The sequence below is a fragment of the Pseudarthrobacter sp. SORGH_AS 212 genome (assembly GCF_030818145.1).
Classification (GTDB): Bacteria; Actinomycetota; Actinomycetes; order Actinomycetales; family Micrococcaceae; genus Arthrobacter.
Genome location: NZ_JAUTAA010000001.1, coordinates 1429918 through 1485329, shown reverse-complemented (window position 1 = coordinate 1485329; position 55412 = coordinate 1429918). Strand labels below are relative to the sequence as shown.

Here is a 55412-nt window from a genome sequence, read left to right as displayed (position 1 = left end):
TGTCAGGCGGTTGGCGTCGAGCAGGGCCGTCACAGCGCTGCCCAGCCGGGCCTGGCCGCCTTCCAGGTCGGTGCCCTGCACCGTGACGTCGCCGGCGTCGTGCACTGCCCGGTCCAGGTGGAAAGCCAGCGGTCCCAGTGCCTTGCGGATTGCGGCGGGGGCGGCAGCCGCACCCGGGCGGCCCTTGTTCCGGCGGACTCCTTCGTCGCTGCAGAACCCCAGCAGGACCGCCGGCCGGCCCTCAGCCAAGGCGCCCCGAGGTCCGTCGTGGCCTCGTGCCGCCCCGTCCGCGCAGGATTCCACCGCCTGCCACCAGCGCCGGTGCTCCGGCCCGTCGCCATCGAACCTGCCGGTCCAGGCGTTGGGCGGGGTGTCGACGTCGGGCGTTAAGGAAGCCATGTTCCAAGCTCACCGCATGGTCGCCCCGAAAGCGAGCAGGACCGCCGTTGTCCTGTCTGGAATCCAAGAACCGGGGAAGGGATGGTTCCACCCACGCGAGGTCCGAGACCGGGGAAGCCCGCAGTCTACGGGGCTGAACGGTGAAGGGAAGGGGTCAAAGAAGGGGTTAAGGTGGAGCAATCCCTCCCGGGACGCATCACGTTGACTGCGCCTTCCCGGCGCCTTGACCGGCTGGAGAACAGCGCGTGTTTGAAGCCCCCAACATCCTTTTCGCCGTGGCAGGCGTGGCAGTTTTCGTTGCCGCCGTGCTCCCTAAACTGCTGCGGAACATGCCGTTTTCCATGCCGATGGTCTTCCTCGGGTCCGGGATGGCGGCGTTCGCCCTGATCCCGACGCTGCCCGATCCGGATCCCCTGGCGCACGGCGACTTTGTCCTGCACCTGTCGGAAATCTGCGTGATCGTTTCCCTGATGGGCGCCGGCCTGGCACTGGACCGGCCCCTGGGGCGCAGGGGCTGGTCAACAACGTGGCGTCTCCTGGGAATTGCCATGCCGCTGTGCATCCTGCTGCTCACGCTGCTGGGGCTGTGGTTCCTGGGCCTCGGCCTGGGCGCAGCGCTGCTCGTGGCGTCCGGCCTCGCTCCCACGGATCCGGTTCTGGCTTCGGAAGTGCAAGTGGGGGAGCCGGCCGACGACGACGAGGGTACGGACAGGGAAGACGAGGTACGGTTCGGCCTCACGTCCGAAGCGGGGCTCAATGACGGGCTCGCCTTTCCCTTCGTGTACCTGGCCATCGCCATCAGCATCGCCGGCTCGGACCCGGCGGCCTGGTTTCCCGAATGGTTCGGTTTGGATGTCCTGTGGCGGCTGGCCGTCGGCCTTCTGGCGGGATTCCTGACCGGAAAGCTGCTGGCACGCCTCTTCTTCTCGGCCCGGACGGAAAGCGCTGCGGCTGTCCAACCATTCGGAGGGATTCGTTGCCCTGGCGGCCACCTTCCTGGCGTACGGCCTGACCGAGATGGTGGAGGGCTACGGTTTCATCGCCGTCTTCGTCTGCGCTGTGACCATCCGGACCGCCGAACGGACACACGGCTATCACCGCGTCCTGCACTCCTATGTGGAGCAACTGGAACGGCTCATGACCGTGGTCATACTGGTCCTGCTGGGCGGCGCCATAGCCCGCGGGCTCCTGTCCGGGATGGGCATGGCCGAGGTGCTCGTGGCATTGGCGTTCCTGCTGCTGGTCCGCCCGCTGGCAGGCTGGCTGAGCCTGCTGCGCGGAAAGACCGGCCCGCGGGAAAGGATTGCCCTCTCCTTCTTTGGCATCCGCGGGATCGGCTCGCTGTACTACCTGTCATACGCGCTGGGCAAGGGCAGTTTTGCCGGGCAGGCGGAGTGGCTGTGGGGCTTCGTTGGCCTGGTGGTGGCACTGTCCATCGTGATCCATGGCGCCACCACGTCTCCCCTGATGAACCGGCTTGACCGGCTGCGGGAAAAGAAAGCCCGGCAGGTGTCCGGCGACGAGGGCCTGGCGCCCAACACCCCTGTCTGACCCAGGGGTTGCTGAGCACGCCAGGCGGCGTTACATGCCCAGGGCGGCCTCGATGGGACCGATGGCGAAGAACAGCAGGAACGCTGCAGCCACGGCCCACATGAGGGGGTGGATTTCCTTGGCCTTGCCCTGAACGGTCCGGATCAGCACGAAGCTGATGAAGCCGGCACCCAGGCCGTTGGCGATCGAGTAGGTGAATGGCATCAGTGTGAAGGTCAGGAACGCCGGGATGGCGATGCCCCAGTCCTGCCAGTCGATTTTGCCCACCTGGGACACCATCATGAAGCCCACCACCACCAGGGCGGGGGCAACTGCCTCGAACGGAACAAGGTTGATGAGCGGGGTGAAGAACATGGCCACCAGGAAGAGCAGGCCGGTGACGATCGAGGCGAGGCCCGTCCGGGCGCCTTCGCCGATGCCCGCGCCGGCTTCAACGTAGATCTGGTTGGAGGACACGGACGCGCCGCCGCCAATGATGGCGCCGAGGGCATCCACCTGCAGGACGCGGTCGACGTCGGGAATGTTGCCGTGCTCGTCCACCGTGCCGGCCTCGTTCGCCAGGCCCACCATGGTGCCCATGGCGTCGAAGAAGATGCTGAGCAGGATGACGAAAGCCAGGAGTGTGGCGGCCACGAAGCCCAGGTGCTCGAAGGCGCCGAACGGGTTGGCCTTGCCGATCAGGGAGAGGTCCGGCGCGGCCCACTCGGAGAACGCGGGGGAAACCAGGGACCAGCCCTGCGGGTTGAACGGCTTGTCAGGCTGCACGCTGGGGCCGATGTGCAGGGTCATTTCCAGGATGACGGCCAGCACGGTGGAGGTGATGATGCCGATCAGGATGGCGCCCTTGACCTTGCGGACCACCAGGGCGATGGTGAGCACCAGGCCGAGCACGAATACCGCAGTGGGCCAGCCCAACAGCTTGCCGTCGAAGCCGAGGCCCACGGGGACGGTGGTGCCGGCGACGTCGGGAATGCGGCGGACGAACCCCGCGTTGACCAGGCCGATCAGGGCAATGAAGAGGCCGATGCCCACCACGATCGCCGTCTTGAGCCCGTCCGGAACGGCTTTGAAGACGGCGGTGCGGAAGCCCGTGAGGACCAGGATGAGCATGGTCACGCCTGAGAGCACAACCAGGCCCATCATGTCCGGCCACGTCAGCCCGGGGTTGGTGGCGACGGTGACCGCCACGAACGCGTTGACGCCCAGCCCGGTTGCCAGGGCGAACGGGTGCTTGGCCCATGCCCCCATCAGGATGGTCAGGATGCCGGCCACGAAGGCCGTGACCGCGGCCACGGCGGTGAACCCGAGGGTGTTGCCGCTGGAGTCCGCCCCGGAAAGGATGAGCGGGTTCAGCACCACGATGTAGCTCATGGCGAAGAAGGTGGCGAACCCGCCGCGGATCTCACGGGAGAGGTTGGAGCCGCGTTCGGTGATCTTGAAATACCGGTCCAGGGCAGAGCCTTGCTTAAGCATTAGTCCTCCGGGGAATGATGTGGGGATACCTGCATCCTATTGGGGAGGCGGCGGGACGGCCGCCAATTTCACCTAGTCTGTAAGGAAGCCAACACAAGGAGCAGTGCACCATGCGTCCCTTCCGCCATTTCCGCGCCCTTCTGCTGGGAGCCGCCGTCCTGGCCGCCTCGCTGGGCCTGGCTGGTCCGGCAGCCGCCCACGACGCCGCAGAATCCAGCAGCCCGGCCCAGGGCGCGTCAGTCCCAGTGCCGCCCGGGAAGGTTTCGGTGACCTTCAACAACAAGCCGCTGGGCATCGGGGCGTCAATCTCGGTCAAGGATGCCGCCGGCGCCGAATGGGCTGACGGTGCGGTGGAGATCGTGGACAACGTTGCGTCGCAGAAGCTGCGCCCGGGCGGCCCGGCCGGTGGGTACACGGTGGCCTGGCGGGTGGTCAGCTCCGATTCGCACCCCATCGAGGGGACGTTTAAGTTCACGGCTGCCGCGGCGGCCGAAGGGGCCGGCGGAACAGCCACAGGCGGTGCCGGTACGACGACGGGCGGTGCCGTCCCGGGGGCGGGGACCGCCCAGCCCGGAGCCACGGCGCCTGCCGAACCGGCAAGTTCGGGGCAGCCGTTCCAGTGGAGCATCGTCATCTTTGCGGTGGTGGCAGTAGGCCTGCTGGTTGCGCTTGCAGTGCTGGCCAGGCGCCGCCTTTCCGGCGGCGCCGATGAGGAACCTGACAGCGAGTAGGAGCCCGGCCGCCGGGGGCTGCTGCCTCCCGGTGCGTTCGGCAGGCCGCTAGCAGGGCAGCATGGCCAGGCTTCCCGTCGCCGGGAAGGCCGTGCTGTCCGGGTTGACCTTGGCGGAGATGGCCTGGCCAACGGTCTTTGCCTGGCGCAGCACCTCCTTGGGCGACGGCGTGATCAGCTCTCCCACGCCCACCAGGTAGATGCCGATGGCACGCATGGCCGCGGCGAGGTTCCGGCCAACAGCGATGCCAAAGTCATTGAGCATGCGCCGAAGCTGGCTCTGCGCGCAGCGGGTGAGGACAATATGGTCCGCCACCAGCACGCCGGTGGGGGTATGCACTTGCCACTGCGGGCTTGCTGCGCTTTCCGGGGTGCCGTCCACCTGGGTCAGCTGCAGGGCCCGGGTGCTGCGGATATCGACGTCGTGGCTGGCGGCGTAGTTGCGGAGGTGCCGCAGGATCTCGTTGCGCTCCTGGAGCGTCGCGGAATCTGCCGTGTCGATGCGCTGGAGTGAGGTGGTGACGGCGGGTGGCGTCGCCCCGAAGGTGTCCAGGCCGTCAACCACAATGGAGTCGATGCCCCTGCGGCGCAGCTCGGCCGCCACAGCGAGTCCGGACAGCCCGGTGCCAATGATCACCGTGGTGGTCTGTTCGGTCCCGGCATTTCCAGGCATGTTTGACACTGCTGTTTCCCTCCTTCGACATTTCTGCAGGTGCCGGCGTCATCGCTGGCGGGTGCGGTCCCGTTGCCCCAAATGCAAGGCCGCACAGTGGTCCCGGGCAGCCGTCGAACGGAAGTTACTGTCGGCGTCCCGGACCAACAATGTCCAGAAGACTACAGAACAAATCCGGCCGTGGATAGCCCAAAACGTAAACATTCTTCGGGCGCTGAACACGCTTTCCCAGCAGGTGTGGAAAAACTGTGGATAACCTGTGGATTCCGCACCTGAGCAGGCTTGCTATGGTCCTTCGGACGCGGAATAGTGAGAACTGGAAGCGGTTCTCGCCCGCACAGTTCCGGCAGCGGCCGGGGGTGCACGGGGAGGGTTCCACTTTCTGGCAGAATGGCCGGAACATCAGGCAGTAGCGCAAGGAGGCGGCCCCATGGGCGCACAAGAGTTGCATCCGGACCCGGCGCGGGATGGTGGTGGCCCGTCCGCCGCACCTGAAGGAATCGTCGTGGGCGTGGACGGCTCCGACCATGGCCAGTGCGCCCTCGTATGGGCCGCGCGCGAGGCCCGGCGCCGTCGTCGTCCGCTGCACATCGTGACCGCGTACTCGGTGCCCATCTTCGCTGCCTCCGGCCTGGACGGCGGATACGCCACGGTGGACGATTCCGTCATCCGGGAGGGTGCGGAGGCCATCGTGAAGCAAGCCATGGACAAGGTTGCGGGCTATGGCATCGACGTCAGCGCCTCAGTCGAGAACGGCGATGCCTCGGGCGTACTGCTGGAAATGTCGGAAACCGCCGAACTCCTGGTCTTCGGGACCCGCGGGCGCGGCGGCTTTGTGGGCCGGCTGCTCGGATCCGTGAGCAGCGCCCTGCCCGCGCACGCGAAATGCCCCACCGTCACCGTGCCCCTTATCTGCTCGGACCGGCTGGGTGAAACCACCGAGGACAGGCGCGTCCTGGCCGAGCAGGCCAAGTCCGGGCACCAGCTCGTGGAGAACGTGGTGGTGGTGGGCGTGGACGGTTCCGAGCAGGCCCGGGTTGCGGTCCTGGACGCCGCGGACCAGGCCGAACGCCTCGGCGCAAAGCTGCGGGTGGTGTGCGCCGTTCCCCAGTACAGCGGTTCACTGGCCTGGGTGCCCGCGCCCATGGACCGCAAGGCGCTGTTTGCCGAAATCCAGGTCACGCTGGACGCCGGCATGGCGTGGCTCCGCAGCCACTATCCCGGCCTTGACGCCGAATCCGAACTGAAGGACGGCTCGCCCGTGGACGTCCTGGTGGGGGAGAGCCGGCATGTTGAACTGGTGGTGGTCGGCACCCGGGGACGCGGCGGGTTTACCGGCATGCTCCTGGGCTCCACCTCCGACGGCGTGCTGCACCACGCCAAGGGGCCGGTCATGGTGGTCCCGGACCACGCGGATCCCCGCCTGGCCGACAGGCCCGGATTCGGGCCCATCCTGGGCGACGCCGACGCCGCCTGATCCCGCCGCGGCCGGGCCCGTCAGCTACTGACACGTGGAGGTGCGATCATGCAGCACCCGGAATCCTCCCAGGGCGGCGGGACCGCTGCCGCGTCCGGCGCGGACCTGGTGGTGGACCTGCGCCGCCTCAGCGCCGGAATGCTCGCCGAAGTGGGGGGCAAGGCCGCCAACCTGGGCGAACTGTTGTCCGCCGGGCTTCCCGTGCCGGAAGGCTTCTGCCTCACCACGGAGGCTTACCGACTGGTGACCGGGGTTCCGGACGCAGTAAATCCGGAGCTGGCAGCCGTCCAGGCGGCCCTGCGGATGGCGCAGGGCGGGCCCGGCCAACCGGACAGCGCAGCCCTGGAAGCCACCGCCCTCGGGATCCCAGCCCCGGATATTCCCGCCCTGGATATTCCCGCCCTGGCCGCGAAGGCCCGTGCCGCCGTCGTGTCCGCCCCGCTGCCGCCGGAGGTGAGCGCCGCCGTCGAACGCGCCTACGGGCAGATGGGGCCGGACGTGCCGGTGGCCGTCCGCTCGTCAGCCACCGCTGAAGACCTGCCTTTTGCCAGTTTCGCCGGGCAGCAGGACACCTACCTGAATGTCGTTGGGGCCGTGGCGGTGCTGGAAGCCGTCCGGAACTGCTGGGCGTCGCTGTGGACCGACCGGGCAACCACCTACCGGGCAAGCCTGGGCATCGATCCCGCCGAGGTTGCCCTGGCGGTGGTGGTGCAGCGGATGGTGGATGTGGAGACGGCCGGGGTCCTTTTCACAGCCAACCCTGTATCGGGCCGCAGGAACGAGGCAGTCATCGATGCCAGCCCTGGCCTGGGGGAAGCCGTAGTGTCCGGTGCGGTGAATCCGGACCACTTTGTGGTGGACCCCGCTGCCGGTCGCGTCGTTGAGCGGCGGCAAGGCGACAAGAAGATCGCCGTCCTTGCCGTGCCCGGCGGCGGCACCCACACCGTGGCCGCCGCGGACCACGCCGGCTTCTGCCTCACCGACCGGCAAGCCGCCGATCTGGCCCGGCTTGGCCTGAAGGCGGAGCAGCATTTCGGAGCGCCGCAGGACCTCGAATGGGCCATCAGCCGCGGCGGCGCGCTGTGGCTTACACAGTCCCGGCCCATCACCACCCTGTACCCCGTGCTCCGCCGCCGGGACGGTGCCCCAGGGACCCGGGCGTTCCTGTGCTTCAGCCTCGCCCAGGGCCTGACCCGTCCCATCACCCCGATGGGCCGGGCAGCCATCCGGCAGATCGCCTCGTCCGTGGCACGGACAGCGAAAATTCCCGTCGCAGACCCCCGCGAGGGACCGCCGGCATACGCCGATGCCGGGCAGCGGATCTTCATCGACTTCACCACCCCCATCCGCAGCACCGTGGGCCGGGCAATCCTTCCCCGGGTGTTCGACGTCATGGAAGCCCGCTCCGCAACGGTGATGCGCCGGCTCTTCGACGACCCCTCGTTCGCCATCACGCTGCGGACGCCCCTGCCGCTGCTGCGCCGCATCCTCCCCGCCGCAGCCCGTGCCGGCGTGCCCGAAGCAGTCCTCCGCGGGATCTTCCGCCCGCAGGCCGCGCTCCGGCGCCTGGACCGGTTCACCCGGGACTTCGAAGCCGCCCTCGAACTCGACCTGGGGGCCACGGCCCAAGCAGCAGGCGTGCCCTCAGCCAGGGACCGGTTGGCGCACGCCGAGGGACTCCTGCAGCGGCGGCTGTTCACCATCGTTCCTGCCATCCTGCCCCTGGCTGCCCTGGGGTTCGGCCTGCTGGCAGTGGCGGGAAAGCTGCTCGGCGGAAACCGGTGGGAGGACCTCCAGGGTGTGCTCCGCGGGCTGCCCAACAACGTCACCACGGATATGGACCTGGAGCTGTGGCGGCTGGCTGCAGCCATCCGGGACGATCCAGGGTCGCGTGCGTTCCTGGCCGGGAAAGACACGGCCGCGCTGGCAGCAGCGCACCGGGACGGCGGCCTTCCGCCCCGGCTGGAGGCCGGGCTCAGCAGATTCCTCGACAGGTACGGGCACCGCGCCGTCGCCGAGATCGACGTCGGCATGCCCCGCTGGTCCGACGACCCCGCCCATATCCTGGGGGTCCTGGCGAACTACCTCCGGCTGGAGGACCCGGACCTCGCACCCGACGTCCAGTTCAGCAACGCCGCCGAGGCCGCCGAAGCCCAGGTGGAACGGCTGGCTGCCGAAGCAGGCGCCCGGGGGCGGCTCCGGGGAGCCCTGGTCCGCGCCGCGCTCCGCAGGGCCCGGCTTTTCGCAGGTCTCCGGGAACTGCCCAAATACCAACTGGTACTCGGACTGGCAGAGGTACGCCGGCAGCTGCAGCATGTGGGGGCGGACCTCGAGGCGGCAGGCACCCTTGACCAGGCCGAAGACATCTTCTTCCTCGACTTCGCTGAGGTAAGCGAGGCCCTGGACATGGCTGCCGGACCTGGCCCCAACGGCCCTGGCCAGACCGGTGAACGGCTGCGCCCACTGGTGGCGGAGCGCCGGGCTGACTATCACAGGGAGCTTGGGCGGCGGCACATTCCACGGGTGCTGCTCTCCGACGGGACCGAGCCGGAGGCGGCGCAGGCGGCTGGCGGCGGCGTCGCCGAAGGTGCCCTGACCGGCAGCCCCGCCTCCGCCGGAACGGTCACCGGAGTTGCCAGGGTCATCCTGGACCCTGTGGGGGCGCACCTCGAACCGGGCGAGATCCTGGTGGCGCCGTCCACCGATCCCGGGTGGACCCCGCTGTTCCTCACCGCGGGCGGGCTGGTGATGGAGATGGGTGGCGCAAATTCGCACGGTGCCGTGGTGGCCCGCGAATACGGGATCCCGGCGGTAGTGGGGGTGCCCGATGCCACCGGCAGGATTTCGACCGGGCAGGAGATCACGGTCGACGGCGGCGCAGGAACCGTCGTTCCCGCGTAGTCTTCCCGCCCGGTTCCGTCGCGGTACAGTTCCGTCGCGGTACAGCTCCGGTGGGCTCCGTTCCCGGAGCCGGCCCGGATAGCCCGTGTGGCGGGACGCGGACAGGCGTAACCTTGAGCTATGGGCTCCGAGACCACGGGCACCGACTCAACGTTCCAACAGCACGGCAACCGCCGCAGCGGCCGCAACTGGCCGCGCTGGTTGCCTGCCCTCGCAGGGCCGGTGGTGATCGCCGCCGCCGCGCTCGCCGGGACCCTGCCCGCAAACGCCGGTGACCCTCTCCCGCAGAAGACGCCCGCGGAGGTGCTGGCCCTGGCGGCGACGCACCACACGCTGGCCTTCTCCGGAACCATTGAGCAGTCCTCGGACCTGGGGCTGCCCGCCCTGCCCTCCACAGGTCCGTCATCCGACCCCGCGTCCGCAGGCGGTGCCGCGTCCGTGGTCGAATTCCTTTCCGGACAGCACACCGCCCGCGTCTACATGGACGGCACCACCAAAGCCCGCATCCAGGTGGTGGACAGGCTTGCCGAACGTGACGTCATCCGCCGGGACAGCGACGTGTGGTTCTACTCCTCCAAGGACAACTCAGCCGCCCATCTGACCCTGCCGGCCCACGCCTCCGACCTGCCGCTCGGCGCGCCGCAGGCCCAGGGTGCAGATCCCGCCGCTCCCGCACCGACCGCTTCACCGGCGGAATCCATGATGCCGATGCCGGAGGACCTCGCCCGGCACCTGCTGGAGAAAGTGGACCCCACCACGGCCGTGACAGTGGGAGCCGATGTGGAAGTAGCCGGCCGGGCGGCCTACAACCTGCTGCTTGAACCCCGGTCCGAAGCCACCCTGGTAGGCCAGGTGGCCATCGCCGTGGACGGCGAAACCGGAATGCCCCTCGCCGTCCAGGTCACAGCGCGTGGCGCCGGAACGCCCGCCTTCCGCCTCGGATTCACCGCCCTGTCCCTGGACACGCCGGACGATTCCCTGTTCACGTTCTCCCCGCCTCCGGGCAGCACTGTGAAGGAACTGCAGGTGCCTGACTCCGGGCAGAGGACCTACGAAGGTCACATCTCCGGCGATCAAACCCCCCGCGCCAACAACTTCGGTGACCATGCCGGCGCCGGCAAGGGCCCCGGACATCCGTCCGTCACCGGGCAGGGCTGGGAAACCATCCTGCGGCTGCCTGCCGCGGCAGCGGGCGTACCGGCCGCCAAATCCTTCATGGAGGATCCGTTGCTGGCCCAGGCCGGCGTCGTCGTTCCCGGCGGGCGGCTGGTGTCCACGGCGCTGCTCAACGTGCTCATCACCGATGACGGCCGCATTTTCGCGGGCATGGTTCCGCCGGACAGGCTGCAGGCCGCCGCTTCGGCGGCCCCATGAACCCGGGCTCTCCGGACCCGGAAAAACGCTACGGGCTGACCATTGAGACCCATGGCCTGACCAAGAAGTTCGGCCACCAAGTGGCCGTGGACGGCGTGGACCTTGCGGTGCCGCCCGGCTCCGTGTTCGGCTTCCTGGGGCCCAACGGATCCGGGAAGACCACCACCATCCGCATGCTGCTGGGCCTGGCGTCGGCCTCATCCGGGAGGGTGAACCTGCTGGGGATGGAGATGCCGGGCCGGTTCCACGAGGTGCTGCCGCGCGTGGGTGCACTCGTGGAGGGCCCGGCGTTCTATCCGTTCCTGTCCGGCGCTGCGAACCTGCACCGGCTGGACGCTGCCACGCGCCACACGGTGCCGGCAACGCGCGGGGCGCGGGTGGAGCGGGCGCTCGACCAGGTGGGGCTTGCCCATGCCGCCAACAAACGGGTGCACGCCTATTCGCTGGGCATGAAGCAGCGCCTGGGGATTGCGAACGCGCTGCTGTCGCACCGGGACCTGCTGGTGCTGGACGAGCCCACCAACGGGCTGGACCCGCAAGGCACCCGGGAGGTCCGGCACCTGGTCCGCTCCCTGGCGCACAACGGCACCACCGTCTTCGTCTCGAGCCACCTGCTGGCCGAGGTGGACCAGATGTGCACGCATGCCGCCGTCATGAGCAACGGGAAGCTGGTGGCCCAGGGCTCCCTCGCCGACCTCCGCCGGACCGGCAGCGCCAGGGTCCGCCTCCTCACGCCGGACGGGGGACAGGCGCGGACCGTGCTGGCGGGCCTGGGGCTGGACTGCGGGGCCGGCGATGCCCAGGCCGGAGGGGAGACCCTGCTGGCTGCCCTGGCGCCTGCATCCGGTGCTCCCTCAACACGGACTGACGCGTCCCAACAGGCCGGGTCCGGGGAAATCCTTGCGGAGGACATCGTGGCGCGCCTTGTGGCGGCCGGGGTCCGCGTCCGGGGTTTCGCCGTCGAACGCGAAAGCCTGGAAGACCGGTTTGTCGCACTGACAGGGGAGGGGTTCGACGTTGCCCAGTAGTATTCCGGCGGACATCCCCGGTTCGGCCCGAACACAGAAAGTGGCCGTGCCGCGCTGGTCCGGGCTCTCATTGATGCAGTCCGAACTGAAGGTCCTGTTTGGCCGCCGGCGCACGTGGGCCCTCCTCCTGGCCCTGGCAGCGATTCCCATCCTGATCGCGGTGGCCGTGCGGCTCTCCTCCGGCGTCCCTTCCGGCCGGGGCCCGGCCTTCCTGGACCGCATCACGCAAAACGGGCTGTTCGTCGCCTTCACCGCCATGCTGGTGTCCGTGCCGCTGTTCCTGCCGCTTACCGTTGGCGTCGTCGCGGGCGACACCATTGCCGGCGAGGCGAACATGGGCACGCTGCGGTACCTGCTGGTAGCTCCCGCCGGGCGCGTGCGGCTGCTGCTGGTCAAGTACGCGGCGGCGCTGGCGTTCTGCATCGTGGCGCCCCTGACCGTGGCGCTGGCCGGCGCCGCGATCGGGGCTGCGCTGTTTCCGGTGGGGCCTGTCACCCTGCTGTCCGGTGATGTGATCCAGCCGCCGGAGGCCGCGGTGCGGATGCTGCTGATCGCGGCGTACATGGCCGTGTCCCTGGCCGGGTTGTCGGCCATCGGACTGTTGCTGTCCACGCTGACGGTGGTTCCGGTAGGGGCCATGGCGGCCACGGTGGTGGTTTCCGTGGTGTCGCAGATAGCGGACCAGTTGCCGCAGCTGGAGTGGCTGCACCCATGGCTGTTCAGCCACTACTGGCTGGGCTTCGGCGACATGCTCCGGCAGCCGGTCCTCTGGGATTCATTCGCCAGCAACGCGCTGCTGCAGGCTGGCTACATAGCCGTGTTCGGTGCGTTCGCCTACGCCCGGTTCACCACCAAGGACGTCCTCAGCTGACCGGGTGATGCTCTGCATGTTTGCCGGGGCTCAGTACCTCGCCGCGTAGGAGTGCAGCTGCATCCCGGCCATGGAACTGAGCTGGGTGACGCCGATGCCCTCCTGCGGGTTGAGTGCCTGCACCACCTGGCCGTTCCCCAGGTAGATGGCCACATGGTAGAAATCCGGTCCGGAGCCCCACACCAGGAGGTCGCCGCGGCGGGCCTGCGAGAGGGGCACATGGACGGGAGCAGCCGCGTACTGCTGGCCGGCGGTCCGGGGCAGGTACTTCCCGGCGGCTGCGAAGGCCGTCTGCACGAGCCCCGAGCAATCGAAGCCGGTGGGTCCCGTGCCGCCCCACTGGTAGAAGTACGGCGAACCCACCTTGCTGAGGGCCACGGAAATGGCCGTTTCCAGGGTGGCGCCGCCGGAAGTTGGGGGAGCGGGAGCCGGAGCGGGCGCGGGCGCGGGAGCGGGAGTGGGCGCTGGGGCGGGTGCCGGAGCGGGGGCGGGAGCGGGCGCTGGGGCGGGTGCCGGAGCGGGGGCGGGTGCCGGTGCCGCAGGTGCCGGAGCGGGAGCCGGAGCTGCAGGGGCAGGGACAGGTGCGGGTGCCGGGGCAGCTGGAGCCACGGCTGCGGGCGCGGCCGGTGATCCGCCCTGGTTGGCTCCGGTTTCACCCCTTGCTTCGGTGCCCTGGGGATTGGTTGTGGCCACCGCTGCGTTGGCCGCGGCCGTCACGGCAGCCAGGCGCGCTTCCTCGCGCTGCCGTTCGATCCCGTCCACCCGGGCTGATTCGAGCTCCACTGTCGTGTTGCGCAGCTGCGCCAGCTGGTCAACCAGGACGGTCCGCCGGGCACGGGCATCCGCCACCGCCGCGGCCTGGGCGGCGTTGGCCTGCTCGGCGCCGGTTTTCCGTGCCTCGGCGGTCCGGGCTGCCTCATCCGCTGCCTTTGTGGCGTCTCCCGCCGCAGCCGTCAGGGTCTGCGATGCGGTGGCGGCAGCGTCCGCGGCCTCGAATGCGCGGCTGCGGCCGGCGGACAGCGCCTGGAGCGTTGCGGCCTGCTGCAGGCTTTCGCCGGTGCCGCTGACCAGGGTCCCGAGCGTTGGGTTCAGGCCGCCGTTCCGGTAGAGGTCACCGGCCAGCTGTCCCACCTGCTTGCGGGTCTTGTCCTGGTCCGCCTGCGCGGCCGTTGCCCGGGCGGCGGCCAAGGACGCGGCCTCCGACCGCCGCCGCAGCTCCACCAGGGCTTCGCTGTAGGAGTTGTTTGCCTGCATTGCCACGGCGAAAGCCGCCTGCTGGGCGTCCGAGGCATCCCCAAGGATGCGTTCGATCGCGGCGACCTGGTCAGCTGTTGCCGCTTCGCTGGCCTTCGCCGCCGCAATGTCCCCAGGGGAGGGAAGGGCGGGCGCCGCCGGAGCCGGCGCGGCGGGAAGGTGCGGGCCGGGGGCCGCCGCTGCGGGCAGCCCTCCGGATCCGAGAAGTACGACGGCGGCGCACAGCGCTGCCGCTTTCCGGCCGGATGCAGCCCGAAGCCCGGGCAGAAGCGATGTAGGCAGAAACCTCGACATGGACTGGGACCTCGCAGCGGGTTGGGCTGGGAGTGAGGTCCTGGTGGTGACACGGAGGTACGCCTCGGCTGCTCGCCAGCAGTCCGAGGTTACGTCACCCGTTGCACAGACGCAACAGCTGTCACATCAATAACACTAATCACAGCAGTGTCTTTACAACAGCAGGCTGTGCGGCGTGTTGTCAGGCGTGCTGGCGTTCCTCGTGTTCGGAGTGGCTGGCCGGCTCAAGCTGGAAGGTGCAATGGTCGGTGTCAAAGTGTGATCCCAGGCAGGTGACAAGCTTGTCCAGCAGCTGGTCTGCGCCCCGGGCATTGAGGACGCCGTCCTCCACCACCACATGGGCCGAAAAGACCGGCACTCCGGAGGTGATGGTCCAAATGTGGATGTCGTGCACGTCAGTGACGCCGTCCACGGAAAGGATGTGTTCGCGGATCATCTGTACTTCCACGCCCTTGGGGCTGGCCTCCAGCAGCACGTCCACCACGTCCCGCAGCAGGCTCCAGGCCCGCGGCAGGATCATCAGGGCGATGATGACCGAGGCGATCGTATCCGCCGCCTGGTAGCCGGTGAACATGATGACCACGGCCGCAATGATCACCGCGAAGGAGCCCAGCAAGTCCCCCAGGACTTCCAGGTAGGCGCCGCGAACGTTGAGGCTTTCCTGATGGGCGCCGCGGAGAATCAGCAGCGAGACCAGGTTGGCCACGGCGCCGAGGATGGCGGCGAAGAGCATGATATCGGTGTGGACTTCAGGCACGGATCCGATCCTCCGGATGGCCTCGGTGAAGATCACCACGGAGATGACGATCAGGATCAGCGCGTTGGCCAGGGCGGCCAGGACCTCGGCGCGCTGGTATCCGTAGGTCCGCTGGTCGCTGGCGGGCCTGCCGGCTATCCAGGCGGCCAGGAGGGCGATCGTGACGCCCGCGGCATCGGACAGCATGTGGCCGGCGTCCGCCAGCAGGGCCAGCGACCCGGACAGGATTGCGCCCACCACCTGTACCAGCACCACGCTCAGCGTGATCGCCAGGACGGCCACCAGCCGTTTGCGGTGCCGCCCGGTGGCGGTAATTCCGTGCGTGTGGCTGTGGTCGTGTCCCATGCCTACAAGGCTAGCCCCAGCCGAGCTCGTGCAGCCGGTCGTCCGAAATGCCAAAATGGTGCGCAATCTCGTGGACCACCGTCACTGCCACCTCGTGGATGACGTCCTCCCGCGAATCACAGATGTCGAGGATGGGTTCACGGAATATCGTGATCCGGTCGGGCAGTGATCCGGCGTCCCACCAGGAATCCCGTTCCGTCAGGGGGACGCCCTCGTACAGGCCCAGCAGCACGGTGTCCGGGTCGTCTCCCGGGCGCGGTTCGTAGTCGTCTTCAATGAAGACGGCCACATTGTCCATGGCCCGCGCCAGCTTCGTTGGAATGCTGTCCAGGGCATCGGAGACGGCGGCCTCGAACTCGTCCGGGGACATGGTGAAACCCCGCGGTTCATGCGGGCCCTCCGGGATGATGGGGAGGCCGGGCGGAAGGCTTGCAGGCATACCTCGACTTTAGTCCCGATTAGCCTCCGGGACGGCCGGGTTCCGCGCGGGAACGCCCCCTGGCAGCGCCGCCGGCAGCGCCACGGCGGGTGCGGGTCCGGCGGCGCGTCAGGCTGACGCCCACCAGGCACACCAGCCCGCCTACCAGGCCCCAGGCTGTGGGGATCTCACCCAGCAGGAGCCATGAAATCAGCACCGTAGTTCCGGGGACCAGGTAGGTGGTGGCCGCCAGCTTTCCGGCATCCACCAGCGACAGCGCATAGGCCCACGTGGTGAAGGCGATTGCCGTGGGAAAGATCCCCAGGTAAACCAGCCCTGCGGTGGCGGCGGGCGGTGCTGTCTGCACCTCGGACACCAGCTGCCCGGCGAAGGGGAGGCAACATGCCGCGCCTACCAGGATGCCGAACCACGTGGCTTGGGCCGCTGGAAACTTCCGCAGCACCGGCTTCTGGACGATGACGCTGACTGCGGCGAGCACCGCGGCAAGGAGGCAGAGCAGCACGCCGGCCATGTCCGTCGTCGCGCTTTCCCCTGGCTGGCCGGGCGCACCGGACCCCAGCGCGATGAGGGCGACGCCCGCAAAGGCGATGGTGCTGCCGATGAGCAACCAGCGCGGAAAGCCCTCCTTGAGGAAGATGCCGGCCATGATTGCCACCAGGATGGGGTTGACGTTGATGAGCAAGGCGCTGGTACCTGCATCGAGGACATGCTCGGCGGCATTCAGCGCAACGTTGTAACCACCGAACCACATCACCCCGTACGCCAGGATGGGCCACCACTCGCGGCCCCGCGGCACGAGGCGCGTCTTCAGTATCTTCGGCAGCGCCACGACGGCGAGTACGACGGCGGCAATCGCCAACCTGCCCAGCGTCAGGGAGCCGGGGGAGAAGTGCGGTCCGATGGCGCGGATCCCCACGAACGCCGAAGCCCACAGGACCACGGTGACCGCCATGGCTGCGATCCCCAATGCCTTGACCGGGGCGGCCGCCGATGACGCCGAAGCGGGACTGCTGACAGGGGTAGTGGAAGGCATGAGCCCAATCTAGTCGCGCAGGCCGTGCCCGGGCTGGCGGAAATCGGCCACGTCTGGCCAACTTCCTGCCAAAGGGGAGCTGGCCGTGGGACGGGGCCGCCCCCTGCCTCGGCTAGGATGCGAAACATGGTCTCAAGCCCTGCCCCACCCCGTGATACCGCACGCCTCGTCAGGACCGTGATCTGGATTGTGCTGGCAGCCGCCGTCATCGGTGGAGTGGCCTGGTACGCCGTGTTTGCCGCCAACAGGGAGCAAAATGCTGCTCCGCCGGCGTCCGGGTCGGAACAGCTCGTCCGGGAGAACAGCTACCGCCTCACCACGCCGGAGGTGGAGAAGGCACAGTTGGTGGAGTTCCTGGATTTCGAATGCCCCGCTTGCGGGTCCATCCATCCAGTGGTGGAGGAGCTCAAAGCCGAGTTTGGCGACAGGATTACTTTCGTGAACAGGCATTTCCCGCTGTCGGCCCATGCCAACTCCGGCCAGGCGGCGCTCGCTGCCGAGGCGGCAAACCAGCAGGGCAAATACCGGGAAATGGCCAACAGGTTATTCGACACCCAGCCGCAGTGGGCCGGGCAGCAACAGTCCCAGGCGCCCTTGTTCCGCACGTACGCCGAGGAACTCGGATTGGACCTGGCGCAGTTCGATGCAGCTGTGGCTGACCAGGCAACCGAGGAGCGTGTCCTGGCCGACATTGCCGACGGCGAGGCGCTGGGCGTCCAGGGGACGCCCACCTTCTTCCTCAACGGGGAGAAGCTGACGCTTACCACCAAAGCCGACTTCCGGCAGCAACTCGCCGACGCCGTCAAATAGACGCGTGCCGCCTCGGAAACGCTGGCTGATGGGGTTTAGGTGGCCGCCCAGGCAAGGAGCTTGTCCACCGGCCAGGTGGTGATGATCCGCTCCAGCGGCACGTCATTACGTTCAGCCCGCTCGGCCCCGTACTGGAGGAAATCCAGCTGCCCTGGCGCGTGGGCGTCGCTGTCGATGGAGAACAGGCAGCCTGCCTCCAAGGCGAGCTTGACCAGGTCATCCGGCGGGTCCTGCCGCTCTGGCCGGGAATTGATCTCGACGGCAACATTGTTCTCGGCGCAGGCGGCGAATATTTCCTTGGCATCGAATTCAGACTGGGGGCGGGTTCCGCGTGAGCCTTCCACCAGCCGGCCCGTGCAGTGGCCCAGGATGTTGGTGTGCGGTGCCAGGATGCCGCCGAGCATCCGCGCGGTCATGGTTTTACGGTCTGCCCGGAGCTTCGAGTGGACGCTGGCCACCACGATGTCCAGCCGGTCCAGCAGTTCCGGGTCCTGGTCCAGCTCACCGGATTCCAGGATGTCCACTTCGATGCCCGCCAGCAGCCGGACGGTGCCGTCGTGCGGGCCGCCGTCCTTACTGCCGTTGTTGATGGCGGCCACCACGTCGAGCTGCTTCACCAGGCGTTCGGCGGAGAGGCCGTTGGCGATGGTCAGGTTGGGGGAGTGGTCGGTCAGGGCCAGGTACTCCCGCCCAAGTACTTCCGCGGCGGCGACCATCACCTCGATGGGGGAGCCGCCGTCGGACCATTCGCTGTGGCTGTGCAGGTCGCCGCGCAGGGCGTTTCGGACTGTGGTTCCGCCGGCGGCCAGTGGCTGCGCGCCTTTCTCGCGGAGGTCAGCGAGGTAGTCCGGGACGGATCCGTCCACCGCCTGCTGGATCACTTGGAAAGTCCGGTCGCCGATGCCCTTCATTGACTTCAGCCGGCCGTTCCGCGCCCGCGCGGCCACTTCGTCCGGTGGCAGGGCGCTGATGGCGGCGGCGGCCTTCCGGAACGCCTGGACTTTGAAGGTGGCAGCGCGTCCGCGCTCCAGCCAGAAGGCAATCTCGGTGAGCGCTGCGACGGCATCCATCAATCCATCTTCGCCCGTTCTTCCTGTTCAGGCACGGGTTTTTGCCCGATTTTGGATAATCGCAGAGTAGGCCCTATAGTTGTTGAGTCCAGTTCGGAGAAACGCAAAGGACAAAGACGGAAAGCCTCGCTTTACGCCTTTTATTTTGTTCCGAACGGGTTCTGGCCCCCATCGTCTAGCGGCCTAGGACACCGCCCTTTCACGGCGGCGGCACGGGTTCGAATCCCGTTGGGGGTACGCAGGGAACTGGTCAAACAGACAAAAAATGTCTGGTAGGCTGGAAGCCTTGAAAAAAGCAGTAGAGATACTGTGAAGCAAGAAACGCAAGGCCCTGTAGCGCAGTTGGTTAGCGCGCCGCCCTGTCACGGCGGAGGTCGCGGGTTCAAGTCCCGTCAGGGTCGCTCTGGTTGTCGGAAGAGATTTCGGCGGTCATGGTGACATGTCACCTAGGCTCTGTAGCTCAGTTGGTAGAGCGTTCGACTGAAAATCGAAAGGTCACCGGATCGACGCCGGTCGGAGCCACCACTGGGAAGCATCAGTTCTGCTGAACTGGTGCTTTTCTTCTTTAACCATCCTTTTCAGGATCAGTTTTGCAACTGGACTTCTGGAGTTGTTGGGGGTGGGTCCCGGCTTTGTTCGCACATCGGAGCCTTCAACGCCCAGAGCGGCGGACTAGCGCGTGACCTGTGGCCGCCGAGCGGCTCTGCCCCACCACATGACTGCTCCCCGGCAGTTGAACCTGGAGATCAGGTCTTCTACCGGGGAGCTGTTACATGCTCAGCGTGGCTGGCTTCCTGCGTTTGTCAGAGGAAATATCCCGAGACGTCGGCGATCAAATGCGTGGTGCCGGTTGAGCTGTTGGTGAGGTTGACCTTGCCATCCGGTCCCAAGGGAACAGTGACGCTGTTCGGGACAATCTGCCCGGCGGCGTAGTTCACGTTGGAGGCATTCGGCAGTGACGATCCGGACGGGTAGGCCGTGACGAAGCCGTTCCTGGTCGGATTGGCTACGGTCAGGTTGAAGATGGTCGCCGAGGCCGTTGCCGGAACCCCGCTGACCGTGCCGATCTGGACCGAGATGGTTCCGTTGGCGGCCACCGGGCTGCCGGACCTGGTGTCCAGGAAACGGGTGGGCGCTATCGGCTGGAACATGCCGGGAAGCGTAACCGGACCTGACATGTAATAACCGGAAATGTCGGCGATCAGGTGCGCGGTACCGGTGGACTCGTTGTACAGCGACACCTTTCCGTCTGCTCCCACCGGAACCGTGACCCTGTTGGGGACGATCTGGCCCCTGTCGTAGTTGAGGTTGGATGCTGTGGGAATGGATGTCCCGGAGGCATAAGCGGTGACAAATCCGTTTGAGGTGGAGTTGGCAACCGTGAGGTTGAAGGTCACTGCCGAAACTCCTGCCGGGATGCCGCTGTTGCCGCCCACCTGGAACGACACGCTGCCCTTCGGTGCCACGGGGGTTCCCGTGTTCCGGGTGTCCAGGAACCTCGCCGGTGCTACCGGGCGGAAGGCTCCACCTGCAACAGCTGTTCCTGCCGCGTAGTAGCCGGAAACGTCCGCAATCAGGTTCGCGGTGCCAGTCGACTCGCTGTAAAGCGTGACCTTTCCGTCGGCGCCCACAGGAACCGTGACGCTGTTGGGGACTGTTTGCCCGGTGTCATAGTTCAGGTTGGAAGCGTTGGGCCGTGTGGTGCCCGACGCGTAGGCCGTGACGAAGCCGTTGGACGTTGGATTCGTAACGGTCAGGTTGAAGGTCACGGCTGCAACGTTCGCGGGGATGCCGCTGTTACCACCAACCTGGAACGACACGGTTCCCTTCGGAGCGACGGGGCCGCCACTGGACCGGGTGTCGAGCAGGCGCACCGGCGCCATGGACTGGAATGCCCCCGGGTCAACGGCTGCCTTGGTCAGGCTGTAATCGTCTGTCACGAGTGTTCCGGCGCTGAACATTGTCAGGGACAGGGTCATGGCGGTGGCGCCTGCCGGGACCGGCGGCGAAGTCCACGTGGCTTGGGTAAACGTGGACGCTGGCCCGAAGTAGGGGCTCGAGGTCCAGTAGTGCCAGCTACCTGTGCCGGTCCTGTAGTAGATCTCGAACTGCGTGTTGGCCGTTGACGTGTACCAGGCAGACATTGAATACCGCTGCCCGGGTGTCACGGTCGGGGTGCACTGACCCGTGTCCTGTGGGGGCAGGATCTTGGCATTCCCGCTTTGGTAGGAGGACACCACCACCTGCTGGGCGGCAGTGCCTGTGTGGGCTGCCGTCACCGTGCTGTAGGAGTAGGTGTTGGTTCCAAATCCGCCGGGAACCCAGCAGTAGGGGGCATCCCCGGCAATGGGGCCTGCTGTCTCGAAGCCCGGGTTACGGATGAGGTTGCCGGACGTCAGGGGCGCCGGCGGCTGCGGTCCGGCGGTATTGTTCTTGACGGCTCCGCCGATCACCTGGTCCACGGTTTTGACAACGATCCGGCCGGCGCTTTGTTCGGCGGCCAGGAAGTCGATCAAGGCGTTGAAGTTCGCCGTGGTTACACTGAGCGGTTCGGTGTCCACTCCGATGTGGTGGAACGTGTACTGCATCCAGCCTCCGCCCGGTTGGGCTTTGAGGGTCAGGTCTTCCAGGTTCTGGAGGGTCCACGTGTTGTCTATCTGGTCCGGCGCCTTCGTAAGGAACGGGTCCGCCGGAGGCATGGTCTCGGCCAGCGGGAACGTCTCGGTTCCCGCGATGTGGCTTGCAATGTCACCCAGGCCCCGGGCGCTGTTGTAGCCGCATGTGTTGGCGATGCCTTCGATGGCCGGAGTCGACGAGGCGTACGGATACGCGAAGCTGGTGATGCGGAAGCCCAGGTCCCTCAGGCTGATGCGGTCATTGCAGATCTGCCGGGTGACCTCAGCGGTATCGGCGAATGCCAGGTCGGCGTGGGTGACACTGTGGCCGCCGATCTCGTTGCCGGCTGACTGCAGGGCAAGGGCCTGGGCCGTTGACATGTAGGCGGCGTCAGCATTGAGGAAGCCCGAGGGAACATAGAAAGTTCCCTTCAGGCCCTTGGCATTCATGTACGCCGCGGCACCGAGCTGGTCCGCATGCGCGTCATCGAAGGTCAGGGTGACCACCACGGGATCGGCCGCGTGGGCGGCCGGGGCGAGGGCTACAGTGCTGACAAAAGTCGACAGGACCAGCAACGCTGTCCCTGCCGCGGTAGCAGCGGTCCGGCCGGTCTTGAATTTTTCACGGAGCTGGCGGCCAGCAAACGTGGGGATGCGCCAGCGGTCTTTGGCCGGTGGAGGGGCTTTTTGCAGGGCCTGGCCTTTCGGGGCGCGCTGCATTGATCGTTCCATGCGATTAACTCGATTCAGAACAGCGGCTTGCCGGCCCACCCCCTACCCGGAATGGCCCGATCGAAACCGGAACGGGCGTTTGTTGTCTGCCATCCCAGCCTCTGGCTGGCCGACTGATCCCAAAATATATTCGTTGGGTTAATGCGGCATGAGTGATGGCTACCTGTCTTTGCCCCCGAACCACTCTATTGACCCTCGTGCTGCCCCAGCCCCGCGCGTTGCTGCCGTGTCCGCTGCGACAGCGGTGCCGTCAAAAGATTTGTCAGACATCTGAAACATTTGACTGTGAAAAATCGTTGTGGCACGCGCGCGCCTTGAGTTGCGTAAGCGCTTGCATATATGAGTCGAACTAGGTTTTCGGAGGGCCGACACACGTTTGAAATGTGCTCTCGGTCCTGCCTAGCGTTGAAACCGGCCCGGACATCGCCCTGATGTCGCCAGGGCCCGCTTCGGGGCTCCACCCAGGTCCCGCCCCCGTTACAAAGGCGTCCCCGACGATGCCTGCCGTGCCGCCGGGGAATCCGCCGGAGTGCGGGGAACCAGGGCATCCGCCCGTCTTCCACGAACAGTTTGAACTCCGCGAGAAGAGCACAAATGCACAAGCACCCCCAATCACCCCGGAAGCTGCGGTGGCGGACCGCCGCCGCAGCCCTGGCGGCCTCCGTTGCGGCCTCGGCCTTCCTGGCCGTCCCCTCGGCGCAGGCCAACGAACCCGCTGACCCGCCGGCCGCCCAGCAGCTCCCGTCGCCCACGCCCGGCTTCCCCCTCCCCACCAAGCACACCCAGCAGGCTCTTGACCCGGCGTCGGAGTTCACCTCGAAGTGGACCCGTGCGGACGCCAAGCAGATCATGGCGCAGAGCAACCCTTCCGTTGCGCCGGGCCAGAACTCCATGAGCCCCGACGTCACCATGCCGGAAATCCCTGAAGATTTTCCCGCCATGAATGACGACGTCTGGGTCTGGGACACCTGGTCGCTGACGGATGAAAACGCCAACCAGATCAGCTACAAGGGCTACGACGTCATCTTCTCCCTGGTGGCCGACCGCCATGCCGGCTACGGCTTCGACCAGCGCCACTGGAACGCCCGCATCGGATACTTCTTCCGCAAGACCAACGCCGATCCGGCGAAGGACAAGTGGAACTACGGCGGACACCTGTTCCTGGACAACACGTCCATCGGCAACACCGAATGGTCCGGCTCCACCCGCCTGATGCAGGGCAACCAGGTCAACGTCTTCTACACGGCCACCACGTTCCACGATGTGGCAGAGCGCAACGCCGGTGGCGGCGGAATCGCTCCCGACGCAGCCATCGCCAAGGCACTGGGCAAGATCCATGCCGACAAGAACGGCGTGACGTTTGACGGCTTCCAGCACACCAAGCTGCTGGAGCCGGACGGCAAGCTGTACCAGAACAAAGCCCAGAACCCGGGTTTTGCCTTCCGCGACCCGTACACGTTCGCTGACCCGGCCCACCCGGGCAAGACCTACATGGTCTTTGAAGGCAACACCGCCGGAAACCGCGGCGACTACCAGTGCAAGGGCGAGGACCTGGGCTACCAGCCGGGCGATCCGCACGCTGAGAAGCTGACCGATGTCCAGAACACCGGCGCCAACTACCAGACCGCAAACGTGGGCCTGGCCGTCGCCGACAACAAGGACCTCACCAAGTGGTCCTTCCTGCCGCCGATCCTGTCCGCCAACTGCGTCAACGACCAGACTGAGCGCCCGCAGATCTTCATCCAGAATGAAGACGGCAAGAACAAGTACTACCTCTACACGATCAGCCACCAGTTCACTTATGCGGACGGCATGCGCGGTCCCGACGGCGTCTACGGCTTCGTGGGCGACGGCATCCGTTCGGACTACCAGCCGGTCAACAACAGCGGCCTGGCGCTCGGCTCACCCACCGACCTGAACCTTCCGGCCAACAACCCGAGCGGAACCATCTCGGGCCAGCAGAACGGCCGCCAGTTCCAGGCCTACTCGCACTACGTCCAGCCCAATGGCCTGGTGCAGTCGTTCATCGACAACGTCAACGGCGTCCGCGGCGGCTCCCTGTCCCCGACCGTAAAGATCAACTTCAAGAACGGCGTGACCCAGGTGGACCGCAGCTTCGGCCAGAACGGCCTCGGCCCGCTCGGCTACCTGCCCACCAACAAGCGCATTGGCGGCGAAGGCCTCTACAAGTAACAAGACCGCGGCACCTGCCGCTTCCGCCGCCCGAACGGGCGGCACCGCTCAGGCGGGGATGTCCTTGGGGGCCTCCCCGCCTGGGCCTTTTAACTGTCCCGCTCAACTGTTGTCATGCCCCGCACCGCTGTCCGGGCGATTCCACTGCACCTGTCGCCGAGCGATTCCAGCACATCACCGCAGGCTGGGGATAGGGTTGGAAACAAAAGAAGGGGGAAGTGCCTGATGGAATACCAGAACCCACAACCCACACCGGGTGTCCACCGCGGGGCCGTGCCGGTTCCCGCTGCGGCGCCCGGGCCGGGCCGCACCGTCATTTCCGAAACCGCCGTGGCCAAGGTTGCCGGTATTGCCGCGAGGGCGGTCCCCGGCGTCTACTCCCTTGGCTCGGGCCCGTCCCGGGCGCTGGGTGCCATCCGGGACGCCGTGGGCAGTACCGACCATGCCACGGGAGTCCGGGCGGAAGTCGGCGAAACGCAGGTGGCTGTGGACATCAGCCTGGTTGCCAGTTATGGCACGCCCCTGCATTCGTTGGCCAACCAGGTCCGGGCCGCGGTCTACCGGGCCGTGGAGGAACTCGTAGGGCTGCAGGTGATTGAGGTGAACGTGGAGGTCACCGACGTCTACGTGCCGCCGCCCGTCAAGCCGCCAGCGGCCGGCTCTCCGGAAAGGGAGGCATTGCTGTGAACCTCACCGTGGCAGGCATCGCGATGGGTGCCTTTGTTGCTTTCATGTCCCTGCAGTTCGGCCTCTGGGGCTTCCTCGTTTCCTTGCTCTTCATGGCCATAGGAGCGCTCCTGGGCCGCGCAGCCGAAGGAAAGCTGGACCTGCGCGGCGTCCTTGACGCCATCACGGGCCGGCGTTCATCGTCATGAGCGCGCCGGCGCCGGCAGTGCCGGGGCAGGTGCTCAACGGCCATAACCGGATCAGCACGCAGGCGCTGACCAGCCTCGCCAAGGCCGCGGCGGCCCGCGAGTTCGGCGTTGACGCCCAGGACGTCCGTGCCGACTGGGCGGACGACGACGGGCTGCTGGCTTTGTCGCTTGTCACGCCTATCAGGGTCCCCCCGCTGCAGGCGGCGATGGATCCGGGGCGGATTGACTTGGTGGGCGGTTCCATCTGGCAGCGTACGGTGCAGGCCAAGGCCCGCATCCTGGCCACGGTGACCGAGCTCAGCGGAGCCAGCCTGAGCCGGGTGGACATCAGGATCAGCGGGGCAAGGATCAGCGAAGGAGGTCGGGTGCAGTGAGCAGCAGCGTGGAGACACGAAGCAGCGACGCCCGCGGCGGCAGGGGCGGACGCCACAATGGCCGGAGCCCGGACATGGCCCGGATCGTGCGCCGGGAAACACGTTCGACGCGTGCCGGTGCTGCCATCGTTGCCGCTGTACTGGTCATGGCGCTGGCCGGGTACGGGCTGCTGGAGGCTGCGGTGCACGCCATAGGCCAGCCGCCCTGGCTGATCGAACCCCAAGTCGCCGCCGAGCGGCTGACGGCGCTTCCCGCCGGGATTTCACCCCTCCTCCTGGGCGCCATCGGTGCCGTGCTTGCCATGGTGGGCCTGGTCTTCTTCCTCAACGGCGTGGCACCGGGGCGCCGCGCCCGGCACACGCTCGCTGGCGGCTGGCTCGAATCCGGGCGTCCCGCCGTCGTCATTGACGACGAAGTGATCGCTTCGTCGCTGGCCCGCCGGGCGCGCCTGGCAGCAAACGTTACACCGGAGCAAGTGATGGTGGTGGTCTCGCAGCGCCAGGTCATGGTCAACCTCCGGCCCACGTCGGGCGTGCCAGTCGATGGTGACGCGGTGCTGGACGCCGTCCGGGAGGAAGTGGATCAGATGGCGCTCGATCCAGCACCGGAAGTCCGTATTAATGTCGCACCGTCCGGGGTGGTGGGGGCATGAACAGCACACCAACCGTCCTGAACCGGATCCTCCTGACCCTGCTCGGCCTGAAACTGCTGGCGGTGGGCCTCCTGCTGGTCCTGCTGGCCACCGTTCCCGCCGTCGCAGCGTGGTGGCACCCCTGGTCCGCGGCAGCCTGGAGCACTGCCAACGATGCCTTCAACGCCACCCGGTTCCCTGGCCGGACGGAAAGCTGGCTCTGGATGGTGGTGGCATTCGCCCTCCTGGTCCTGATCGGACTGATGGTTGCCTGGGTGGCCCAGCAAGGTAAGGGCCGGTCGAACCTTTTGGCGTCCGAGTACGATCCCGGGGAAGTCCCGGGCGATGTCCGGATCGGCGCGGGAGTGGCTGAACAGGCACTCAAGCAGGCGCTCGCCGGCCGACCGGATCTTGCCTCGTCCAGCGTGACCACCTACGACGTCAAAGGCACCCCGACACTGAGGATCCGGCTGCTGCCCCGCCAGGGGGTGGCGCCGCATCTTCTGGCCGCCGAAGTCTCCGGGCTGGTTGATGCCCTTGACGCAGTGGTGGGCAGGAAGACGCCGGTCCTGATCCACATCGGCGCCGGGGCCCGGACCCGCTTCGGCAGGGCCGAACGCGTCCGCTGACACCGGTGCTGTCCGGGGGGACTTAGCTGGGGCCTAGTCCTGCTGGCGCTGGGCGTTCCCCGGATGAAGAGCGGTTGTCTTCTGCAGGTACACGGTGCAGTCCACGGGAACCTCCTGCATGCCTGCCCACTCTGCCCGCGGTTCCGGTCCGCTGGATACCGCCACAGCGTAGCCGCCGGGCACCGGGGCGCTGGCGAATCCCATGTTGGCAATGACCAGCACGTCCCCGTTGGTGAAGGCCAGCAGGCCGCTCTCCGGTGAATGGGCTTCTGCCCATTCAATGCTGCCCGCACCCAGTTTTTCCGCCGCCCGGAAGGCCAGTGCGGCGCGATACAGCTCCAGCGTGGACCCCTCCGTACCGTCCTGCAGGTCCGCTGCGTGCGGGCCGAAGCTCTCCGGCTGCGGCAGCCAGGGTTCTGCGGCGTTCTGAGCAGGGTCCGAGAATCCGAAGCCCGAAGCCCCGGCAGTCCATGGCAACGGCACCCGGCAGCCGTCCCTGCCTATTTCGGCGGCCCGGGTGCGGAAGAACGTGGGATCCTGCCGTGCCCCGGCGGGAAGCGTGGTGTGCTCCGGCAGGCCGAGTTCCTCGCCCTGGTACAGGTAGGCCGAGCCGGGAAGCGCCAGCGACACCAGGGTGGCGGCACGGGCCCGCGCCAGTCCCAAGGAGGCGTCCGGCTGTTCGTCGTCCGGGCCAATGCCCTTGGGAAAGGATGTGGGATCGGGCAGGCCAAAGCGGGTGGTGTGCCGGACTGTGTCATGGTTGCTGAGCACCCAGGTACACGGTGCACCCACGGTGGCCGCAGCGGCCAGGGAGGTGTCGATGGCCGCGGCCATCCGTTCCGCGTCCCAGCCTGCCAGCAGGAAGTCGAAGTTGAACGCCTGCTGCATCTCGTCCTGGCGGACGTAGCGGGCCAGCCGATCCGCGGGTTCAACCCAGGCTTCGGCTACGAGCATGCGGTCGGGACCGTACCCGGACAGCACCTTGTGCCAGTCGCGGTAGATCGCGTGGACACCTTCCTGGTCGAAGAAGGGTGACGGCGGATACACCGGTGATACCGCACGGTGCGGTTCTTCGGCGTCGGTGTGGGCACCGGGGGCATCGCCCGGGAGCAGGGGATCCCGGTGCGGGGCAGTGCCCTCCACCATGGCAGCCACGCCGTCCCAGTCGGGCAATCCGGCCTCCTTGACAAGTCCGTGGGCAACGTCCACCCGGAAGCCGTCCACACCCCGGTCCAGCCAGAACCGCAGGACTGACCGCATCTCTTCCTGGACCTCTGCATTGTCCCAGTTCAGGTCCGGCTGCTTGGTGTCGAAGAGGTGGAGGTACCACTCTCCGTCCTGGCCGCCGGCGTCGGTGACCCGGGTCCAGGCCGGGCCGCCGAAGATCGACTTCCAGTTGTTGGGTGGCCTGTTGCCGTCCCCGGACCCCGGCTCGGAGTCCTTGCCCGGCCGGAAGATGTACCTGTCCCTCTCGGCGGACCCCGGCGGCGCCGCCAGCGCTTCACGGAACCACAGGTGCTCATCCGAGGTGTGGTTGGGAACCAGGTCAACGATGACCTTCAGTCCCCGCCCGTGAGCATCCTGCAACATGCTGTCGAAGTCGGCCAGGGAGCCGAACAGGGGGTCCACCTGGCGGTAGTCGGCCACGTCGTAGCCGCCGTCCGCCTGGGGTGATCTATAGAAAGGGGAGAGCCAGACAGCGTCCACGCCCAGCCGCTCCAAGTACGGCAGGTGGGTGGTCACTCCGCGGAGATCACCCATTCCGTCACCGTTAGCGTCCGCGAAGGAGCGGGGATACACCTGGTAGACCACAGCATCGGCCCACCATTCGCGGCTGCTGCTCCGGGGGCCTGGAACGGACGGGTTGGACATTTGGTTCCCCTTAGATAACTTTTTGATGTAAACGCTTGCATGAACCGCAGCAACCTTACTAGTGTGACAGGCACCACATCAACCTCACCAACAACCGCAGTGTCGACTTACTTGTCTCTCAGCGAGGAGCTTCAAGCCAATGAAAACCCCTAGATTCCTTCTGCCGGTTGCCACGGCCGGTGTTCTGGCCCTTTCCCTGTCCGCCTGTGCCGGCGGAGGAGGTGGCGGAACCTCGGGCGGCGGCAGCGACGCTGAAGCCAACCTCGACAGCCGGGGCCCCATTACGTACGTGCAGGGCAAGGACAACAGCAACGTCGTCCGTCCGCTGATCGAGAAGTGGAACGCCGCGCACCCGGACGAAAAGGTCACCTTCAAGGAGCAGACCGACAACGCCGACCAGCAGCACGATGACTTGGTGCAGAACTTCCAGGCCAAGAACGCCGACTACGACGTCGCCAGCGTGGACGTCGTCTGGACGGCCGAGTTCGCCGCCAAGGGATGGCTCCAGCCGCTCAAGGACAAGATGGCTATCGACACCAAGGGCATGCTGGAGCCCACCATCGAGGCAGGCTCTTACAAGGGCACCCTCTATGCGGCTCCGGTTTCCTCCGATGGCGGCATCCTCTACTACCGCAAGGACCTGGTTCCCGAGGCCCCCAAGACGTGGGACGAGATGATGGGCATGTGCTCCATCGCCAAGCAGAACAACATCGGCTGCTACGCCGGGCAGTTCAAGCAGTATGAGGGCCTTACCGTCAACGCTTCCGAAGCCATCAACTCGGCCGGTGGATCTGTCCTGAATGATGACGGCAAGCCGAACCTGAACACCCCCGAGGCCGAAGCAGGCCTGAACAACCTGGTAGAGGCCTTCAAGAACGGCAACATCCCGGCTGAAGCCATCACCTACCAGGAAGAGGAAAGCCGCCGGGCCTTCCAGGACGGCAAGCTCCTGTTCCTCCGCAACTGGCCGTACGTCTACAACCTGGCCACCACTGAAGGATCCTCCAAGGTCAAGGATGTTTTGGGCATGGCTGCTCTTCCGGGCAAGGACGGCCCCGGGGCCTCCTCCCTCGGCGGCCACAGCGCAGCCGTCAGCGTCTACTCCGACCACAAGGCCACGTCCCTGGACTTCGTGAAGTTCCTGGTCGAGGAAGAACAGCAGAAGTTCTTCGCAACCCAGGGTTCGCTGGCCCCGGTTCTCGGTGACCTGTACCAGGACCAGGAACTGGTTGCCAAACTGCCTTACCTGCCGGTGCTCAAGACTTCCATCGAGAATGCTGTTCCCCGGCCGGTAACCCCGTTCTACCCTGCAGTCACCAAGGCCATCCAGGACAACGCCTACGCGGCGCTGAAGGGTGAAAAGCCCGCCAAGGATGCCCTCTCCGACATGCAGAAGTCCATCGAGACCGCCGGCGCAGGATCGTAAACTGCCATGGCTACCGAATTGGGCCCGACGCCGGTAAAGCAGCCGGCGTCGGGCGCCGCCCCGGTCCATCACGGACCAAAAGGGGTAGGCGAAGACAACAGGATTGCCAGCCAGGGCCGGTGGGCTTCCTGGTTGCTGGCTCCGACAATCGTCGCGCTGGCCATTGTGATCGTGTACCCGATCATCAGCGCTATCGTGATGTCCTTCCAGAAGGATGCCGGGCTCGATCCCGTCACCGGACTCTTCACCGACGGCGGCGCGGCCGGCATCCAGAACTACGTGAACTGGCTTGGGCAGCAGTGTGCTGCGCAGGGCGGCGGAACCGTGGCTTGTCCGCCGGGCACCCTCGGCGGGCAGTTCTGGACCGCAACGGCCACCACCTTCTTCTTCACAGTGGTGACAGTCGGGTTTGAAACCGTCCTGGGCTTTTGGATGGCCATGATCATGGCACGGAGCTTCAAGGGCCGCAGCCTGGTCCGGGCTGCCGTCCTGGTGCCGTGGGCTATTCCCACCGCCGTCACCGCGCAGCTGTGGCTGTTCATGTTCGACTTCAACGGCATCATCAACAAGCTGTTCAATGTCTCCATCCTGTGGACCGGCAGTGAGTGGCCCGCCAAGTGGGCGGTCATCATCGCCGACACGTGGAAGACCACGCCCTTCATGGCCCTGCTGATTCTGGCCGGCCTGCAGATGATTCCTGCCGAGGTCTACGAGGCATCAAAGGTGGACGGGGCCAGTGCCTGGCAGCGCTTCCGACTGATTACCCTGCCGCTGGTCAAGCCCGCCCTGATGGTCGCCATCCTGTTCCGTACCCTTGACGCGCTGAGGATGTTCGATCTGCCGTATATCCTCACCGGCGGTGCCAACAACACCACTACGCTGTCCATCCTGGTGATCAATCAAATCAGACAGGGATTCAACTCGGCGGCGGCGCTGTCAACCATCACATTCATCATCATTTTCCTGGTCGCCTTCATTTTCGTCAGGTTCCTCGGAGCGAACGTGGTGGAGCAGAGTCGGCGCCAGCGGTAAGGGGAAGAAATGACCGCGGCAACTGCCCCAGCGTCTCTCCGGGCGCAGCAGGACAAGGGACGCAAGGCAGCCCAAAACAAGGAGAAATGGGCCAGCGCCAGGACGTACATCAGCGCCGCGGTCATCCTGATCTGGTGCCTGGCGCCAGCCTACTGGATGGTGGTGACGGCGTTCCGCGAGGTGGGCTTCACTTACGACACCACGCCGTGGCCAACCCACGTCACGCTGGACAACTTCCTCACTGCCTTCGACACATCGTTTGGCAACAAGTTCGGCCAGGCGCTGCTGAACAGCATCATCATCGGCGTGACAGTCACGGTAGTCTCGCTCGTCATCGGCGTCTTTGCCGCGTACGCGCTGGCCCGGCTTAACTTCCGGTTCAAGTACCTGGTACTGGGCTTCATCCTGGGCGCCTCGATGTTCCCGGGTGTTGCCCTGATCACGCCGCTGTTCCAGCTCTTCACGAACATTGGCTGGATGGGCACCTATCAGGCGCTGATCATTCCGAACATCTCGTTCGTCCTGCCGCTGACCGTCTACACACTGACGTCCTTCTTCCGGGAAATGCCCTGGGAGTTGGAGGAATCAGCCCGCGTTGACGGTTGCACGCAGGGTCAGGCGTTTCGCAAGGTGATCATGCCGCTGGCGGCTCCGGCCATCTTCACGACGGCCATCCTGGCATTCATCTCCTCATGGAATGAATTCCTGATTGCCAGCCAGCTGTCGAATGAACGAACCCAGCCGGTGACGGTTGCCATTGCCAGCTTCGCTGGTGCGCAGCCCAATCAGATCCCGTATACGGCCATCATGGCCGCGGGAACCATCGTCACCATTCCGCTGGTGATCCTGGTGCTGGTCTTCCAGCGCAAGATTGTTGCCGGCCTGACGGCAGGTGCAGTCAAGTGACAGGCGACGCTTCCCGCGCCCGGGCTCCGGGAGCGGGAAGCACACGCCGCCGCGTCCGTTCGGGCGAAGACTTTGACATCATCATCGGGTTCCTCGGCTTCTGGGCCCTGGTCCTGCTGGTGGTGACCGTCTGGATGGAAGTGACCGCGCAACCGGCCCTGGGCTGGGCCTTGGGGTTGCTGGCAACCCTCCTGGCGCTCTACGGCATGATCCGGCTCCGCCGCAAACTTCCGGACCGGAGGTAGCCGTCACAGAACGGGTTACGTCCTGCGCGGTTAACACCGCATCCACGCAGAATGCGAAAATACGAATTCTTGGGGGTAACGCAGGGCGGACAGCCTTACGCTGCAAGGAGTAATTGAGGGGACACCGTGGCACGCACAACAGAGAGATCCCAGCGGGGCGGCCATAACGGAGTCAGTATCGAGGACGTTGCCGCCGCCGCCGGTGTATCAACCGCCACGGTGTCCCGGGCCGTACGGGGCCTGCCCAGGGTTTCGCCGGCCACCCGCGAGAAGATCCTGGAGGTCGCAGGAAACCTCGGTTACGTGGCATCCTCCTCGGCCTCGGGGCTGGCCACGGGGAGAACCAAAACCATCGGCGTGCTGGCCCCGTTTGTTAGCCGCTGGTTCTTTTCCAAGGCCATCGAGGGGGCCGACCGGGAACTCCATGCCCGGCAGTACAACCTCTCGCTGTTCAACCTGGGCGGGCACGGCAGCAACCGGGAACGGCTCTTCAGCAAGACCATGGTCTACAAGCAGATCGACGCCCTGCTGGTCCTTTGTATGGCGCTGACCCCCGAAGAGCTGGACCACCTGCAAAAAATCGACATCCCCCTGGTGGTGGTGGGCGGGCATGTCGAGGAGTGCGCCTACATCGGCATCGATGATTACGCGGCCGCTTCCACCGCTGTCCGGCACCTGATCGACCTCGGCCACCGGGACATCGCCCTGCTCCACGGCGACGACGAAACGGACCTGAATTTCGATGTTCCCCGGGTCCGCATCCTGGCCTTCAGGGACGTGATGACGGCCGCCGGCCTGAAGATCCGCCCCGAATGGGACCAATGGGGAGACTTTACGGTCCGCAGCGGGCAGGAAGCATTCCGGCGGCTGTGGTCCGGCTCCGAGGCCAAGCCCACCGCAATCTTCTGTGCCTCGGACGAGATGGCCATGGGCGTCATCTTCGAGGCCGCCCGCATCGGCGTCAACGTACCTGCGGACCTGTCAGTTGTGGGCATCGACAACCACGACTTTGCCGAAGCCATGGGCCTGACCACAGTGGGGCAGCGGCCGGACGAGCAGGCGGAGCTGGCCACCAAGATGCTTCTCGACGAACTGGACGGACAGGAAGGGGCGGTGCAGTCCGCCGTCGCGCCGCACGAACTGATGGTCCGAAGGACCACGGCGCCACCCCTGCACTGACCGGTCCCTGGGCGGAAATGCCCGGACGGGGAAGGGCGCCGGACCTCAGGAGGCGCGGGCCAACTGCCGGATGGGGATCCAGCGCGAGGCCAGCCGCCGGTAGGCCGCAGCCGCACCGGTCATGTCGCCCTCTGCCAGGCATTCGATGCCGAGCCTGATGTCCGTGGGGGAGTCGTCCGGGTAGACCTTGTCGGCCACGGATCCGTAGTCCAGTTCAATCATCGACTCCACATGGAACTGCTCCAGCCATTCGGTCAGTTGGGCAAGGTCGTCCAGCATGTCGAGGTCCGGGGCGGCCAGTGCAAGGTTGGCAACGGCGTAGCGGGCACGTTCCAGCGCATCCGTAATTGACGCCCACACCCGGACCGTGACGATACGGCCGGCGGCCTCCACGACGTCCTTGTGGTCCGACTCCATGAACAGCGAAAACCAGCTGAACGGGATGCCCCACGTCGAAGCCCTGGTGTGCACCCGCGTGGAACCGTCCCGTGCCTTGACCAGGTCGATGCGTTCCTGGTGCCTGTCCCGCTGCTCTTCGGGGATCAGCAGTTCCGCGAGCGGGCCGTGGATTCCTTCCATCAGTGCATTCGCGGCCAGCCCGGCACGGAGCACCAGCTGGCTGGGGCAGTACAGGAGTTCCGGCGCGGCCTCCGGGCCGCCGTCGCCGTCTGCGGTCCCCCCGGGCTCTGCGGCCGGGGCGGCGGTGATCCGCACCAGATCGGTGCGGCCGGTAGGGAACGGATCACCGCCGGGGCGGGTGATCCGTCCCAGCGAGGCGAGGAGTTCAGCGTTCTCGACGGCGGCACGTGAGGCAGTGCGCCCCCCGGCGGCCTGGATGGCTTTCCGCTGTTCCTGCGGGAAGGCGTCCAGGGGTTCGTAGACGCGGAGGGTGGAGGAAAATGGCAGGCCTGCCTGGCCCCGGTAGAGGTTGCCCGTCACTGCGCTCTCCTTGGCTGGGTCCAGGGCGTTGTCATCAGTCCGCCAGCTCCACCAGGACGGGGGCGTGGTCCGATGCGCCCTTGCCTTTGCGCTCTTCCCGGTCGATGGAGGCGCCGGTGACCCGGGCGGCCAGAGCCTTCGAGGCCAGGACGAAGTCGATGCGCATGCCTTCCTTCTTGGGGAAGCGCAGCTGGGTGTAGTCCCAGTAGGTGTAGACGCCGGGGCCGGGAGTGTACGGCCGGACGACGTCGGTGAAACCGGCAGTCTCGAAGGCATGGAAGGCGGCGCGCTCCGGCGGGCTGACGTGGGTGTACCGGTTGTTGACGAAGAGGTCGATGTCCCAGACGTCGTCGTCGAAGGGGGCGATGTTCCAGTCACCCATCAGTGCCACCTGGGCCTCGGGATTTTCTGTCACCAGGCCCTGGGCGTGGGTCTTCAGGCTCTCGAGCCACTTGAGCTTGTAGGGCATGTGTTCGTCATCAAGGGAACGGCCGTTGGGGATGTACAGGCTCCAGATCCGGACGCCGCCGCAGGTGGCGGCCATGGCGCGGGCTTCCTGCACCGGGTCCTTGCCCGCCTTGCCAAAGGCCGGCTGGTCCAGGAACGTGCGCTCCACGTCCTCCAGCCCCACACGGGAGGCGATGGCCACGCCGTTCCACTGGTTCACGCCGAAGTGGGCCACCTCGTAGCCCATGCGTTCGAAGAGCTCCCAGGGAAAGTTGTCGTCCTTGCACTTCGTTTCCTGGATGGCCAGTACGTCGCAGTCGCTGCGCTGGAGCCAGGCTTCAACACGGTCGGCACGGGCACGGAGCGAGTTCACATTCCAGGTAGCTATCTTCACGCCTCCTAACTTACCGTGGCTGCCGCACCGCAGGTAAAGCAGCCGGTAAAGCCCGCGCGGCAGGCCCCAGGCGCAGCGGAGCGGGCCGGGGCGGCTGCGGACGACGCGATGGAATTTACTAGGAAGTCCGAGTATATTCGCAATCAGAATGACCTGGGTCACTAAAAGCCGGATCACATGCGAAGGGGCATCCAGCCATGGTGCGCGAGCTTTCCCATTACATTGGCGGCAGCCACGCCGGCGGAACCTCCGGACGGTTTGGTGACGTTTTTGACCCGTGCACCGGCGAAGTGCAGGCGCGCCTGCCGCTCGCGGGCCGGGACGACGTGCAGTCCGCGGTGGCTGCCGCCGCGGAGGCCCAGCCGGAATGGGCGGCATTGAACCCGCAGCGGCGGGGCAGGATCCTGCTGAAATTCGTAGACCTGGTGAACCGGAACATGGACGAACTGGCCAGGCTGCTGTCGTCCGAACACGGCAAAACCCTGGCCGATTCCATCGGTGACATTCAACGCGGCCTGGAGGTGGTGGAGTTCGCTGCCGGCGCGCCGCACCTGCTCAAGGGCGAGTTCTCCAGCGACGCCGGCCAAGGCATTGACATCCATTCGCTGCGCCAGCCGCTGGGCGTCGTCGCCGGCATCACCCCCTTCAACTTTCCCGCCATGATCCCGCTCTGGAAATCCGGCCCCGCCCTCGCCGCCGGTAATGCCTTCGTGCTCAAACCTTCGGAACGGGACCCGTCCGTGCCGTTGCGGCTCGCGGAATTGTTCAGCGAAGCGGGTGTTCCTGACGGTGTCTTCAGCGTGGTGAACGGGGACAAGGAAGCCGTGGACGCCCTCCTTGAGGATCCCCGCGTGAAAGCGGTCGGTTTCGTGGGTTCCACACCCATCGCCCAGTACATCTACGCCACGGCGGCCGCCCACGGAAAGCGGGCCCAGTGCTTCGGCGGGGCCAAGAACCACATGGTGGTGATGCCGGATGCGGACCTGGACCAGGCGGCGGATGCCCTTATCGGTTCAGGCTACGGCTCGGCAGGAGAACGCTGCATGGCCATTTCAGTGGCCGTGCCGGTGGGGGAGGACACCGCCAACCGGCTGGTGGCCCGGCTGGAAGAACGCGTCCGGAAGCTTACGGTAGGCCACAGCCTGGACCGCGACTCCGACTTCGGGCCAGTGGTGTCCGCAGCCGCGAAGGACCGCATCGAGGGACTCATCAGTTCAGGCGTGGACGACGGCGCCACCCTCCTCGCCGACGGACGCGGCCTCACGGTCAACGGCTACCCCGGCGGCTTCTGGGTGGGCCCGACGCTCTTCGACCACGTCACCCCGGACATGGCCGTCTACCGCAACGAAATCTTCGGGCCGGTACTCAGCGTGGTCCGCGCCGCCACCTACGACGACGCACTGCGGCTCTGTACCGATAACCCGTTCGGCAACGGCGTGGCCATCTTCACGCGTGACGGCGACTCCGCCCGGGACTTCGCCACCAGGGTGGATGTGGGCATGGTGGGGGTCAATGTCCCTATTCCGGTGCCGCTGGCCTACTACACGTTCGGCGGCTGGAAGGCCTCGGGGTTCGGGGACCTGAACCAGCACGGGGCGGACGCCTTCCGCTTCTATACCAAGACCAAAACGGTCACCACGCGGTGGCCCTCAGGAATACGCCACGGCGCCAGCTTCGTGATGCCGGAAGGAAGCTGATGATGGAAGCGGCCGCCACGCCTGACGCGGAAGTGCTCTTCACCCGGCGGGGCCGGCTGGCGGTGGCAACGCTCAACCGGCCCAAGGCCGTCAACGCACTCACCGCCGGGATGGTGGAGGCACTGCTGCGGCAGCTCACCGAATGGGCGGAGGACGCCAGCGTCAGCACGGTCCTGGTGCAGGGCGCCGGCGGCCGGGGTTTGTGCGCCGGGGGAGACATCGTGGCGATTTACCGCGACATCCTCCGGGGAGGAGACGATACGGCGGACTTCTGGCAGGCCGAGTACCGGCTGAATTACCTGATCTCCCGGTACCCGAAGCCCTACGTCGCGCTGATGGACGGGTTGGTATTGGGCGGCGGCGTGGGAATCTCGGCGCACGGCTCGGTCCGCGTGGTCACCGAGCGGACCAGGACCGGCATGCCGGAGACCACCATTGGGTTTGCGCCCGACGTCGGCGGGACGCTTTTGCTGGCCGGCGCACCAGGGGAGGCGGGAACCCATGCAGCCCTCACCGGTGCCCACCTCGATGGTGCGGACGCGCTGTTCCTCGGCCTGGCAGACCACTACGTTCCGTCCGGCAGGCTCGATGAACTCACGGCAGCGCTGGAAAACGAAACCCCGGAAGACGCCGTCGGACGCTTGGCCGTGGACCCGCCGCCGTCCGGACTTGCCGGGCAGCGGGAGTGGATCGACAGCTGCTACGACTCTGCAGACGCGGAAGGGATCGTGGGGCGGCTGCGGGCCTGGGCCGGGGACGGCAGCGCCGAAGCGTCCCACGCTGCAGACACCATCGAGGCGAAGTCCCCCACCTCCGTCAAGGTCACCCTGGCGTCGCTGCGGCGGGTGGCGGGGATGCCCCTGGACCGGGCGCTGGCGCAGGAGTACCGGGTGGGCCTGCGGTTCCTGGCGGCACCCGATTTCCGCGAAGGCATCCGGGCGCAGGTGGTGGACAAGGACCGCACCCCGCACTGGAAGCCGCCCACCCTGGCAGAGGTATCGCCGGAGCAGGTTGAACGCTTTTTTGGATCGCTCGGCAGCAGGGAACTGGACCTCGGAACAGGTCCGGAGCATGAGCCGGAGGCGGTACAACAAGAGGAGGCGGACAGTGCCTGACACTTACACCGTAGCGTTCCTGGGGCTCGGCCACATGGGCGGACCGATGGCCGTGAACCTGGTCAGGGCCGGGCACCGGGTGGCCGGGTACGACGTCGTGCCGGCCGCCCTGGACGCGGCCCGCTCCGCGGGCGTCCCGGTGGTTGGAAGTGTTGCCGGGGCCGTGCCGGACGCGGACGTGGTACTCACCATGTTTCCCAGCGGCCGGCATGTCCTGGACGCTTACCGCGGTAGCGGGGACCAGCCGGGACTGCTGGAGCTGGCCGCGCCAGGAACCATGTTCCTGGACTGTTCCACCATCAACGTCGACGAAGCCAGGGAAGCGGCGCAACTGGCGCTCGGCGCCGGCCACCGGTCCGTGGATGCGCCCGTGTCCGGCGGCGTGGTGGGCGCCGAAGCCGGAACGCTCACCTTCATGGTGGGCGGTGAGGAGGAGGATTTCGACGCCGTCAGGCCGCTCCTCGACGTCATGGGCAAGCGCATCGTCCACTGCGGAGCCCACGGGGCCGGCCAGGCGGCGAAGGTATGCAACAACCTGATCCTGGGCGTCTCGATGATCGCCGTCAGCGAGGCCTTTGTCCTCGGCGAGAAGCTGGGGCTGAGCCACCAGGCGCTGTTCGACGTCGCCTCCGCCGCATCCGGGCAATGCTGGGCCCTGACCACCAACTGCCCGGTGCCCGGCCCGGTTCCCACCAGTCCGGCCAACAGCGGCTACGAGCCGGGATTCGCCGGCGCGCTGATGGCCAAGGACCTTAACCTTGCCCTCAACGCCCTGCACAGCACCGGGGTGGCCGGCCGGATGGGGACCCTTGCCGCAGAAATCTACGATACGTTTGCGGCGGAAGGCGGCGCCGGCCAGGACTTCTCCGCGATCATCAACGACATCCGCGAAAAGTCCGGCACCGCGCCGCACAAGACCGCAACAGCGCACGACGACGGGAGTCCTGAATGACGGAGTACGCCAACATCCTGGTGGAACAGCGCGGCAGGGTGGGGCTGGTGACCCTTAACCGGCCCCAGGCCCTGAATGCACTGAATAAAGCCACCATGGAGGAACTGGTGCACGCCGTCAGCGCCATGGACGCTGATCCCGGAACCGGCGCCGTGGTGATCACCGGTTCCGGGAAGGCCTTCGCGGCCGGCGCCGACATCAAGGAAATGGCCGCCCAGGGCTACATGGACATGTACGCCGCGGACTGGTTCCGCGGCTGGGAGGACTTCACCCGGCTCCGTATCCCCACCGTTGCTGCTGTATCCGGGTTTGCCCTGGGCGGCGGCTGCGAACTGGCCATGATGTGCGATCTCCTCATCGCCGGGGACAATGCCAAGTTCGGCCAGCCCGAAATCAACCTCGGCGTCCTTCCCGGCATGGGCGGCTCGCAGCGGCTCACCCGGGCCGTGGGCAAGGCCAAGGCCATGGACCTGATCCTTACCGGGCGGTTCATCGGAGCCGAGGAAGCCGAGCGGTCCGGCCTGGTGTCCCGCGTGGTACCCGCAGAGGATGTGGTGGCCGAAGCCCTCAAAGCCGCCGAAGTAATTGCCGGCAAATCAAAGCCGGTGGCGATGGTTGCCAAGGAAGCCGTGAACGCCGCCTTCGAAACCGGGCTGGCCCAGGGTGTCATGTTTGAGCGCCGGCTCTTCCACTCCCTGTTCGCCACCGAGGACCAGAAGGAAGGCATGGCGGCGTTCACGGAAAAGCGCGAACCGGAGTTCAGGCACCGGTAACAGCCAGCGACTCCCGGTAGGCCGCGAGGTCGCGGTCCATCTCCTCGGCCATCAGGGAGTTATTGATCATCACGGCGGTCCACGACGCGGCAGCAGCGGATGCCAGGACCTGCGCCCTCATGTCCGTGACATTGCCGGCGGCCCAGACGCCGGGAACTGACGTGCCGCCTTCCGCATCGGTTTCCAGGTAATCCCCGATTCCCATTGGATGCGGAACCGCCGCCAGGCCGAGGCCGCTGAACGGGTCAAGGCGGGCGTGTACCCGGCTACCCACGACGACGGCGTCCACCGCCACCTCCGGGCCGCCCGCCAGCACCACAGCCTTGAGCGCATCGCCGTGGACGCGTACGGTCTCGACGGGGCCGGGAACCACCTTCACGCCCCGGGCAGCCAATTGCTCGGGTTCGTCTCCGGAGGGCTCCACCACGTCATTGAGGAACAGGGTGATGTTGCTGCTCCATTGCCGGAACAGCAGGGCCTGGTGCACAGACCACGGGCCGGTGCCCAGAACGCCGATGGCCTGGTCCCGGACCTCCCAGCCGTGGCAGAACGGGCAGTGCAGTACGTCGCGGCCCCAGCGCTCGCGCAGGCCCGGGATGTCCGGCAGCTCGTCCACCAGGCCCGTGGTGATCAGGAGCCGCCGCCCGTGAAGCCGCCGGCCGTCGTCGAGCGTTACCTCGAAGCCCTGCTCCACGCCGCCTGCGGCAGCCACTACCGTGCCGTTGATGATGTCCGCGCCATAGTGCTGCGCCTGGTCGCGGCCAGTGGCGAGGAGTTCTGCCGGGCTGATCCCGTCGCGTGAAAGGAAGCCGTGCACGCCGTGCGCCGGGGCATTGCGGGGCTCACCACCGTCCACCACCGCCACCCGCCGCCGGGTCCGGCCCAGCATCAGCGCGGCGCTAAGGCCGGCGGCCCCACCGCCTACTACCAGTACGTCGTAAAAGGAGTTCTGTTCAGTCATGCATTCATCGTGTTCCCCGCCTCCAAGTTCTGGCAAAGTATTTTGCCGGTATGGCAAAATTGCCGGATGGATGAAAAGCTCGACGACGTCCTCGCCGCCGTTGGCCCGCGGCTGAAGGCTTTACGCCTGCGCAGGGACGTCACGCTGACCGCGCTCGCAGCCGCCACGGGCATTTCCGTCAGCACTCTCTCCAGGCTCGAATCGGGCCAGCGGCGGCCCAACCTCGAACTCCTGCTTCCTCTTGCGCAGGCCCACCAGGTACCCCTCGACGAGCTGGTCGGCGCTCCGGCCACGGGGGACCCCCGCGTCCACCTGCGACCCATCACCGCCCACGGCATGACCATCATTCCGCTCACCCGCAAGCCCGGCGGTATCCAGGCCTACAAGCACATCGTTCCTGCCGGGCCGGTGGAGGAACCCAACCCACAGGTCCACGAGGGCTACGAATGGCTCTACGTGCTGAACGGCAAACTGCGGATGGTCCTGGGGGCCCGGGACCTGGTCCTGGGGGCGGGCGAAGCAGTCGAATTCGATACCCGGGTGCCGCACTGGTTCGGCCGGGCTGACGGGAAGGCCGTGGAGTTCCTCAGCCTGTTCGGGTCCCAGGGTGAGCGCATGCACATCCGGACCCGCCCGGCGGCCGGAAGAGCCCCGGGGGCGTAACCGCGCTCCGCGCTGCCAGCGGACGTTCAGGTCCGTACGGTAGACAGGACCTGCAGGGATATGGTCGCGGAACGCACGTGAAATCGGGGGAGCAGCCTATGTGGACAACAGCGGCAGATGGAGCCGGTGCAGCGGAGGGCCTGGGCGGGCTGGTGGGGGCAGCGGCCCAGGTGATCGAAAACCTCGGCGAATGGGGCGTTGGCGCCTTCACCCTCGCCGAAACCGTGGTCCCGCCCATTCCCAGCGAAGTGATCCTGCCGCTGGCCGGATACCTCGCCAAACAGGGCTCCCTGAACCTGGGGCTCATCTTCGTCACCAGTACGCTGGGCGCCTACCTCGGCGCACTCCTCCTGTACTGGCTCGGTGCCAAGCTGGGGCTGGAGCGCTCGATCCGCGGCCTGTCGAAGCTGCCGCTGGTAGACCGTGAGGACTTCGAAAAGGCCGCAGGCTGGTTCACCCGGCACGGTAAGTCCTCGATCTTCTTTGGCCGCCTCCTGCCCGGCGTCCGCAGCCTGATCTCGCTTCCTGCCGGGGCGGCGGGGATGCCGCTCCTGACCTTTTCCGTCTTTACCCTGGCCGGCAGCGCACTGTGGAACGGAGCGCTGATCGGGTTCGGGTACCTGCTGGGAACGCAGTACCACCTGATTGAGGGCTACTCGAAGTACCTGAACTACGCCGTCTACGCCGCCCTTGCCATCACCCTGGCCTGGCTGGTGGTCCGCCGGGTGAAGCGGGCAAAGGTAAACCGCTGACAGCAGTCAGGGACTGTCCTCGAAATCACCCGAACCCCTGCGGAAGTCGCCCAGGATCCGGATCAGCGCATCAACATCCTCCGGCGGAAATCCCGTCTCGCTGAAGACCTGGCTGTTGAGGGCCGCCGTCGAACGCTGAGCCACAGTACGGCCCTCCGCGGTGAGCCCCACCAGGGTGGTGCGGCCGTCGGTGGGGTGCGGCGAGCGGGCCACCAGGCCCGCGCGTTCCAAACGGTCCACGGCATTGGTGACCGACGTCGGGTGAACCTGAAGCAGGGCGCTCGCCTTGTTCATCGGCAGGGCACCCTTCCGGGCGAAACTCAAGAGCGCCAGCAGTTCGTACCGGGCGAAGGTCAGGCCAAACGGTTTGAGGGCGGATTCGATCCTGGCCAGGAGGATCTGCTGGGTCCGCATTATTGCCGTGATGGCGGCCATGGGCGCTGCGACATCTGACCAGCCGCGGTCCTCCCAGTTCCGCCGGGCTTCGGCAATCGGATCCCGGGATAACGGTGTGCCCATAGTCAGCCCCTTTCCGGAAATCCTGTGAATATACTAGGACATCCAACCGTTTGGAAGGGAGGCGTTATGCCCGGACACTCCCACGACGGCCCGGCGGAGATTCCCTATCCGGACGCGGATCTCCTGCACATCGTGCGGCTCCTTCCGCCCAGGGAACAGGCCAGGTACGCGGAGATCCGGAACTACCTGCAGTCCGCCGTCAGGCCGGCCTCCATCGGATACTGGAACCGGGAAGAGTTCCCGCGCGATGTAGTGGCCGGGATGGGCGCCCGCGGGCTGGGGGAGTTGCAGCTGGACGGCAGTTCCGCCCTGTTCAAAGGCCTCATGTACGTGGAAGTGGCCAGGGCCGACGTCTCGCTCTCCGCCCTGGCCGGGATCCACAACGAACTCATCGTGGGCACCATCCACCACCTGGGGTCCGATGAGCAGAAGCGCAGGTGGCTCCCCGGTCTGAGGACCTTTGCGCAGCTGGGAGCTTTCGCCCTGACGGAGCCCGGCCATGGCTCCGACATCTCCCGCGGGCTCGAAACAACCGCCCGGCGGGACGGCAGCGAGTGGGTCCTCAACGGCACCAAGCGCTGGATCGGCAGCGGGACCGTTGCCGATGTCGCCCTGGTCTGGGCCCGGGACACGGCTGACGGGCACCTCAAATGCTTTCTCGTGGAAACGGACCGCCCAGGCTACTCCGCTGCCAGGATTGAACACAAGATCGGCCTGCGGATCATGCAGAATGCCGATATCAGGCTGGAGGATGTACGCATACCGGCGGCCAACCTCCTGCCCGGGGCGTCAAGCTTCGCCTCGGCCAGCGCGTTGCTTCGGGACTCCCGGGCCTGGGTGGGCTGGCAGGCCGCCGGCATCCAGTTCGCGGCCTTCGATGTGGCCCGCAGCTACACGCTGAACCGCCGCCAGTTCGGCAGGGAACTGGCGGGGTTCCAGTTGGTCCAGCAGCAGCTCGCGGATATCCTCGGGAACGCCGCTGCTTCACTGGCCCTGATGGTCCAGTTGGCCCGGCTCCAGGAAGACGGGCTGCTGGAAATGGCACAGGCGGCCATGGCCAAGGCCACCACCACCAGGCTTGCCAGGGCCTCGGTGGCGATGGGTCGGTCGCTGCTGGGCGGCAACGGAATCACCAGCGACCACGAGATGGCCAAGCTTTTCGCAGACGCCGAGATCCTGTATACGTACGAGGGCAGTTACGAGATCAACTCGCTGCTGGTTGGAAGGGCCGTTACAGGAATCCAGGCGTTCACCTAGGACGCCAGGCGGACTGTTACAGGTTCCGGTCCGCGTAGGTCCGCAGAGCGTCCCGAACAAAAGTGGCTCCGGCCTCGCCCCCGTAGTTGGCGGCGAACCGTGGGTCTGCCACGTACATGTCCGCCAGGCCAGTGACGTAGCCTTTAATGTCCCCGCCGGCCTCGGCAGCGGGCGTTCCCGGGATGGAGCGGAGCCAGGCCACGTGCCGGGCGGCCAGATCCTGGGCTGCGTCGCCGCCGGGGGCCGCCCCGGAGCCTGCCGCTGCCAGCCAGTCCCGGCCCAGTCCTTCCGAGCGGGACTTCCACTCCCGCTTTTCGGCCTCGTCCATGCTCCGCCACCACGAGTCGCTTTTCGCGTAGGCGTCCTTTCCCCACCGCTCTTCCACTTCGTCTTTGTACTGCGTGTGGTCGAAGCCATCAAACATCTTCTCTGCCACGAGCTCTCCTCCTTGTTGCACTGTTTCGATTGTTCGGCGGACGGACCGGACTTGCCGGGCCAGGCGTTCCTGTTCCTGGCCCAGCCATTCAAGGTGCCGGGTCAGCGCCCGGACGGGATCCGTCTGGTGCTGGAAGACTTCGGCGATGGCCGGCAGGCCCAGGCCCAGCTCCCGAAGGAGCAGGATCCGCTGCAGCTGCAGGAGGGCTCCGCCGTCGTAGTAGCGGTAGCCGTTGCTGCCCACCCTGGTGGGCTTCAGCAGGCCGATGTCATCGTAGTGGCGGAGGGTACGGCTGGTGGTTCCCGCCATCCTGGCCACGTCCTGGATGGGCCAGCCGCTGGCCCTGTCCTCTCCGGTTGCTTCCATGCTTCGAGCGTAGGGGTTGACGCAGCGTCAAGGTCAAGGGGGAAACGTGAAGGGAATCCGTTAGGGCTTTTGCGGGCGGTCAGCGGGTGCGGCGGTGGCGCGCCTGGGCCACCAGCCGGGTGAATGAAAAGACGAAGGCGGCCTCGACCAGGACCATGAGTCCGGCAAGCAGCCATTGCTGGCGGGCTACGAAGAAGACGCAGCCGGTCAGGACCAGGATGGTGCCCAGGGCCAGGGCGTAGACAGCAAAGCCGACGGCGACGCGGGCGCTGCGCACGCCGGTGCGGAAACCGAATCCGTGGGGTTCGCCACCGGGCTGGCCGGGGACACGGTCCGGCATTCCGGGACCGAGCCTGTCGAACTCTTCCCAGGGATCCCTGTCCTCTTTCTTGCCGGTCATGGGTCAATTATCCCAAAAGCACCGAACGTCGTGGGAGGGGCCGCCGGCAGGCACAACTAAAACAGCGGCCCCGCCAACACGAGGTTGGCGGGGCCGCTGCCGGGGCTGGCCCGGGTAACCGGGCCGGCCGTAAGACTTAGAGCGGGCGGATGTTCTCTGCCTGCGGGCCCTTGGGGCCCTGGGTCACGTCGAATTCGACCTTCTGGTTTTCGTCCAGTGAGCGGTAACCGCTGCTGGCGATTGCCGAGTAGTGGGCGAAAACGTCAGCGGACCCGTCATCGGGGGCAATGAAGCCAAAACCCTTTTCGGCGTTGAACCATTTAACTGTGCCTGTTGCCATGGCTGCATTCCTTCATGTGACTCTGATTCTCTCCCCGGATTTCAGCCCGGGGTGCGCGAAGAACGTCCCCCGCAATCCCAAAGTACGGGGCTAAACGCCCTGTTGCAAGGGTAAACGCCACAAACCCGCGTCAGCGCATGCCCTCACGGCGGATGGCGGTGGCAATCGCGGCGGCCCGGGTTTCCACTCCCAGCTTCGAATAGATGTGCGCCAGGTGGGTTTTGACAGTGGCTTCCGAAATGAAAAGCCGCTGGCCGAGTTCGCGGTTGCTAAGCCCCTGGGTGAGCAGGCTCAGCAGCTCCGCCTCGCGCGGAGTGAGGATCTCCTCCGGGTTGCGGAGTTGCTGGAAGAGCCGCGACGCCACCGGCGGGCTCATCACGCTCCTGCCCTGCACCGCGCCGCGGACAGCCGCAAATATCTCCTCAGGCGCGGCGTCCTTCAGCAGGTAACCCATGGCTCCGGCGTCCACGGCACGCACAATGTCCGCGTCCGAATCGTAGGTAGTGAACACCAGGATGGCCTGCCCGCTGTTGAGCCCGCGGATGCGCCGGATGGCTTCGATGCCGTCCATTCCCTCACCCATGGCGAGGTCCATGACCACGACGCCGGGCGAATGCTCCCGCACCAGCACCAGGGCTTCCTCCCCGGACGCGGCGTCGGCCACCACCGCGATGTCCGGCTGGGTTCCCAACAGGGCGCGCAGCCCGCTCCGGACCACCAGGTGGTCATCGACCAGGAGCACGGTAATGGCACTCATGCCTGGCTTCCGTCCGTAGAGGCCGCTGAAAGGCCAGCGGGGAGTTGCGCCGCCACGATGGTGCCCTCGCCCGGGGCGCTTTCCACCGAGAACGTCCCGCCAAGCTGTTCCACGCGCTGCCGCATGGCCCGCAGGCCGTAGCCTCCGGCGTCCGACGGCGGGGCTGCCGCCGCCGGATCAAAGCCGGCGCCGTCGTCGTAAACATCCAGGGTGACGGCATCCGGAAGGAACCCGAGGGTCACGGTGGCGGTGGTTGCGGAGGCATGGAGCCGAACGTTGGACGCCGCACTTTGGACCACGCGCAGCAAGGTGTGCCGGATGTCTGCCGCCACCGGCCGGGGTTCGCCGGTGACCAGGAGCCGGGCGTCGGGAAGGTATCGGCGGGCCGCCGTCAGCAGGGCTTCCGGCAGCGGCGACCCTTCGAGTCCGGGGGAGGCAAGGTCATGGACCAGGGTTCGGGTTTCGGCCAGGTTGTCCCGCAGCAGGGAAGTGGCCTGCCGCAGGTCCGCGTGGGCGGAGGTCGCGGGCCAGGTGCGCCCGGCTGCCTCGAGCAACAGCAGGCTGCTGGCCAGGCCCTGGGTCACGGTGTCGTGGATTTCGCGGGAAACCCGCTCCCGCTCGGCAATGGTGCCTGCATGCCGTTCGCTGGCAGCCAGCTTCCCCTGCGCGGTGGAGATCTCGCCGTGCAGCCGCCGCTGTTCCTCGGCATCGTTGCGGATCCGGTCATGGATGAGGGTCAGCATCACACCCACGGCCAGGGGGCCAAGCAGCATGGCCAGGTCCGTGCCCCCGCTGAGCCTGAACAATCCTGCCGCCGTGGCGACGGCGATGATGCCCGCGGCAACATAGGCCGCAGCACCGCTGATTGCGGCACGGCAGAGGAAGAAGAGGGCGAAGGAGCACCAGGCAAAGCTCGGTGCCGCGATGACCAGCACCGCCCAGACGGCCACAAGGGCGGACATCCAAGCCAGTCCAGGCAAGCCGCGCCTGGCAAGCACCGCAACGCCCGCGTACAGCAGGGAGGCTGCAGCGGCGAGGCACAGGACCAGCACATTGTCCGCGGGCGGGTGGCGCATGGCGTACCGGGCGGTCGACGCCACCAGGAGGACGGCGAATCCCGCATGGACCGCCGTGTCGATGCTGCCCAGCCGGGGCAGCCCGGCAGGACTCGCGGACTGGTCAGGGCCTGGGGCTGTCATGGAATTTCCGGTCTGGTGGGGGAACACTGCCTTTCCATGCTATTGCCAGCGGCACGGACGGGTCTCTCATCCATTTGGCTGATACGGCTGTCCTTTGGTCGCAGCAGGGACCATGCAAAGGCCCGATGGCAGGCAGGGCGGTGGCCGGAAGGATTGAAGTGTCCGCAGCGATCGCCTGCCAAACCGAAGGAGCCACCATGAAGAAGTCCCGCACAGCCCTTGCCGCCGCCGCAGCCGGTGCCCTGGTCCTCACCGCCGGAGTCACGGCCGCGGCCAACGCAGGAACAGCCCCTGCGCCCGCAGCCGTTCCCGCCGTGGACGTCCAGCCTGCGCCGGAAACCGTCGTCCAGCAGAACCGCATCTCCGTGGGGGCCTCCGCCACTGCCGTGAACGCCGCCCTTGCCAAGTGCCAGGCGGACAAGCTCCCGTTCGTCACCGTTGCCGTGGTGGACCGGTTCGGCACAGTTCAGGCACTGCTCCGCGGAGACAATGCGGCGGAGCACACCATCGATGCCGCCAAGCGGAAGGCCTACACCGCCGCCGCATTCGGTACGCCCACCAGCGAGTTGGCCAAACGGATCAACGGCAACGGTCCGTCCATTGCAGACCTTCCCGGCACCCTGTTCCTGGCAGGCGGCGTCCCGCTCAAGGTCAACGGTGTGTCAGTGGCCGGCGTCGGGGTTGGCGGCGCACCGGACGGTGCCCTGGACGAGGCCTGCGCCACCGCCGGAGCCGCAGCCATCGCGGGCGCCCCCGCCGGAAAGTAGGCTGCCCGTATGAGGCGCAGTGGCTTAGGTGCCCAGGGCTTGCTGGCCGCCGGCGCCCTGGCCCTCATCCTCACGGCGTGCCAAAGCCCTGCCCCGGCACCATCCGGCGGACCGGCGTCGGCCGTCCCCTCATCCAGCACGCCTGGCGGGGCAGGCCCCAGCGGAACCGTCGACGCCGAAACCGGCCTTCCTGCTGCAGGGCCGACGGCAACCCCGACGGCACTCCCCGCCGAGGTCCAGGCGGCGCTGGACCAGGAACTCATTGCTGCCGCCAAGGCCAACAATGCGGCGCTGGCCCGCGAACTGGTGGGCCGGGGCGGCAACGTCAACGCCAAGGATTCCATCCAGGACTCGGCCTTCCTCTACGCCGGCGCTGAGGGCTTCAATGAGGTACTGCAGCTGACCCTGCTCGCCGGCGCGGACGTTTCCAGCATCAACCGGTACGGCGGGACTGCCCTGATTCCGGCCAGCGAGCATGGGCATGTGGAAACGGTGAAGATCCTGGTTGCCGCCGGCGTACCCGTCAACCACGTGAACAACCTGGGCTGGACGGCAATGCAGGAAGCCATCCTCCTGAACAATGGCGGTCCGCGGCAGCAGGAAGTGGTGCGGCTGCTGCTGGAGGCCGGCGCGGATCCGGGTATCCGTGATCCGGAAGGCCGGACTGCGCTGCAGAACGCCGAGCGGCTGGGCTTTGCGGAGATCGCCGCCCTGATCCGGAGCCACGGCTAGCCTGCGCGATCGCGGGGCACTTTGACGCGGACACGCCGTCGTAATTCCATCCGGCGGCGGCGAAGCGCCTCAAAGTGCCCCACGACGGGGGCTTTCCTTAGAAGGTCAGACGGCCTCGAGGATGCTGACGTAGTTGGCGATGCCCACGCCGCCCATGTTCTGGACCGCGGCCCGGCGCGGTGCCGTGAGCTGCATGTCGCCGGCGGTGCCCGTCAGCTGCATGGCGGCGAGCACGTGCTGCGAGACGCCGGTGGCACCCACGGGATGGCCCTTTGACTTGAGGCCGCCGGAGACGTTGACCGGCAGCTTCCCGTCCTTGAACACCCACCCTTCCTCGAGCGCGCGGGCACCCTGCCCGGGTTCAGTCAGTCCCATGGCCTCGTACATGAGCAGTTCGGCGATGGTGAAGCAGTCATGGACTTCGGCGAGGTCCAGGTCTTCGATCCCGACGCCTGCCATCGCCAGGGCACGCTGCCACGAGACCCTGGTGGCTTCGAAGGCCGTGGGGTCGCGGCGTGCGGCCGGGAAGAAGTCGTTGGCCTGGCCGAACCCGGCGAGCCTCACGGCGGGGTTGGCGCCTGCCGTGGGGGAGGCAGAGAGCACGACGGCGGCAGCACCGTCCGAGACGGGGGAGCAGTCGGTCCGGCGCAGGGGATCGGCGACCATCGGGTTCTTGTCCGACACGGTCCGGCAGAACTCTTCGCCGAGGTCCTTCCGGAGCTGCGCGTAGGGGTTGTCCACGCCGTTGCGGTGGTTCTTGGCAGCGATGCTGCCCAGCACGTCTCCAAGGTTCCCGGCCGGGTCGTAGCGCTTGGCGTAGTGCTTGGCCACTTCGGCGAACAGCCCGGTAAAGCCGGTTGTGGAGGGCTTGCCGGCCATGTCGTAATCGGCACCCAGCAGGCCTGCGCCCACAACGTCAGCCCCTGCGTGGGTCATCTTTTCGGCGCCGATCACCAGGACGGTTTTGGCCGTGCCCGCCAGCAGCGACTTGGTACCCTGCTGGAACGCTGCCGAACCCGAGGCGCACGCGTTTTCCACGCGGGTGGACGGGACATTGGCCAGGTCCGGGGAAACCTGCAAAGCCAGCGACGAGGGGAACGCCAGCGGCATCATGCCGGAGTTGAACTGGCCCACGTAGACTTCGTCGATCTGCCCGGGCTCGATGCCTGCGGCGCTGATCGCGTCCGTGGCCACCTGCACGATCAGGGATTCCAGGGTGTCGTCGGCGAGTTTGCCGAACTTGCTGTGCCCCCATCCGGTGATCAGGACATCCTTGCCGAACTGTTCCTTCAGGCTCATGCCGCCACTTCCTCGTTTTCAAGGCGGACTTCAAAATCCGCTTCCGTCTTATCCCGGATGTCCTCCACGGTGACCCCCGGCGCCAGCCGGGTCAGCGTGAGCTGCCGCCCGGCGTCGTCCGTTTTGTAAAGGTCAAAGACGGCGAGGTCGCTGATGATCCGGTCCACGCAGCTGAGGCCGGTCAGGGGGAGGGAGCATTCCCGGACGATCTTCGCGGTGCCGTCCTTGGCGTTGTGCTCGGTGAGGACCACCACCCGGGGTGTGCCTGCCACCAGGTCCATGGCCCCGCCCATGCCCTTGACCATCTTGCCGGGGATGGTCCAGTTGGCGAGGTCGCCGTTGCCGGAGACCTGCATGGCACCGAGGATGGCCACCTTCACGTGGCCGCCGCGGATCATGCCAAATGACGTGGCGGAGTCGAAGATGCTGCCGCCGGGAAGCACCGTGACGGTCTGCTTTCCGGCGTTGATGAGGTCCGCGTCCTCCTCGCCCTCGTAGGGGAACGGACCCATGCCGAGGAGTCCGTTTTCGCTCTGCAGGACCACCCGCACGCCGTCGGGCAGGTTGTTGGCCACCAGCGTGGGGATGCCGATGCCCAGGTTGACGTAGTCGCCGTCGTTCAGTTCTTCAGCTGCGATCGCAGCCATTTCATCCCTGGTCCAGGCCATGGGTTCCTCGATTCTCAGTGTCTTGTCGGTTGTTTGGGGGGTGCCGCCAAGGGATGGCTATTTGGGAATGACCGGCGGAACAAACTCGAAGGTCATTCCCAGCAGCCAGGCCAGCAGCAGGACCACCGGAAGGTGGAACAGGAATTGCTGGAAGGTGAAGCCCACCAGGTCCCGGGCGCGCAGCCCCAGCACGGCCAGCAGGGGCAGCATGAAGAAGGGGTTGATCAGGTTGGGCAGGGCCTCGGCCATGTTGTAGATCTGCACGGTCCAGCCCAGGTTCATGTTGACGTCCGTGGCGGACTGCATCACGTAGGGCGCCTCCACCAGCCACTTGCCTCCGCCCGAGGGGACGAACATGCCCAAGAAGGCCGTGTAGAGGGCGATGACCACCGCAAAGGCGCCGTTGCTGCCGATGCTGGTGAAGAAGTGGGCCAGGTGCTCAGAGACGGTGAGCCCGTCAGCCCCGGCGGCCTTCGTGAGAATGGCTGCCATGGCTGCGTAGAGCGGGAACTGGACCAGGATGCCGGCGGTGGCGGGCACGGCCTTGGTGACCGCCTGCAGGAACTTCCGGGGAGTACCATGCAGCACCAGGCCCAGCATCAGGAACACCAGGAGATAGCCGTTCAGGGAACTGACCACCGTAAGGATGGGCAGCGTGAGCAGTTGGGAGACCAGCCAGCCCAGGGTCAGGACACCGGCAATGATGGGCAGGATCCGGCTGTACTCAAGCCACTCACCCGGTCGCGACTTTTCGGCGGGAGCTTCGGGTTCGTCGTCCAGGTCCACGCCCATGTCCTCGGCTGTCCGGATGGCCTTTCCCGTGGGAGCCGAGAAGTGGGCAATCACGGTGGTGAGGAGCATAAGGATCACCAGCGTCAGCAGCGACTGCCACGTGAAGATGGTGGTGCCGAAGTCCAGGACCCCGGTAATCTGCAGCAGTGCCGGCGGAATCGACGCCTTCGTTGCCTGCAGCTGCGCGGCCGAGGAGGACAGCCCCAGGGCCCACACTGCACCGAGCCCCATGAAAGCGGCCGCACCGAGGGCGCGGTAGTCGACCGTGAGGTCGGAACGCCGCGCGATGGCCCGGGCCAGGAGTCCGCCGAAGATCAGGCTCAAGCCCCAGTTGATGAACGAGACGGACATGGACATGACGGCCACGAAGCTCACCGCCGTTCGGGCGGACCCCGGAATGACTGCCAGGCGGTTGATCAGCCGCGCAACGGGCGGGGACGTGGCCACCACATAGCCGGTGAGCACCACCATGGCCATCTGCAGGGTGAAGGCGGTGAGGTCCCAGAACCCGTTGCCGAAGGAGTCCACCACGGCCTTGGGGGAAGCCCCAATGGCCAGTGCGGCAATGGCAACGAGGACGACGCCGGCGAGCGCGAAAATGTAGGCGTCCGGGAACCACTTCTGCGTCCATCCGGCGAGGCTTTCCGCCATCCGGGCCAAGCCCTTCTGGCGGACATCCTCATCTTGAATCTGCGCGGTGTTCATTGTTGTGTGCTCTCCATTGAGTTGCGGGCGGTTGCTGCGGGTGTCGGCGCCGGTCAGGCGGACACAAGATCGGTGCGCGGCCGCACCGTCCGCTGCTCAATGTCCTTCACGCCATTGGTTGCCTGCACCAGGCGCTGGACGAAAACACCCGGAGTGACCACGTGGTTGGGATCCACTTCTCCGGGCTGCACGATCACTTCGGCCTCGGCAATGGTCAGCCTGCCGGCCGTGGCCACTACGGGATTGAAATTCCGGGCTGTGTAGCGGTAGACGAGGTTGCCGTCTGTATCGGCAGTGTGGGCGTGGACAAGTGCCACGTCGGCAATGATGGCGCGCTCGCGGACGTACGTTTCGCCGTCGAATACTTCCAGCGGCTTTCCCTCGGCCACCAGCGTGCCCACGCCGGTCTTCGTATAGAACGCCGGGATGCCCGCCCCACCCGCCCGGAGCCGCTCCGCCAGGGTGCCCTGGGGCGTGAATTCAACCTCCAGCTTTCCGCCGAGGTACTGCTCGGCGAAGAGCTTGTTTTCCCCCACGTAGGAGGCGATCACCTTGCGGACCTGCCCCGCTTCGATGAGGATACCCAGCCCCTTGCCGTCCACGCCCATGTTGTTCGAGACCACGGTGAGGTTCTGCACGCCGGAGTCACGGACAGCTTCAATGAGGTCTGCCGGAATGCCGCTGAGCCCGAAGCCGCCGACAGCGAGGGTGATGCCGTCCTGCAGGGCGCCTTCCAGGGCGGCTGCCGCGGAGTCCTGGATTTTGCTCATGGGTGTGTCTCCTCATCGAGATGGTCAGTCCACTTTGTGGACTCGGCTTCTGAGTATGGAGACTACGGTCCGCGTCTCATGCCCGTCAAGGCTGATAATCACCTGATTCAGCCGCGTTCTATACTGTGGACGTAGGGCAACAAAGTATCCACAATATGGACGATTGAGGCATCGATGAGCAATTTTCCCGTGCAGGGCGCCCAAGTGGTCAGCCGCCTCGCAAGCCTGCTGCGGCTGGTTGGCCGCAGCGCCGGGGGCATGCCGCTGGCCGATGTTGTTCGCGAATCCGGCCTCACCCGGCCTACCGTGCACAGGCTCCTGTCTTCCATGGCCGCCGAGGGCCTGCTGGACCACGATCCCGTCAACGGCAACTGGGTGCTGGGCCCCGAGATGCTGCTGTTGGGCTCGGTGGCCTCTGCCCGGTTCCCCATGGAGGACATCGCCCGGCCCAGCCTGCGGCGGCTGGCCGAGGCCACGGGTGAGAGCGCCTTCTTCTCCATCCGCCGCGGCATGGAAACGGTCTGCCTGCTGCGGGAGGAAGGCAGCTTCCCGGTCCGTTCTTTCGTGCTGCATGAGGGTGTGCGGTTTCCCTTGGGGGTGGCGTCCGCGGGAACCGCCATCATGGCCTTCCTTCCCGAGGGGGAACGGGAAGGGATCCTGCAGGACTGGGAGGCCCACGCTGGAACCTTCGCAGCCGGGCACACCGCCGGCATCGTCCGGGAGAACCTTGAACGCACCAGGCTGGCTGGGTACTCCGTGAACCCCGGGCTCGTCCTTGAAGGCAGCTGGGGGATGGGCGCCGCAGTATTCGACAGGTCCGGCAAGCCGGCCTGGGCGCTGTCCCTGACAGGCATTGAGCCGCGCTTCAAACCGGAACGGCAGGACGAGCTGGGCGGCCTCCTCATGGCGGAGGCCCACCGGATCACCCAGCAGCTCGGCGGGGGAGAAGGTGCCCCGGCCCGCTGAGTCTCCACGGCAGTGCCAACGTACGACGACGGCGCGCCGCCTTGAGTAGGGAGACGCGCCGTCGAGATCCCAGCAAGCAGGGAAATATCAGCGGTTGGGTGCCGGGCTATAGTCCCGCCCGGGGCTCTACCGGGCCTTCGCCCTTCCACCACGTATCGAAGACGGTCACGGGGACCGTGCGCTTGTGCCGCGTGCGCAGGTACTTCTGCTCGATTGACTCCGCGACGGCCTCAGGAACCTCGCGGCCCTCGAGGTAGTCGTCGATCTGGTCGTAGCTAAGGCCCAGTTCGTCCTCATCGGTGCGTCCGGGGCGGTCGTCCAGCAGGTCGGCGGTGGGGACCTTTTCCCACACGCGTGCCGGGGCGCCCAGCTCGGCCAGCAGGGCCCGGTTCTGCCGCTTGTTCAAACCGAACAGGGGCAGGATATCCGCGCCGCCGTCGCCGTACTTGGTGAAGAACCCGGTGACGGATTCCGCGCCGTGGTCAGTGCCGATCACCAAGTAGTTGAATTCCCCGGCCAGCGCGTATTGGGCGATCATCCGGGTGCGGGCCTTGGTGTTGCCCTTGTGGAAGTCGGAGATCTCCGAGCCGGCGGTCTTGTGGAACTCGTCCTCGAAGCCGTCCACGGCCGCGGAGATGTTGAAGGTCCACTCGGTTTTGGCCTTGATGAAGTCCAGGGCGGCCTGCGCGTCCTCCTCATCGTGCTGCACGCCGTAGGGCAGGCGGACTGCTACGAAGTTTGCTTCCAGGCCTTCCGCCTCGAGCTCCTCGACCGCCTGCTGGGCCAGTTTTCCGGCCAGCGAGGAATCGAGCCCTCCGGAAATTCCCAGGACAAAGCCCTTGGTGCCGGTGGCCTTGAGGTACTCCTTGAGGAACGTGACGCGTTTGCGCACCTCCCCCGCGGGATCGATCCGGGGCTGCACGCCCATTTCTTCAATGATGGTGGCCTGGAGTTCGCGCATGTGGTCCACACTAGCCAGCGCCGGCAACCCTGCTCAAGCAACCGCACCGGCCCGGTCCCACTAAACTGGAACCCATGACTTCCCCCAGTGAGACTGCAGTGGACTCTGCAGCCGCCCGCGCCCGACTGCTCGAACTCATCAAGGAACTTGCCGTGGTCCGCGGCAAGGTCATCCTCTCCAGCGGCGCGGAGGCGGATTACTACATCGACCTTCGCCGCATCACCCTGCACCACGAGGCGTCCAAGCTGGTAGGCCAGGTCATGCTGAAGATGGCGGACGACGCCGGCATCGGCTTTGAGTGCGCAGGTGGCCTGACCATGGGAGCCGACCCCGTGGGCACCGCCGTCATGCACGCTGCGGTGGACGCCGGCCGCACCGTGGACGCTTTCGTGGTCCGCAAGGCCCAGAAGTCCTACGGCATGGGGCGCCAGGTGGAAGGCCCCTCAGTGGAGGGCCGGAACGTGCTGGTCCTCGAAGACACATCCACCACCGGCGGGTCCGCGCTGACCGCAGTCGAGGGCGTCCGCAAGGCCGGCGGCAACGTTGTGGCTGTGGCAGTGATCGTGGACCGCGATACCGGCGCCAAGGAAAAGATC

At 66.7% G+C, this 55412-nt stretch carries 53 protein-coding genes, 3 tRNA genes and 1 pseudogene (2 of these 57 only partly in view); 33 read left to right on the top strand and 24 right to left on the bottom strand.

What is annotated here, in order from left to right; all coding sequences use genetic code 11:
• Window positions 1–399 carry the 5' portion of a formimidoylglutamase gene (gene hutG, locus QE394_RS06780; RefSeq protein WP_349034106.1) on the bottom strand. It extends 579 nt beyond the left edge of the window, so the window shows 399 of its 978 coding nt (coding positions 1–399); the start codon lies at window positions 397–399; the stop codon falls past the left edge of the window.
• 245 nt (window positions 400–644) lie between these two features.
• Here hutG and QE394_RS06775 point away from each other — a divergent pair.
• Window positions 645–1950, top strand: a pseudogene (locus QE394_RS06775) (cation:proton antiporter).
• Between the two features lie 30 nt (window positions 1951–1980).
• Here the strand turns inward: QE394_RS06775 and QE394_RS06770 are convergent.
• A complete protein-coding gene (locus tag QE394_RS06770) occupies window positions 1981–3423 on the bottom strand; it encodes an NCS2 family permease (protein WP_056076980.1) in 1443 nt (480 codons plus the stop codon).
• Between the two features lie 110 nt (window positions 3424–3533).
• Here QE394_RS06770 and QE394_RS06765 point away from each other — a divergent pair, with 110 nt between their 5' ends.
• Window positions 3534–4154 carry a copper resistance CopC family protein gene (locus QE394_RS06765; RefSeq protein ID WP_056076978.1) on the top strand — a complete coding sequence of 207 codons (621 nt, stop codon included), beginning with the start codon at window positions 3534–3536 and terminating at the stop codon, window positions 4152–4154.
• A 48-nt stretch (window positions 4155–4202) separates the two neighbouring features.
• Here the strand turns inward: QE394_RS06765 and QE394_RS06760 are convergent, their stop codons facing one another.
• Window positions 4203–4826 (bottom strand): FAD-dependent monooxygenase, encoded by a 624-nt coding sequence (locus QE394_RS06760; RefSeq protein ID WP_056076976.1) that lies wholly within the window; start codon window positions 4824–4826, stop codon window positions 4203–4205.
• 430 nt (window positions 4827–5256) lie between these two features.
• Here QE394_RS06760 and QE394_RS06755 point away from each other — a divergent pair, with 430 nt between their 5' ends.
• From QE394_RS06755 to QE394_RS06735, 5 genes are all read left to right on the top strand, one after another.
• Complete coding sequence (locus QE394_RS06755; protein ID WP_056076974.1) at window positions 5257–6303, top strand: universal stress protein; 1047 nt, start codon at window positions 5257–5259, stop codon at window positions 6301–6303.
• A 48-nt stretch (window positions 6304–6351) separates the two neighbouring features.
• A complete protein-coding gene (locus QE394_RS06750; RefSeq protein WP_349034105.1) occupies window positions 6352–9204 on the top strand; it encodes a PEP/pyruvate-binding domain-containing protein in 2853 nt (950 codons plus the stop codon).
• 120 nt (window positions 9205–9324) lie between these two features.
• Complete coding sequence (locus QE394_RS06745) at window positions 9325–10578, top strand: hypothetical protein (protein ID WP_235501410.1); 1254 nt, start codon at window positions 9325–9327, stop codon at window positions 10576–10578.
• Window positions 10575–11606 (top strand): ABC transporter ATP-binding protein, encoded by a 1032-nt coding sequence (locus QE394_RS06740; protein WP_349034104.1) that lies wholly within the window; start codon window positions 10575–10577, stop codon window positions 11604–11606. The genes QE394_RS06745 and QE394_RS06740 overlap by 4 nt, the downstream gene beginning before the upstream one ends.
• The gene (locus tag QE394_RS06735; protein WP_349034103.1) at window positions 11596–12477 is read left to right on the top strand and encodes an ABC transporter permease; all 882 of its coding nucleotides are present in this window, start codon (window positions 11596–11598) and stop codon (window positions 12475–12477) included. The genes QE394_RS06740 and QE394_RS06735 overlap by 11 nt, the downstream gene beginning before the upstream one ends.
• 30 nt (window positions 12478–12507) lie before the next feature.
• Here QE394_RS06735 and QE394_RS06730 read toward each other — a convergent pair whose 3' ends face one another.
• The 4 genes from QE394_RS06730 to QE394_RS06715 form a co-directional block, all read right to left on the bottom strand.
• A complete protein-coding gene (locus tag QE394_RS06730; protein WP_349034102.1) occupies window positions 12508–14025 on the bottom strand; it encodes a C40 family peptidase in 1518 nt (505 codons plus the stop codon).
• Window positions 14026–14206: 181 nt separating this feature from the next.
• Window positions 14207–15127 carry a cation diffusion facilitator family transporter gene (locus QE394_RS06725; RefSeq protein ID WP_056076963.1) on the bottom strand — a complete coding sequence of 307 codons (921 nt, stop codon included), beginning with the start codon at window positions 15125–15127 and terminating at the stop codon, window positions 14207–14209.
• Between the two features lie 10 nt (window positions 15128–15137).
• Window positions 15138–15566, bottom strand: a complete 429-nt coding sequence (locus QE394_RS06720) for a metallopeptidase family protein (RefSeq protein WP_056076961.1) — start codon at window positions 15564–15566, stop codon at window positions 15138–15140.
• 19 nt (window positions 15567–15585) lie between these two features.
• A complete protein-coding gene (locus QE394_RS06715; RefSeq protein WP_082497315.1) occupies window positions 15586–16599 on the bottom strand; it encodes an EamA family transporter in 1014 nt (337 codons plus the stop codon).
• Between the two features lie 126 nt (window positions 16600–16725).
• On the opposite strand from QE394_RS06715, the gene QE394_RS06710 reads away from it, so the two are divergent.
• Complete coding sequence (locus QE394_RS06710) at window positions 16726–17409, top strand: thioredoxin domain-containing protein (RefSeq protein WP_082497314.1); 684 nt, start codon at window positions 16726–16728, stop codon at window positions 17407–17409.
• A 35-nt stretch (window positions 17410–17444) separates the two neighbouring features.
• On the opposite strand, the gene QE394_RS06705 is transcribed toward QE394_RS06710, so the two are convergent.
• Window positions 17445–18479 (bottom strand): PHP domain-containing protein, encoded by a 1035-nt coding sequence (locus QE394_RS06705; RefSeq protein WP_056076956.1) that lies wholly within the window; start codon window positions 18477–18479, stop codon window positions 17445–17447.
• A 164-nt stretch (window positions 18480–18643) separates the two neighbouring features.
• Here QE394_RS06705 and QE394_RS06700 point away from each other — a divergent pair.
• From QE394_RS06700 to QE394_RS06690, 3 genes are all read left to right on the top strand, one after another.
• Window positions 18644–18716 (top strand) — tRNA-Glu (locus QE394_RS06700).
• 90 nt (window positions 18717–18806) lie between these two features.
• Window positions 18807–18880, top strand: a tRNA-Asp gene (locus tag QE394_RS06695).
• Window positions 18881–18928: 48 nt separating this feature from the next.
• Window positions 18929–19004: transfer RNA gene (locus tag QE394_RS06690), tRNA-Phe, on the top strand.
• 278 nt (window positions 19005–19282) lie between these two features.
• Here QE394_RS06690 and QE394_RS06685 read toward each other — a convergent pair.
• On the bottom strand, window positions 19283–21826 hold the full coding sequence (locus tag QE394_RS06685) for a polysaccharide deacetylase family protein (RefSeq protein ID WP_082497313.1): 2544 nt from the start codon (window positions 21824–21826) through the stop codon (window positions 19283–19285).
• Between the two features lie 594 nt (window positions 21827–22420).
• On the opposite strand from QE394_RS06685, the gene QE394_RS06680 reads away from it, so the two are divergent.
• From QE394_RS06680 to QE394_RS06655, 6 genes are all read left to right on the top strand, one after another.
• The gene (locus tag QE394_RS06680; protein WP_056076951.1) at window positions 22421–24019 is read left to right on the top strand and encodes a glycoside hydrolase family 68 protein; all 1599 of its coding nucleotides are present in this window, start codon (window positions 22421–22423) and stop codon (window positions 24017–24019) included.
• Window positions 24020–24244: 225 nt separating this feature from the next.
• Window positions 24245–24706 (top strand): Asp23/Gls24 family envelope stress response protein, encoded by a 462-nt coding sequence (locus QE394_RS06675; protein ID WP_349034101.1) that lies wholly within the window; start codon window positions 24245–24247, stop codon window positions 24704–24706.
• Window positions 24703–24894 carry a hypothetical protein gene (locus QE394_RS06670; protein WP_056076947.1) on the top strand — a complete coding sequence of 64 codons (192 nt, stop codon included), beginning with the start codon at window positions 24703–24705 and terminating at the stop codon, window positions 24892–24894. Before QE394_RS06675 ends, QE394_RS06670 begins: the two co-directional genes overlap by 4 nt.
• Window positions 24891–25268 (top strand): hypothetical protein, encoded by a 378-nt coding sequence (locus QE394_RS06665; RefSeq protein ID WP_056076945.1) that lies wholly within the window; start codon window positions 24891–24893, stop codon window positions 25266–25268. Before QE394_RS06670 ends, QE394_RS06665 begins: the two co-directional genes overlap by 4 nt.
• Window positions 25265–25921, top strand: coding sequence for a hypothetical protein (locus QE394_RS06660; protein ID WP_056076944.1), 657 nt, complete (start codon window positions 25265–25267; stop codon window positions 25919–25921). The genes QE394_RS06665 and QE394_RS06660 overlap by 4 nt, the downstream gene beginning before the upstream one ends.
• Window positions 25918–26529 carry a hypothetical protein gene (locus QE394_RS06655; RefSeq protein ID WP_056076942.1) on the top strand — a complete coding sequence of 204 codons (612 nt, stop codon included), beginning with the start codon at window positions 25918–25920 and terminating at the stop codon, window positions 26527–26529. Before QE394_RS06660 ends, QE394_RS06655 begins: the two co-directional genes overlap by 4 nt.
• A 33-nt stretch (window positions 26530–26562) precedes the next feature.
• Here the strand turns inward: QE394_RS06655 and QE394_RS06650 are convergent, their stop codons facing one another.
• Entirely contained in the window at window positions 26563–28401 is a 1839-nt protein-coding gene (locus tag QE394_RS06650) for a glycoside hydrolase family 13 protein (protein WP_349034100.1), read from the bottom strand.
• A 139-nt stretch (window positions 28402–28540) separates the two neighbouring features.
• On the opposite strand from QE394_RS06650, the gene QE394_RS06645 reads away from it, so the two are divergent.
• The 5 genes from QE394_RS06645 (at window position 28541) to QE394_RS06625 (ending at window position 33189) form a co-directional block, all read left to right on the top strand.
• A complete protein-coding gene (locus QE394_RS06645) occupies window positions 28541–29827 on the top strand; it encodes an ABC transporter substrate-binding protein (RefSeq protein WP_056076937.1) in 1287 nt (428 codons plus the stop codon).
• Window positions 29828–29833: 6 nt separating this feature from the next.
• Window positions 29834–30859 carry a sugar ABC transporter permease gene (locus QE394_RS06640; protein ID WP_349034099.1) on the top strand — a complete coding sequence of 342 codons (1026 nt, stop codon included), beginning with the start codon at window positions 29834–29836 and terminating at the stop codon, window positions 30857–30859.
• 9 nt (window positions 30860–30868) lie between these two features.
• Window positions 30869–31765 carry a carbohydrate ABC transporter permease gene (locus QE394_RS06635; RefSeq protein ID WP_056076932.1) on the top strand — a complete coding sequence of 299 codons (897 nt, stop codon included), beginning with the start codon at window positions 30869–30871 and terminating at the stop codon, window positions 31763–31765.
• A complete protein-coding gene (locus QE394_RS06630; RefSeq protein ID WP_349034098.1) occupies window positions 31762–32010 on the top strand; it encodes a hypothetical protein in 249 nt (82 codons plus the stop codon). Before QE394_RS06635 ends, QE394_RS06630 begins: the two co-directional genes overlap by 4 nt.
• Before the next feature lie 126 nt (window positions 32011–32136).
• The gene (locus QE394_RS06625; RefSeq protein ID WP_056076930.1) at window positions 32137–33189 is read left to right on the top strand and encodes a LacI family DNA-binding transcriptional regulator; all 1053 of its coding nucleotides are present in this window, start codon (window positions 32137–32139) and stop codon (window positions 33187–33189) included.
• 45 nt (window positions 33190–33234) lie between these two features.
• Here the strand turns inward: QE394_RS06625 and QE394_RS06620 are convergent, their stop codons facing one another.
• Complete coding sequence (locus tag QE394_RS06620) at window positions 33235–34128, bottom strand: hypothetical protein (RefSeq protein WP_349034097.1); 894 nt, start codon at window positions 34126–34128, stop codon at window positions 33235–33237.
• Between the two features lie 34 nt (window positions 34129–34162).
• A complete protein-coding gene (locus QE394_RS06615; RefSeq protein WP_268159479.1) occupies window positions 34163–34969 on the bottom strand; it encodes an exodeoxyribonuclease III in 807 nt (268 codons plus the stop codon).
• A 197-nt stretch (window positions 34970–35166) separates the two neighbouring features.
• On the opposite strand from QE394_RS06615, the gene QE394_RS06610 reads away from it, so the two are divergent.
• Genes QE394_RS06610 through QE394_RS06595 form a run of 4 tightly spaced genes read left to right on the top strand, consistent with a single transcriptional unit; the run spans window position 35167 to window position 39506 of the window.
• Complete coding sequence (locus tag QE394_RS06610) at window positions 35167–36666, top strand: CoA-acylating methylmalonate-semialdehyde dehydrogenase (RefSeq protein WP_349034096.1); 1500 nt, start codon at window positions 35167–35169, stop codon at window positions 36664–36666.
• 2 nt (window positions 36667–36668) lie between these two features.
• Entirely contained in the window at window positions 36669–37781 is a 1113-nt protein-coding gene (locus tag QE394_RS06605) for an enoyl-CoA hydratase/isomerase family protein (RefSeq protein WP_349035380.1), read from the top strand.
• Window positions 37774–38733, top strand: a complete 960-nt coding sequence (gene mmsB, locus QE394_RS06600; RefSeq protein WP_349034095.1) for a 3-hydroxyisobutyrate dehydrogenase — start codon at window positions 37774–37776, stop codon at window positions 38731–38733. The genes QE394_RS06605 and mmsB overlap by 8 nt, the downstream gene beginning before the upstream one ends.
• On the top strand, window positions 38730–39506 hold the full coding sequence (locus QE394_RS06595) for an enoyl-CoA hydratase (protein WP_056076917.1): 777 nt from the start codon (window positions 38730–38732) through the stop codon (window positions 39504–39506). Before mmsB ends, QE394_RS06595 begins: the two co-directional genes overlap by 4 nt.
• Here the strand turns inward: QE394_RS06595 and QE394_RS06590 are convergent.
• A complete protein-coding gene (locus tag QE394_RS06590; protein WP_056076916.1) occupies window positions 39493–40467 on the bottom strand; it encodes an NAD(P)/FAD-dependent oxidoreductase in 975 nt (324 codons plus the stop codon). The genes QE394_RS06595 and QE394_RS06590 overlap by 14 nt on opposite strands.
• A gap of 66 nt (window positions 40468–40533) precedes the next feature.
• Here QE394_RS06590 and QE394_RS06585 point away from each other — a divergent pair, with 66 nt between their 5' ends.
• Window positions 40534–41130 carry an XRE family transcriptional regulator gene (locus QE394_RS06585; RefSeq protein WP_056076913.1) on the top strand — a complete coding sequence of 199 codons (597 nt, stop codon included), beginning with the start codon at window positions 40534–40536 and terminating at the stop codon, window positions 41128–41130.
• A 98-nt stretch (window positions 41131–41228) separates the two neighbouring features.
• A complete protein-coding gene (locus QE394_RS06580) occupies window positions 41229–41882 on the top strand; it encodes a DedA family protein (RefSeq protein WP_349034094.1) in 654 nt (217 codons plus the stop codon).
• Between the two features lie 6 nt (window positions 41883–41888).
• Here the strand turns inward: QE394_RS06580 and QE394_RS06575 are convergent, their stop codons facing one another.
• Complete coding sequence (locus tag QE394_RS06575) at window positions 41889–42401, bottom strand: MarR family transcriptional regulator (RefSeq protein ID WP_056076909.1); 513 nt, start codon at window positions 42399–42401, stop codon at window positions 41889–41891.
• Window positions 42402–42467: 66 nt separating this feature from the next.
• Between QE394_RS06575 and QE394_RS06570 the strand changes: the two genes are divergently transcribed.
• Window positions 42468–43658 carry an acyl-CoA dehydrogenase family protein gene (locus QE394_RS06570; protein WP_349034093.1) on the top strand — a complete coding sequence of 397 codons (1191 nt, stop codon included), beginning with the start codon at window positions 42468–42470 and terminating at the stop codon, window positions 43656–43658.
• A 16-nt stretch (window positions 43659–43674) separates the two neighbouring features.
• On the opposite strand, the gene QE394_RS06565 is transcribed toward QE394_RS06570, so the two are convergent.
• From QE394_RS06565 to QE394_RS06545, 5 genes are all read right to left on the bottom strand, one after another.
• Window positions 43675–44460: a TipAS antibiotic-recognition domain-containing protein gene (locus QE394_RS06565; protein ID WP_056076905.1), complete on the bottom strand. Its 786-nt coding sequence runs from the start codon at window positions 44458–44460 to the stop codon at window positions 43675–43677.
• 79 nt (window positions 44461–44539) lie between these two features.
• Complete coding sequence (locus tag QE394_RS06560) at window positions 44540–44860, bottom strand: hypothetical protein (protein WP_056076903.1); 321 nt, start codon at window positions 44858–44860, stop codon at window positions 44540–44542.
• A 136-nt stretch (window positions 44861–44996) separates the two neighbouring features.
• Complete coding sequence (locus QE394_RS06555; RefSeq protein ID WP_013599688.1) at window positions 44997–45200, bottom strand: cold-shock protein; 204 nt, start codon at window positions 45198–45200, stop codon at window positions 44997–44999.
• Window positions 45201–45330: 130 nt separating this feature from the next.
• The gene (locus QE394_RS06550) at window positions 45331–45957 is read right to left on the bottom strand and encodes a response regulator transcription factor (protein WP_056076901.1); all 627 of its coding nucleotides are present in this window, start codon (window positions 45955–45957) and stop codon (window positions 45331–45333) included.
• Entirely contained in the window at window positions 45954–47156 is a 1203-nt protein-coding gene (locus QE394_RS06545) for a histidine kinase (RefSeq protein WP_056077079.1), read from the bottom strand. Before QE394_RS06545 ends, QE394_RS06550 begins: the two co-directional genes overlap by 4 nt.
• Before the next feature lie 197 nt (window positions 47157–47353).
• On the opposite strand from QE394_RS06545, the gene QE394_RS06540 reads away from it, so the two are divergent.
• Together QE394_RS06540 and QE394_RS06535 are read left to right on the top strand one after the other, a co-directional pair.
• Window positions 47354–47923 (top strand): heme-binding protein, encoded by a 570-nt coding sequence (locus tag QE394_RS06540; RefSeq protein ID WP_349034092.1) that lies wholly within the window; start codon window positions 47354–47356, stop codon window positions 47921–47923.
• 9 nt (window positions 47924–47932) lie between these two features.
• Window positions 47933–48655: an ankyrin repeat domain-containing protein gene (locus tag QE394_RS06535; protein ID WP_349034091.1), complete on the top strand. Its 723-nt coding sequence runs from the start codon at window positions 47933–47935 to the stop codon at window positions 48653–48655.
• A gap of 105 nt (window positions 48656–48760) precedes the next feature.
• Here QE394_RS06535 and QE394_RS06530 read toward each other — a convergent pair whose 3' ends face one another.
• From QE394_RS06530 to QE394_RS06515, 4 genes are read right to left on the bottom strand one after another with little or no spacing between them, the layout of a single operon-like run.
• A complete protein-coding gene (locus QE394_RS06530; protein ID WP_349034090.1) occupies window positions 48761–49954 on the bottom strand; it encodes an acetyl-CoA acetyltransferase in 1194 nt (397 codons plus the stop codon).
• On the bottom strand, window positions 49951–50622 hold the full coding sequence (locus tag QE394_RS06525) for a CoA transferase subunit B (protein WP_349034089.1): 672 nt from the start codon (window positions 50620–50622) through the stop codon (window positions 49951–49953). The genes QE394_RS06530 and QE394_RS06525 overlap by 4 nt, the downstream gene beginning before the upstream one ends.
• 57 nt (window positions 50623–50679) lie before the next feature.
• Window positions 50680–52119 carry a TIGR00366 family protein gene (locus tag QE394_RS06520; protein ID WP_056076894.1) on the bottom strand — a complete coding sequence of 480 codons (1440 nt, stop codon included), beginning with the start codon at window positions 52117–52119 and terminating at the stop codon, window positions 50680–50682.
• Between the two features lie 53 nt (window positions 52120–52172).
• Entirely contained in the window at window positions 52173–52889 is a 717-nt protein-coding gene (locus QE394_RS06515; RefSeq protein WP_349034088.1) for a CoA transferase subunit A, read from the bottom strand.
• A gap of 174 nt (window positions 52890–53063) precedes the next feature.
• On the opposite strand from QE394_RS06515, the gene QE394_RS06510 reads away from it, so the two are divergent.
• Window positions 53064–53855 carry an IclR family transcriptional regulator gene (locus tag QE394_RS06510; protein WP_056076891.1) on the top strand — a complete coding sequence of 264 codons (792 nt, stop codon included), beginning with the start codon at window positions 53064–53066 and terminating at the stop codon, window positions 53853–53855.
• Window positions 53856–53961: 106 nt separating this feature from the next.
• On the opposite strand, the gene nadE is transcribed toward QE394_RS06510, so the two are convergent.
• The gene (gene nadE / locus QE394_RS06505; RefSeq protein ID WP_056076889.1) at window positions 53962–54816 is read right to left on the bottom strand and encodes an ammonia-dependent NAD(+) synthetase; all 855 of its coding nucleotides are present in this window, start codon (window positions 54814–54816) and stop codon (window positions 53962–53964) included.
• 74 nt (window positions 54817–54890) lie between these two features.
• On the opposite strand from nadE, the gene pyrE reads away from it, so the two are divergent.
• Window positions 54891–55412, top strand: partial view of an orotate phosphoribosyltransferase gene (gene pyrE, locus QE394_RS06500; RefSeq protein WP_056076887.1) — the 5' portion only. Its footprint extends 63 nt past the window's final position; 522 of the gene's 585 nt are visible here — the first part of the coding sequence; it begins with the start codon at window positions 54891–54893; its stop codon lies beyond the right edge, outside the window.

Coding starts and splice junctions, on each gene's coding strand:
- QE394_RS06540 (WP_349034092.1), top strand. CDS start 47,354: ATGAAGAAGTCCCGCACAGCCCTTGCCGCCGCCGCAGCCGGTGCCCTG.
- QE394_RS06585 (WP_056076913.1), top strand. CDS start 40,534: ATGGATGAAAAGCTCGACGACGTCCTCGCCGCCGTTGGCCCGCGGCTG.
- QE394_RS06680 (WP_056076951.1), top strand. CDS start 22,421: ATGCACAAGCACCCCCAATCACCCCGGAAGCTGCGGTGGCGGACCGCC.
- QE394_RS06560 (WP_056076903.1), bottom strand. CDS start 44,860: ATGACCGGCAAGAAAGAGGACAGGGATCCCTGGGAAGAGTTCGACAGG.
- QE394_RS06755 (WP_056076974.1), top strand. CDS start 5,257: ATGGGCGCACAAGAGTTGCATCCGGACCCGGCGCGGGATGGTGGTGGC.
- QE394_RS06725 (WP_056076963.1), bottom strand. CDS start 15,127: ATGGGACACGACCACAGCCACACGCACGGAATTACCGCCACCGGGCGG.
- QE394_RS06555 (WP_013599688.1), bottom strand. CDS start 45,200: ATGGCAACAGGCACAGTTAAATGGTTCAACGCCGAAAAGGGTTTTGGC.
- QE394_RS06565 (WP_056076905.1), bottom strand. CDS start 44,460: ATGGAAGCAACCGGAGAGGACAGGGCCAGCGGCTGGCCCATCCAGGAC.
- QE394_RS06575 (WP_056076909.1), bottom strand. CDS start 42,401: ATGGGCACACCGTTATCCCGGGATCCGATTGCCGAAGCCCGGCGGAAC.
- QE394_RS06530 (WP_349034090.1), bottom strand. CDS start 49,954: ATGAGCCTGAAGGAACAGTTCGGCAAGGATGTCCTGATCACCGGATGG.
- QE394_RS06525 (WP_349034089.1), bottom strand. CDS start 50,622: ATGGCCTGGACCAGGGATGAAATGGCTGCGATCGCAGCTGAAGAACTG.
- QE394_RS06635 (WP_056076932.1), top strand. CDS start 30,869: ATGACCGCGGCAACTGCCCCAGCGTCTCTCCGGGCGCAGCAGGACAAG.
- QE394_RS06610 (WP_349034096.1), top strand. CDS start 35,167: ATGGTGCGCGAGCTTTCCCATTACATTGGCGGCAGCCACGCCGGCGGA.
- QE394_RS06550 (WP_056076901.1), bottom strand. CDS start 45,957: ATGAGTGCCATTACCGTGCTCCTGGTCGATGACCACCTGGTGGTCCGG.
- QE394_RS06655 (WP_056076942.1), top strand. CDS start 25,918: ATGAACAGCACACCAACCGTCCTGAACCGGATCCTCCTGACCCTGCTC.
- QE394_RS06765 (WP_056076978.1), top strand. CDS start 3,534: ATGCGTCCCTTCCGCCATTTCCGCGCCCTTCTGCTGGGAGCCGCCGTC.
- QE394_RS06580 (WP_349034094.1), top strand. CDS start 41,229: ATGTGGACAACAGCGGCAGATGGAGCCGGTGCAGCGGAGGGCCTGGGC.
- QE394_RS06715 (WP_082497315.1), bottom strand. CDS start 16,599: ATGCCTTCCACTACCCCTGTCAGCAGTCCCGCTTCGGCGTCATCGGCG.
- QE394_RS06760 (WP_056076976.1), bottom strand. CDS start 4,826: ATGCCTGGAAATGCCGGGACCGAACAGACCACCACGGTGATCATTGGC.
- QE394_RS06710 (WP_082497314.1), top strand. CDS start 16,726: ATGGTCTCAAGCCCTGCCCCACCCCGTGATACCGCACGCCTCGTCAGG.
- QE394_RS06770 (WP_056076980.1), bottom strand. CDS start 3,423: ATGCTTAAGCAAGGCTCTGCCCTGGACCGGTATTTCAAGATCACCGAA.
- QE394_RS06645 (WP_056076937.1), top strand. CDS start 28,541: ATGAAAACCCCTAGATTCCTTCTGCCGGTTGCCACGGCCGGTGTTCTG.
- nadE (WP_056076889.1), bottom strand. CDS start 54,816: ATGCGCGAACTCCAGGCCACCATCATTGAAGAAATGGGCGTGCAGCCC.
- QE394_RS06750 (WP_349034105.1), top strand. CDS start 6,352: ATGCAGCACCCGGAATCCTCCCAGGGCGGCGGGACCGCTGCCGCGTCC.
- QE394_RS06740 (WP_349034104.1), top strand. CDS start 10,575: ATGAACCCGGGCTCTCCGGACCCGGAAAAACGCTACGGGCTGACCATT.
- QE394_RS06595 (WP_056076917.1), top strand. CDS start 38,730: ATGACGGAGTACGCCAACATCCTGGTGGAACAGCGCGGCAGGGTGGGG.
- QE394_RS06720 (WP_056076961.1), bottom strand. CDS start 15,566: ATGCCTGCAAGCCTTCCGCCCGGCCTCCCCATCATCCCGGAGGGCCCG.
- QE394_RS06545 (WP_056077079.1), bottom strand. CDS start 47,156: ATGACAGCCCCAGGCCCTGACCAGTCCGCGAGTCCTGCCGGGCTGCCC.
- QE394_RS06515 (WP_349034088.1), bottom strand. CDS start 52,889: ATGAGCAAAATCCAGGACTCCGCGGCAGCCGCCCTGGAAGGCGCCCTG.
- QE394_RS06640 (WP_349034099.1), top strand. CDS start 29,834: ATGGCTACCGAATTGGGCCCGACGCCGGTAAAGCAGCCGGCGTCGGGC.
- QE394_RS06675 (WP_349034101.1), top strand. CDS start 24,245: ATGGAATACCAGAACCCACAACCCACACCGGGTGTCCACCGCGGGGCC.
- QE394_RS06665 (WP_056076945.1), top strand. CDS start 24,891: ATGAGCGCGCCGGCGCCGGCAGTGCCGGGGCAGGTGCTCAACGGCCAT.
- QE394_RS06745 (WP_235501410.1), top strand. CDS start 9,325: ATGGGCTCCGAGACCACGGGCACCGACTCAACGTTCCAACAGCACGGC.
- QE394_RS06520 (WP_056076894.1), bottom strand. CDS start 52,119: ATGAACACCGCGCAGATTCAAGATGAGGATGTCCGCCAGAAGGGCTTG.
- QE394_RS06510 (WP_056076891.1), top strand. CDS start 53,064: ATGAGCAATTTTCCCGTGCAGGGCGCCCAAGTGGTCAGCCGCCTCGCA.
- QE394_RS06705 (WP_056076956.1), bottom strand. CDS start 18,479: ATGGATGCCGTCGCAGCGCTCACCGAGATTGCCTTCTGGCTGGAGCGC.
- QE394_RS06685 (WP_082497313.1), bottom strand. CDS start 21,826: ATGGAACGATCAATGCAGCGCGCCCCGAAAGGCCAGGCCCTGCAAAAA.
- QE394_RS06535 (WP_349034091.1), top strand. CDS start 47,933: ATGAGGCGCAGTGGCTTAGGTGCCCAGGGCTTGCTGGCCGCCGGCGCC.
- QE394_RS06730 (WP_349034102.1), bottom strand. CDS start 14,025: ATGTCGAGGTTTCTGCCTACATCGCTTCTGCCCGGGCTTCGGGCTGCA.
- QE394_RS06570 (WP_349034093.1), top strand. CDS start 42,468: ATGCCCGGACACTCCCACGACGGCCCGGCGGAGATTCCCTATCCGGAC.
- QE394_RS06605 (WP_349035380.1), top strand. CDS start 36,669: ATGGAAGCGGCCGCCACGCCTGACGCGGAAGTGCTCTTCACCCGGCGG.
- QE394_RS06650 (WP_349034100.1), bottom strand. CDS start 28,401: ATGTCCAACCCGTCCGTTCCAGGCCCCCGGAGCAGCAGCCGCGAATGG.
- QE394_RS06590 (WP_056076916.1), bottom strand. CDS start 40,467: ATGACTGAACAGAACTCCTTTTACGACGTACTGGTAGTAGGCGGTGGG.